The 56,577-nt window shown below is 62.1% G+C and carries 51 protein-coding genes and 1 pseudogene (1 of these 52 only partly in view); 35 read left to right on the top strand and 17 right to left on the bottom strand.

Features of this window, described 5'->3' with window-relative positions; genetic code table 11:
- The 3 genes from AC1RRJ_RS19640 to AC1RRJ_RS19630 form a co-directional block, all read left to right on the top strand.
- A protein-coding gene (locus AC1RRJ_RS19640) for a TetR/AcrR family transcriptional regulator (protein ID WP_493125845.1) crosses the window boundary here: on the top strand, positions 1-128 show its end. 505 nt of this gene lie to the left of the window's left edge; 128 of the gene's 633 nt are visible here — the last part of the coding sequence; the start codon falls outside the window, past its left edge; the stop codon is at positions 126-128.
- Positions 129-231: 103 nt separating this feature from the next.
- The gene (locus AC1RRJ_RS19635; protein ID WP_493125843.1) at positions 232-828 is read left to right on the top strand and encodes an HdeD family acid-resistance protein; all 597 of its coding nucleotides are present in this window, start codon (positions 232-234) and stop codon (positions 826-828) included.
- A 76-nt stretch (positions 829-904) separates the two neighbouring features.
- Positions 905-2,143 (top strand): MFS transporter, encoded by a 1,239-nt coding sequence (locus AC1RRJ_RS19630; protein WP_493125841.1) that lies wholly within the window; start codon positions 905-907, stop codon positions 2,141-2,143.
- A 174-nt stretch (positions 2,144-2,317) separates the two neighbouring features.
- On the opposite strand, the gene AC1RRJ_RS19625 is transcribed toward AC1RRJ_RS19630, so the two are convergent.
- Complete coding sequence (locus tag AC1RRJ_RS19625; RefSeq protein WP_493125839.1) at positions 2,318-3,229, bottom strand: LysR substrate-binding domain-containing protein; 912 nt, start codon at positions 3,227-3,229, stop codon at positions 2,318-2,320.
- Here AC1RRJ_RS19625 and AC1RRJ_RS19620 point away from each other — a divergent pair.
- The 4 genes and pseudogenes from AC1RRJ_RS19620 to AC1RRJ_RS19605 all read left to right on the top strand — a co-directional run bounded on the left by AC1RRJ_RS19620 (position 3,228) and on the right by AC1RRJ_RS19605 (position 7,122).
- On the top strand, positions 3,228-3,500 hold the full coding sequence (locus AC1RRJ_RS19620) for a hypothetical protein (RefSeq protein WP_493125837.1): 273 nt from the start codon (positions 3,228-3,230) through the stop codon (positions 3,498-3,500). The genes AC1RRJ_RS19625 and AC1RRJ_RS19620 overlap by 2 nt on opposite strands.
- Positions 3,497-4,945 carry a succinylglutamate-semialdehyde dehydrogenase gene (gene astD, locus AC1RRJ_RS19615; RefSeq protein ID WP_493125835.1) on the top strand — a complete coding sequence of 483 codons (1,449 nt, stop codon included), beginning with the start codon at positions 3,497-3,499 and terminating at the stop codon, positions 4,943-4,945. The genes AC1RRJ_RS19620 and astD overlap by 4 nt, the downstream gene beginning before the upstream one ends.
- On the top strand, positions 4,932-6,221 hold the full coding sequence (locus AC1RRJ_RS19610; protein WP_493125833.1) for an N-succinylarginine dihydrolase: 1,290 nt from the start codon (positions 4,932-4,934) through the stop codon (positions 6,219-6,221). Before astD ends, AC1RRJ_RS19610 begins: the two co-directional genes overlap by 14 nt.
- A pseudogene (locus tag AC1RRJ_RS19605) lies at positions 6,161-7,122 on the top strand (arginine N-succinyltransferase). The gene AC1RRJ_RS19610 and the pseudogene AC1RRJ_RS19605 overlap by 61 nt, the downstream one beginning before the upstream one ends.
- Before the next feature lie 115 nt (positions 7,123-7,237).
- On the opposite strand, the gene AC1RRJ_RS19600 reads toward AC1RRJ_RS19605, so the two are convergent.
- Complete coding sequence (locus AC1RRJ_RS19600; RefSeq protein WP_493125831.1) at positions 7,238-9,118, bottom strand: CocE/NonD family hydrolase; 1,881 nt, start codon at positions 9,116-9,118, stop codon at positions 7,238-7,240.
- A 330-nt stretch (positions 9,119-9,448) separates the two neighbouring features.
- Here AC1RRJ_RS19600 and AC1RRJ_RS19595 point away from each other — a divergent pair, with 330 nt between their 5' ends.
- Complete coding sequence (locus AC1RRJ_RS19595; protein WP_493125829.1) at positions 9,449-10,327, top strand: MurR/RpiR family transcriptional regulator; 879 nt, start codon at positions 9,449-9,451, stop codon at positions 10,325-10,327.
- Here AC1RRJ_RS19595 and AC1RRJ_RS19590 read toward each other — a convergent pair whose 3' ends face one another.
- Positions 10,328-11,794 (bottom strand): amino acid permease, encoded by a 1,467-nt coding sequence (locus AC1RRJ_RS19590; protein ID WP_493125827.1) that lies wholly within the window; start codon positions 11,792-11,794, stop codon positions 10,328-10,330.
- Positions 11,795-11,994: 200 nt separating this feature from the next.
- On the opposite strand from AC1RRJ_RS19590, the gene dgcN reads away from it, so the two are divergent.
- The 8 genes from dgcN to AC1RRJ_RS19550 all read left to right on the top strand — a co-directional run bounded on the left by dgcN (position 11,995) and on the right by AC1RRJ_RS19550 (position 22,612).
- Positions 11,995-13,005, top strand: a complete 1,011-nt coding sequence (dgcN, locus tag AC1RRJ_RS19585) for an N-acetyltransferase DgcN (RefSeq protein WP_493126267.1) — start codon at positions 11,995-11,997, stop codon at positions 13,003-13,005.
- Between the two features lie 51 nt (positions 13,006-13,056).
- On the top strand, positions 13,057-14,094 hold the full coding sequence (locus AC1RRJ_RS19580; RefSeq protein WP_493125825.1) for a dipeptide epimerase: 1,038 nt from the start codon (positions 13,057-13,059) through the stop codon (positions 14,092-14,094).
- Positions 14,095-14,122: 28 nt separating this feature from the next.
- Positions 14,123-15,517 (top strand): serine hydrolase domain-containing protein, encoded by a 1,395-nt coding sequence (locus AC1RRJ_RS19575; RefSeq protein WP_493125823.1) that lies wholly within the window; start codon positions 14,123-14,125, stop codon positions 15,515-15,517.
- A 22-nt stretch (positions 15,518-15,539) separates the two neighbouring features.
- Positions 15,540-17,117: an N-acyl-D-amino-acid deacylase family protein gene (locus AC1RRJ_RS19570; protein ID WP_493125821.1), complete on the top strand. Its 1,578-nt coding sequence runs from the start codon at positions 15,540-15,542 to the stop codon at positions 17,115-17,117.
- Between the two features lie 98 nt (positions 17,118-17,215).
- Entirely contained in the window at positions 17,216-17,749 is a 534-nt protein-coding gene (locus AC1RRJ_RS19565; protein ID WP_493125819.1) for an RNA polymerase sigma factor, read from the top strand.
- Entirely contained in the window at positions 17,746-18,804 is a 1,059-nt protein-coding gene (locus AC1RRJ_RS19560; protein ID WP_493125817.1) for a FecR family protein, read from the top strand. The genes AC1RRJ_RS19565 and AC1RRJ_RS19560 overlap by 4 nt, the downstream gene beginning before the upstream one ends.
- A 122-nt stretch (positions 18,805-18,926) precedes the next feature.
- Positions 18,927-21,413, top strand: coding sequence for a TonB-dependent receptor (locus AC1RRJ_RS19555; protein WP_493125815.1), 2,487 nt, complete (start codon positions 18,927-18,929; stop codon positions 21,411-21,413).
- Positions 21,414-21,502: 89 nt separating this feature from the next.
- Positions 21,503-22,612 (top strand): amidohydrolase family protein, encoded by a 1,110-nt coding sequence (locus tag AC1RRJ_RS19550; RefSeq protein WP_493125813.1) that lies wholly within the window; start codon positions 21,503-21,505, stop codon positions 22,610-22,612.
- 31 nt (positions 22,613-22,643) lie between these two features.
- Here the strand turns inward: AC1RRJ_RS19550 and maiA are convergent, their stop codons facing one another.
- Both maiA and AC1RRJ_RS19540 read right to left on the bottom strand, forming a co-directional pair.
- Entirely contained in the window at positions 22,644-23,333 is a 690-nt protein-coding gene (gene maiA, locus AC1RRJ_RS19545; RefSeq protein ID WP_493125811.1) for a maleylacetoacetate isomerase, read from the bottom strand.
- Positions 23,334-23,436: 103 nt separating this feature from the next.
- A complete protein-coding gene (locus AC1RRJ_RS19540; RefSeq protein WP_493125809.1) occupies positions 23,437-23,928 on the bottom strand; it encodes an Lrp/AsnC family transcriptional regulator in 492 nt (163 codons plus the stop codon).
- A gap of 186 nt (positions 23,929-24,114) precedes the next feature.
- On the opposite strand from AC1RRJ_RS19540, the gene phhA reads away from it, so the two are divergent.
- From phhA to AC1RRJ_RS19500, 8 genes are read left to right on the top strand one after another with little or no spacing between them, the layout of a single operon-like run.
- Positions 24,115-25,002 (top strand): phenylalanine 4-monooxygenase, encoded by an 888-nt coding sequence (phhA, locus tag AC1RRJ_RS19535; protein ID WP_493125807.1) that lies wholly within the window; start codon positions 24,115-24,117, stop codon positions 25,000-25,002.
- Positions 24,999-25,910: a tryptophan 2,3-dioxygenase gene (locus AC1RRJ_RS19530; protein ID WP_493125805.1), complete on the top strand. Its 912-nt coding sequence runs from the start codon at positions 24,999-25,001 to the stop codon at positions 25,908-25,910. The genes phhA and AC1RRJ_RS19530 overlap by 4 nt, the downstream gene beginning before the upstream one ends.
- Positions 25,907-26,536, top strand: a complete 630-nt coding sequence (gene kynB / locus AC1RRJ_RS19525) for an arylformamidase (RefSeq protein ID WP_493125803.1) — start codon at positions 25,907-25,909, stop codon at positions 26,534-26,536. The genes AC1RRJ_RS19530 and kynB overlap by 4 nt, the downstream gene beginning before the upstream one ends.
- Positions 26,533-27,774 carry a kynureninase gene (kynU, locus tag AC1RRJ_RS19520; protein WP_493125801.1) on the top strand — a complete coding sequence of 414 codons (1,242 nt, stop codon included), beginning with the start codon at positions 26,533-26,535 and terminating at the stop codon, positions 27,772-27,774. Before kynB ends, kynU begins: the two co-directional genes overlap by 4 nt.
- Entirely contained in the window at positions 27,771-28,790 is a 1,020-nt protein-coding gene (locus AC1RRJ_RS19515) for a carbon-nitrogen hydrolase family protein (protein WP_493125799.1), read from the top strand. The genes kynU and AC1RRJ_RS19515 overlap by 4 nt, the downstream gene beginning before the upstream one ends.
- Entirely contained in the window at positions 28,787-29,920 is a 1,134-nt protein-coding gene (locus AC1RRJ_RS19510) for a cupin domain-containing protein (protein ID WP_493125797.1), read from the top strand. The genes AC1RRJ_RS19515 and AC1RRJ_RS19510 overlap by 4 nt, the downstream gene beginning before the upstream one ends.
- 24 nt (positions 29,921-29,944) lie before the next feature.
- A complete protein-coding gene (locus AC1RRJ_RS19505; RefSeq protein WP_493125795.1) occupies positions 29,945-30,853 on the top strand; it encodes a fumarylacetoacetate hydrolase family protein in 909 nt (302 codons plus the stop codon).
- Positions 30,854-30,861: 8 nt separating this feature from the next.
- The gene (locus AC1RRJ_RS19500; RefSeq protein WP_493125793.1) at positions 30,862-31,617 is read left to right on the top strand and encodes a maleate cis-trans isomerase family protein; all 756 of its coding nucleotides are present in this window, start codon (positions 30,862-30,864) and stop codon (positions 31,615-31,617) included.
- A gap of 185 nt (positions 31,618-31,802) precedes the next feature.
- Here the strand turns inward: AC1RRJ_RS19500 and AC1RRJ_RS19495 are convergent, their stop codons facing one another.
- On the bottom strand, positions 31,803-32,426 hold the full coding sequence (locus AC1RRJ_RS19495; RefSeq protein WP_493125791.1) for a helix-turn-helix domain-containing protein: 624 nt from the start codon (positions 32,424-32,426) through the stop codon (positions 31,803-31,805).
- 144 nt (positions 32,427-32,570) lie between these two features.
- On the opposite strand from AC1RRJ_RS19495, the gene AC1RRJ_RS19490 reads away from it, so the two are divergent.
- From AC1RRJ_RS19490 to AC1RRJ_RS19470, 5 genes are all read left to right on the top strand, one after another.
- Positions 32,571-34,553 (top strand): serine hydrolase domain-containing protein, encoded by a 1,983-nt coding sequence (locus AC1RRJ_RS19490; RefSeq protein ID WP_493125789.1) that lies wholly within the window; start codon positions 32,571-32,573, stop codon positions 34,551-34,553.
- On the top strand, positions 34,553-35,560 hold the full coding sequence (locus tag AC1RRJ_RS19485) for a dipeptide epimerase (protein WP_493125787.1): 1,008 nt from the start codon (positions 34,553-34,555) through the stop codon (positions 35,558-35,560). The genes AC1RRJ_RS19490 and AC1RRJ_RS19485 overlap by 1 nt, the downstream gene beginning before the upstream one ends.
- Before the next feature lie 79 nt (positions 35,561-35,639).
- Positions 35,640-36,791, top strand: a complete 1,152-nt coding sequence (locus AC1RRJ_RS19480) for a dipeptidase (protein ID WP_493125785.1) — start codon at positions 35,640-35,642, stop codon at positions 36,789-36,791.
- 363 nt (positions 36,792-37,154) lie between these two features.
- Positions 37,155-38,087 carry an N-acetyltransferase DgcN family protein gene (locus tag AC1RRJ_RS19475; protein WP_493125783.1) on the top strand — a complete coding sequence of 311 codons (933 nt, stop codon included), beginning with the start codon at positions 37,155-37,157 and terminating at the stop codon, positions 38,085-38,087.
- Positions 38,084-39,223 carry a YkvI family membrane protein gene (locus AC1RRJ_RS19470; RefSeq protein WP_493125781.1) on the top strand — a complete coding sequence of 380 codons (1,140 nt, stop codon included), beginning with the start codon at positions 38,084-38,086 and terminating at the stop codon, positions 39,221-39,223. Before AC1RRJ_RS19475 ends, AC1RRJ_RS19470 begins: the two co-directional genes overlap by 4 nt.
- A gap of 197 nt (positions 39,224-39,420) precedes the next feature.
- Here the strand turns inward: AC1RRJ_RS19470 and AC1RRJ_RS19465 are convergent, their stop codons facing one another.
- Together AC1RRJ_RS19465 and AC1RRJ_RS19460 are read right to left on the bottom strand one after the other, a co-directional pair.
- The gene (locus AC1RRJ_RS19465) at positions 39,421-40,215 is read right to left on the bottom strand and encodes an enoyl-CoA hydratase/isomerase family protein (protein WP_493125779.1); all 795 of its coding nucleotides are present in this window, start codon (positions 40,213-40,215) and stop codon (positions 39,421-39,423) included.
- Entirely contained in the window at positions 40,212-41,822 is a 1,611-nt protein-coding gene (locus AC1RRJ_RS19460) for an AMP-binding protein (protein WP_493125777.1), read from the bottom strand. Before AC1RRJ_RS19460 ends, AC1RRJ_RS19465 begins: the two co-directional genes overlap by 4 nt.
- 327 nt (positions 41,823-42,149) lie before the next feature.
- Here AC1RRJ_RS19460 and AC1RRJ_RS19455 point away from each other — a divergent pair, with 327 nt between their 5' ends.
- Positions 42,150-43,313, top strand: a complete 1,164-nt coding sequence (locus AC1RRJ_RS19455) for an acyl-CoA dehydrogenase family protein (protein WP_493125775.1) — start codon at positions 42,150-42,152, stop codon at positions 43,311-43,313.
- 57 nt (positions 43,314-43,370) lie between these two features.
- On the opposite strand, the gene AC1RRJ_RS19450 is transcribed toward AC1RRJ_RS19455, so the two are convergent.
- Complete coding sequence (locus AC1RRJ_RS19450) at positions 43,371-43,676, bottom strand: DUF1330 domain-containing protein (RefSeq protein ID WP_493125773.1); 306 nt, start codon at positions 43,674-43,676, stop codon at positions 43,371-43,373.
- Between the two features lie 150 nt (positions 43,677-43,826).
- On the opposite strand from AC1RRJ_RS19450, the gene AC1RRJ_RS19445 reads away from it, so the two are divergent.
- On the top strand, positions 43,827-44,498 hold the full coding sequence (locus tag AC1RRJ_RS19445; protein WP_493125771.1) for a TetR/AcrR family transcriptional regulator: 672 nt from the start codon (positions 43,827-43,829) through the stop codon (positions 44,496-44,498).
- A gap of 42 nt (positions 44,499-44,540) precedes the next feature.
- On the opposite strand, the gene AC1RRJ_RS19440 is transcribed toward AC1RRJ_RS19445, so the two are convergent.
- From AC1RRJ_RS19440 to AC1RRJ_RS19430, 3 genes are read right to left on the bottom strand one after another with little or no spacing between them, the layout of a single operon-like run.
- The gene (locus tag AC1RRJ_RS19440) at positions 44,541-45,314 is read right to left on the bottom strand and encodes an SDR family NAD(P)-dependent oxidoreductase (protein WP_493125769.1); all 774 of its coding nucleotides are present in this window, start codon (positions 45,312-45,314) and stop codon (positions 44,541-44,543) included.
- Between the two features lie 35 nt (positions 45,315-45,349).
- Positions 45,350-46,555, bottom strand: coding sequence for an acetyl-CoA acetyltransferase (locus AC1RRJ_RS19435; protein WP_493125767.1), 1,206 nt, complete (start codon positions 46,553-46,555; stop codon positions 45,350-45,352).
- Complete coding sequence (locus AC1RRJ_RS19430) at positions 46,556-48,025, bottom strand: OB-fold domain-containing protein (RefSeq protein ID WP_493125765.1); 1,470 nt, start codon at positions 48,023-48,025, stop codon at positions 46,556-46,558.
- 421 nt (positions 48,026-48,446) lie between these two features.
- On the opposite strand from AC1RRJ_RS19430, the gene AC1RRJ_RS19425 reads away from it, so the two are divergent.
- Complete coding sequence (locus tag AC1RRJ_RS19425) at positions 48,447-50,675, top strand: TonB-dependent receptor (protein WP_493125763.1); 2,229 nt, start codon at positions 48,447-48,449, stop codon at positions 50,673-50,675.
- A gap of 72 nt (positions 50,676-50,747) precedes the next feature.
- On the opposite strand, the gene AC1RRJ_RS19420 is transcribed toward AC1RRJ_RS19425, so the two are convergent.
- The gene (locus tag AC1RRJ_RS19420) at positions 50,748-51,548 is read right to left on the bottom strand and encodes a crotonase/enoyl-CoA hydratase family protein (protein WP_493125761.1); all 801 of its coding nucleotides are present in this window, start codon (positions 51,546-51,548) and stop codon (positions 50,748-50,750) included.
- A 120-nt stretch (positions 51,549-51,668) separates the two neighbouring features.
- On the opposite strand from AC1RRJ_RS19420, the gene AC1RRJ_RS19415 reads away from it, so the two are divergent.
- Genes AC1RRJ_RS19415 through AC1RRJ_RS19405 form a run of 3 tightly spaced genes read left to right on the top strand, consistent with a single transcriptional unit; the run spans position 51,669 to position 54,792 of the window.
- Positions 51,669-52,559 (top strand): LysR family transcriptional regulator, encoded by an 891-nt coding sequence (locus tag AC1RRJ_RS19415; RefSeq protein WP_493125759.1) that lies wholly within the window; start codon positions 51,669-51,671, stop codon positions 52,557-52,559.
- 38 nt (positions 52,560-52,597) lie between these two features.
- Positions 52,598-53,800, top strand: a complete 1,203-nt coding sequence (locus tag AC1RRJ_RS19410; protein WP_493125757.1) for an acyl-CoA dehydrogenase family protein — start codon at positions 52,598-52,600, stop codon at positions 53,798-53,800.
- On the top strand, positions 53,800-54,792 hold the full coding sequence (locus AC1RRJ_RS19405) for an acyl-CoA dehydrogenase family protein (RefSeq protein ID WP_493125755.1): 993 nt from the start codon (positions 53,800-53,802) through the stop codon (positions 54,790-54,792). Before AC1RRJ_RS19410 ends, AC1RRJ_RS19405 begins: the two co-directional genes overlap by 1 nt.
- On the opposite strand, the gene AC1RRJ_RS19400 is transcribed toward AC1RRJ_RS19405, so the two are convergent.
- The 4 genes from AC1RRJ_RS19400 to AC1RRJ_RS19385 all read right to left on the bottom strand — a co-directional run.
- Positions 54,789-55,280, bottom strand: a complete 492-nt coding sequence (locus AC1RRJ_RS19400; RefSeq protein ID WP_493125753.1) for an Lrp/AsnC family transcriptional regulator — start codon at positions 55,278-55,280, stop codon at positions 54,789-54,791. The genes AC1RRJ_RS19405 and AC1RRJ_RS19400 overlap by 4 nt on opposite strands.
- A gap of 2 nt (positions 55,281-55,282) precedes the next feature.
- Positions 55,283-55,756: an Lrp/AsnC family transcriptional regulator gene (locus AC1RRJ_RS19395; protein ID WP_493125751.1), complete on the bottom strand. Its 474-nt coding sequence runs from the start codon at positions 55,754-55,756 to the stop codon at positions 55,283-55,285.
- 37 nt (positions 55,757-55,793) lie between these two features.
- Positions 55,794-56,462, bottom strand: coding sequence for an NADPH-dependent FMN reductase (locus tag AC1RRJ_RS19390; protein ID WP_493125749.1), 669 nt, complete (start codon positions 56,460-56,462; stop codon positions 55,794-55,796).
- 10 nt (positions 56,463-56,472) lie between these two features.
- Positions 56,473-56,577 (bottom strand): hypothetical protein (locus AC1RRJ_RS19385; protein WP_493126265.1); only part of this gene is annotated, 105 nt, incomplete at its 5' end.

Here is a 56,577-nt window from a genome sequence, read left to right as displayed (position 1 = left end):
TTATTTTCTTCGTTTGCAACAGCCGCCAAGTCGGCGAACAGCGGCGCTACGACCCCTCTGACCCGGCGGCGCTGGCGGCGTTCCGGACGTTACTGCACAAGCTCGCACGGGCGGCCGTATTGCCCTGACGCGGGTCTCACTCCATGCTCTGCAGCGCGCCATTTTTCAAAACACTACTCAAATCCCCGCGATTCCGTTATTGATTGCATCGTCAACAGGGAGGCCGTGTCGATGTCAGCGAACCCCACCACCGGCGATGATGTTTCTGGAACGCAAACACTGGCCGCCAATTGGCACTGGTTTCTCTTGCGGGGAATCCTCTCGCTCCTGATCGGTGTCGCGGCACTGCTGTTTCCGACGAGCGCGCTGATCGCCTTTGCCTTGCTTGTCGGCGCCTGGATCGGGGCCGACGGGATCTTGTCGCTGATTGCGGGCATCCGCGGCGCGAAGGCGAAGGAGGATCGCTGGGGAATGCTCATCCTGCGCGGCCTGCTCGGGATTGGCGTCGCCGTGCTTGTCGCGCTTTCTCCCGGGGTTGCGGCACTCGCCTATGCGATCGTGACGCTCTCGATCATTGCCTTTTGGGCGATATTGACCGGCGGCTTCGAGATTGCCGCCGCGATCCGCCTGCGCAAGGCGATCGAAGGCGAATGGCTGCTCGCACTGTCGGGCATCCTGTCGCTCGCCCTGGGCATCGGCATCATCTGGCTCTTCCTGACCGACCCGCTGGCATCGCTTGTTTCGGTCGCTTGGATCATCGGCTTTTACGCGCTGGTCGCCGGCATTATATTGATCGCTTTCGCGCTCCGGCTACGCGCGCGTCGCTGAGGTTCCGGAATATCCTTCGGCATGACGGCAATGCTAGTCCTTGCCGTTGTTCCGTGTCTCGATTAGCCAATATGGCGTGAGTTCAGCCCCGCCTTCATCCTCGTCACCGCTTGCTCCTTTCCAGTTTCCAGCGTTTCGGGCGATCTGGATCGCCAATCTTGCATCGAACATGGGCTCGATGGTCCAGTCGGTCGCGGCGGCGTGGCTGATGACCGAACTGACAAGCTCGCACAGCCTGATCGCACTCGTCCAGGCCAGCGCGACAATCCCGATCATGCTGCTCGGCGTCTTTGCCGGGGCGATTGCCGACAATTATGACCGGCGGCGCGTCATGCTGGCGGCACAGAGCGCAATGCTCCTTGTCTCTGCGGCGTTGACGGTCACCACGTGGATGGGGGCGATCACTCCCTCGCTGCTACTGTTCTTCACATTGGCGGTGGGGTGCGGCACCGCGCTCAACGGGCCGGCATGGCAGGCATCGGTGCGCTTGCAGGTCGGGCCGCAGCATTTGCCGCAGGCGATCGCGCTCAACACCGTCGCGTTCAATCTGGCGCGCAGCGTCGGCCCCGCGCTCGGCGGTCTGCTCATTTCTCTGACCGGACCCACGCCCGCCTTTGCATTGAATGCGCTCAGCTATATCCTGCTCATCGTGGTTCTGCTGCGCTGGCGTCCGCAGATCACGCCGCCGAAGCGGTCACCGATGCTCGCTGCCATTGCCGTCGGCATCCGTTTCTGCGCCAGTTCCAATCCCCTGCGGCGCGTACTGACGCGCGGTTTCGCCTTTGGCATCGGCGCCGCCGGGTTTCAGGCACTGCTGCCTTCGCTCGTGCGCGACCGGCTTCATGGAACCGAAACCACTTACGGTCTCTGCCTTGGGGCATTCGGTGCCGGTTCGATCTTCGCCGCGCTGTGGATTTCCCGGGTTCGTCGAAGATGGGGCAGCGACCGTGTGATCGGCGTGGCGGGGCTGGTCTTTGCCGCCGCGCTGCTTCCTGTCGCGCTCACGGTCAATCTTCCACTCTTTCTTGGGGCTGCCTTTGTGGGCGGCGCGGCGTGGGTGTCGACGCTCACTACCCTGAACGTCGCGATGCAGCTCCGGTCGCCTGAGGCCATTCTGGGCCGCTGCCTGTCGATCTACCAGGCTGTGACGTTCGGGGCGATGGCGCTCGGCGCCTTTCTGCTCGGCTCGATCGCCGATCTGTGGACCCTGCCGGCGGCGATCCTGCTTGCCGCCGGCTGGCTGGCGCTATCGGCGGTGATCTTGCCCATCATCGCCCCGATGCCACGACGCGACGAAGGCCGCATTCTTCCCTGACAATCATTTTGCGGGTGCTGCCGCCTTCACTCGCAGTCGCACGGTAGCCGGATCTGTCGCGAGAACGGCTTGTCGTCCTGATCGACAATTGTCCGCCGAAGTTTGCTTGTGCTCGCGGGCATCAGAAGTCCATTTGCGATCCCAAGTGATGCGCGCCTCGACCTGCGGGGCCGGTCAGCGCTCTATTCCCGCCTCTTCCACCATCCAGTTTCGAAGCGCGGCGATGCCGGGCCAGTCGCGGCGATCTTCAGGGTAAACGAGGTAGTAAGCCAGTTCGTCAGCAACAGGCAGGTCGAAGGGCGCGACGAGCGCTGCCGAACGCAATTCGGCCTCGATCAAAAATGTCGGAAGCAGCGCCGCCCCCGCGCCCGATGCCACTGCTTGCGCCAGCATCAGAAAGTGGGCGATATGGGAAACGGGCGACGGTGCCGGTTCGGCCACCCCGGCACTTGCGAACCAGCGCTCCCAGGCATCGCGCCTCGCCGACTGGACCAGCAGCGGAACGCGCAACAGGTCCTTGGGCCGTTCGATGCGATAGTCCGCAACCAGACGCGGGGATACGACGGGCACCACACGTTCCTCAAACAGGAAATCATGCGTGACGCGAGGCCAGTCGGGCCCTCCGACATGAATGGCGGCGTCATGCGGTTCGATCGCGAAATCGAAGATGTCGGTTCGCGCAGCGATATTGACGACGAGGTCCGGATGGCGCTCCGAGAGCCGGTGAAGCCTTGGCACGAGCCAGCGCATGCCGAAACCCGGGAGCGTCGCGAGTTCGATGACCTTTTCCGGCGCTTCGCGCATGGCACGTTGCGATGCCCGCCGAATCTGGGCGAGCGCAGGCTCGATCTCCTGCGCAAAAAGACGGCCACGGCTGTTGAGGGCAACCCGACGTCCGGCGCGGTCGAAGAGGCTGTTGCCAAGATATTCTTCGAGATTGGCGATCTGGCGGCTGATCGCGCTTTGGGTCAACCCTACTTCCTCGCCTGCCCGCGAGAAGGAGCCAAACCGCACGGCCGCCGCAAAGCTGTGGAGCATCGCCATGGGAGGAAGGCCCTTGCGATTGCGGTCATTCATTCCATTCATGAATACCGATTTCCCAATAATTTGTTTGAGAAAGGAAGATTATTCCCGGATTTATATTCTGAAACAGAATTTGGAGCAATCGATGAACGACCGGCTGTTACCCGTTTATTGTCCGGCGGCCGTTACCCCGGTGCGCGGTAAGGGACGTTGGCTTTGCGAAGCTGACGGCAGCGATCATGTCGTCCGGCTGCTTCCGGCTCTGACCATGAGCGAAGCCGATGGAGCCGATGCGCTGCTCAAGGGACAGGAACAGCAGGGAGCGGCGCGATGACGCGCTTCCATTCCACGTGCCCGGCCAGCGGGCGCATATTGTGGAAAGGCGATGCTGCCGACAGCGAGAGGGTGGTTGAGGCAGTGGCGCGCGCGCGCGCGGCATTCCCGCAATGGTCGCTGCTCCCCGCTGCCGGGCGCGTCTCGTACATCCGTGCTTTCGAGGCCGTGCTCGACGCCAGAGCCGACGAACTTGCGCGGACAATTGCGCAGGAGACCGGCAAGCCGCTATGGGAGGGACGTCAGGAAGTCTCGTCGATGATCGGCAAGATCGCTATCTCGATCGCTGCGCAGGCCGAGAGGGCAGGCTATGCCGAGCGCGAAATGGCGTTCGGACGCGCTGTTCTTCGTCACCGGCCGCACGGCGTGATGGCTGTCTTCGGGCCCTATAATTTCCCCGGCCACTTGCCCAATGGCCATATCGTGCCAGCTCTTCTTGCAGGCGATACGATCGTCTTCAAGCCGTCGGAAGAAACACCTCTGGTCGGCGAACTGATCGCGCGATACTGGCGCGAGGCCGGGCTTCCGGAGGGCGTGTTCAATCTGGTTCAGGGCGGTCGGGAAACCGGTGGCGCGCTGGCGCAAGCGCCGATCGACGGCCTGTTGTTCACCGGCTCGGCCGCAACGGGTGCGCTGCTGCGGCGCTTGCTCGTTGACCGCCCCGAGGTCCTTCTTGCGCTCGAGCTCGGCGGCAACAATCCGTTGATTGCCTGGGACGGGGACCCCGAGTCCATCGCTTCGATCGTCGTGCAATCGGCGTTCCTCTCGTCGGGCCAGCGTTGCAGTTGTGCGCGGCGGCTCATCATTCCGGAGGGCGAGGGGGGCGATGCCATCCTGGCTGCTGTCGAACGGCTTGCCCGGCGGCTGGCCATCGGAGCATGGGACGAGGTGCCGGAGCCCAGCATTGGGCCGCTCATCTCTGCCGTCGCAGCGGCCCGGGCCCGGACGGCTTATGCTGCGCTCGTCGAGGCGGGCGCGGAGATCGTTCTGCCCCTGCAAAGCGTTCCGGGTCGCACTTCGGCTTTTGTAACACCCGCGATTCTCGACGTGACGGGAATCGCCGTCCCCGACGAGGAGATTTTCGCGCCTGTCTTGCAGGTGCGCCGGGTTCCCGACTTCGACGTCGCGATCGACGTCGCCAATGCAACGGCTTTCGGCCTCGCCGGCGCGCTGATCTCGAGCGATCGCACGCTTTGGGAGCGCTATGCTTCGCGCGCGCGCTGCGGCGTCCTCAACTGGAACCGGCCAACGACCGGCGCGGCGGGAACGATGCCTTTCGGCGGGATCGGCGCTTCGGGGAATCATCGTCCGAGCGCCTATTACGCGGCCGACTATTGCGCTTTTCCCGTTGCCAGCTTCGAGGCTGCGCAAGTCGTCGATCAGTCGAACGCCATTCCTGGGCTTTTACCGGCAGAACAGGAAGCCTCCGTCCATGCACGAGATTAATTTCGACGGGCTCATCGGGCCCAGCCACAATTATGCGGGGCTCTCGCTCGGCAACATGGCCTCGGCACTCAATGCCGGAGGAGAATCGAACCCGCAGCAGGCGGCTCTGCAAGGCGTCGCCAAGATGCGCCGGATGCTCGATCTTGGATTGCTCCAGGGGATACTGCTGCCGCACGATCGCCCGAATGCCGCCTGGCTGCGTGGGCTCGGCTTTAGCGGGAGCGACGAGGAGGTGTGTGCCGCTGCCTGGTTGGAGGACCCGGTGCTGATGGTGAACGCTTTTTCGGCCTCGCCGATGTGGACGGCGAATGCCGGGACGGTTTCCCCGGGCCCGGATACGGCCGATGGGCGCTGCCATTTCTCGGTCGCCAACCTCGCGACAATGCTTCACCGAAACCTGGAGGCCGCAGCAACCGCGCGCCAGCTTCGTGTCGCCTTCGCGGATACGCGCCATTTCGCAGTGCATGATCCGCTGCCCGGGGGGCTGGGCGACGAGGGCGCCGCCAATGTGATGCGTCTGGGCGCCCGACATGGCGCGGCCAGCCTCGAGATTTTCGTCTATGGCGCAAGCCGTCAAGGCGGCTTTCCCGCGCGCCAGCATGTTGCAGCGGGCAGGGCGATCGCGCGTCGGCACGGTCTTCGGGCGATGGGGCAGCTTCACGTCCAGCAAAGCAATGAAGCGATCGCTGCCGGCGCCTTCCACAATGATGTGGTCGCAGTCGCCAATGAAAATGTCCTGCTGACCCATGAAAAGGCGTTTGAAGATCGCGCGGCAGTCCACGACGCGATCCGCGATCGCTGTCCCGGGGCCATCATTATCGAGGCGCCACAGCTCCGCGTCAGCCTCGCCGATGCCATCCAGTCCTATCTCTTCAACTCGCAGCTCGTGACGTTGGCCGGGGGCTCGATGACGCTCGTGGTGCCCGCCGAATGCCGCGAGACCCCGTCCGTCTGGCAATGGCTGGGCGAGATCGTGGCGAGTGGAGGCCCCATTACCGCGGTCGAGGTTGTCGACGTGCGGGAATCTATGCGCAATGGTGGCGGGCCGGCGTGCCTGCGCCTTCGCGTGGCGGTGAGCGAAGACGCGCTGGCGGCTATCGATCAGCGCTTTCTTGTCGATCATGCGCGCTGCGATCTTCTCGAGGCCGTGATCACTTCCTGTTGGCCTGAACGGATTGCACCTGCCGATCTTGGCGATCCTGCGCTTTGGCGTGCATGCCGCGCGGCGCGGGCAGCGCTACTCGAAACGCTCGGCTTCGCTGCCGGGGAGGTATGAGGATGACGCCTCTCGTCCGTACAGCGCGATGCGAAGATATCGATGCCCTGATGGCGCTCGCCGCGATCACCGGCGGCGGAATGACCAACCTTCCGCATGATCGCGAAGCGCTTGCGCGAAAGATCGGGTGGAGCGAGCGATCGTGCGGCGCGACGATCGCTGCGCCTGTCGACGAATTTTATCTGCTCATCCTGGAGGATCGGGACAGCGGCCAGGTTCTCGGGACTGCGAGCCTCTATTCACGTCTTGGCGCCCGCTGGCCTTTCTATAGCTACAAGCTAAGCCGCGTGACGCACAGGTCGTGCGAACTCGACCGCACATTCTCGACCGAGTTGCTGCACCTCGTGAATGATTTCGACGGCGCCTCTGAAGTCGGCGGGCTGTTCCTTCATCCCGAAGCACGCTCCGGCGGACTCGGTCAGATGCTCGCGCGCAGTCGCTATCTTTTCATTGCCAGGCATCGCGAGCGGTTCGGCGATCGGGTCGTCGCGGAGCTTCGCGGCTGGACTGACGACGGCTGCTCTCCCTTCTGGGAGGCCATCGGTCAGCCTTTTTTGGCAGCGATTTCCAGGCGGCGGACTTTCACAATGCGCTTCATGGCAACCAGTTCATCGCCGACCTGATGCCACGCTACCCCATCTATGTGTCAATGCTGCCGAAGTCGGCGCAAACCGCGATCGGGCGGCCACACCCCAATTCCGTTCCGGCCATGGCAATGCTCGAGGTGGAAGGCTTCGGCTATGATGGATATGTCGACATCTTCGATGCGGGGCCGACGCTTTGTGTCCGCACCGACCAAATTGCAACGCTTCGAAATGCTGAAACGCACGGAACATCCACCGTGTCCGGAGCGCTGCACGCTGATGGTTTCTCCACGGATTTTCGGGTCGTGAAAAAGTGAATAACGCGCTGGCATCGCGGGCGTGACCAACTGACAGGGCAGAGACGAATGGCTCCTGGAAAGCGCATGATATCTGCATCAATTTGCCAGCGGAAATGTTCAGCCATCCTGCATTTTAGCGAGCCTCTTCCGCCTCCACCGTCACCGTGATTGCCGACGGATAGCGGCCGCTGTGGAAGATGGAGTGCGTCTGGGGTGTGAAATCGGACGGCTTCGCCTGAAGAATGTTGTCGACAAATATCTGCGGGTTGCGGTCGATCAGCGGAAACCAGCTGCTCTGTATCTGGACGCCGATACGGTGTCCTTTCTTGAAACGGTGCGAGGCGGCGTGCAGGTCGATGCTGTAATCCAGTACTGCATCGGGGGTTATCGCCTGGGGCTTTTCGAAGCTTGTGCGAAAGCGGCTACGGAACACTTCGTTTGCGATCATCCGTTGCCGGCCGCGCAGCTCAGGCGGGGTCGCCTCGTCGGAAGGATGGATGTCGACGAGCTTCACAACCCAGTCGGCGTCGCTGCCCGTTGTGCTCGCAAAAAGCTTGGCCACCACATCGCCGCTGATCACGACATCGGTCTCGAGCGGATCGGTTTGCCAGAAGAGGACGTCCTTGCGTTTCGAGAAGGGCGCCTGATCGTCGGCAAGCCAGTTGCTCCATGTCGAATCCTTGGCGATGAAGGGAGAAATCGGCCGCTCGCGATAGGGTACCGGATCGGCGGGGTCCGAGACGAAGCGATCGGGCTTGCTGTCTGCTGCGACGGGGCGGGAGAAGGACAGCTTGCCGTCGGCGTGCAGATAGAGATGCTTCTCGGTGACGCCTTCGACGGGGGGCCATTGGCGATAGCGCTTCCATTCATTGCTGCCGGTCTGGAACACGAGCGCTTCGGGCTGGTCCAGCACTCCCTTGCCCTTGAGCCAGTGATTGAACCAGCGGGTCTGAACCTCGCCGCGAAAATAGACCGATGTCGGCGCGCCCAGATCGAACGGGCCGTAGCTGCTGCCATCGCCGCGCGCCCAGCCGCCATGGTTCCAGGGGCCTATGACCAGGAAGTTGCGATTGAGCTGGTCGCCCTTTTCCTGCTTCTCGTAAATTTTGAGCGGACCATAGAAATCTTCCTGATCCCACCAGCCCGCAACGATCAGATTGGGAATGGCGACCTTTGCGGGCATTCGCGCCGAGGTCACCCCCTGCTTCCAGAAAGCGTCGTAAGCGGGGTGGGCAACGAAATCGCGCCAGGTCGGCAAGTCGCGGCCAATATGGGTGCGATCGAGGGTCGCCAGATCCTTTTGTTTCAGGAACCACGCATAGGGATCGTCGCTGCCAAAATCGAAGGGCTTGAGCGTCCGGCCGTCGGTTTCGAGCGCGGCGGCATATTCCCATCCATAGTCGAGGCGGAAGGCGCCATTGTGATGGAAATCATCTCCCATGAACATGTCTTCGGGAGATGCCTGGACCGAAAGCGCGGCAAGGGCGGGATGCGGATCGATCGTCGCCATCGCGGCGGTCCAGCCGCCATAGGAGATGCCGAAAATGCCCACCTTGCCATTGTTGCTGGCGACCGACTTCGTCAGCCAGTCGATGCTGTCATAGGTGTCGGTCGATTCATCGACCTTCGTTTTGTCGTCGGCTTTCGGGCGCAGCATGACGAACTCGCCTTCGGAGCCAAAGCGCCCCCTGATATCCTGCAGGACGAAGATATAGCCCTCCGCTGCGAGTTCCTTGAAAGCGCCGTCGAAGAGGTGCTTCACCTGATCGAGCTGAAAGCCATAAGGAGAGCGCTGCATCAGCATCGGAAGCGGTCCGGCCATCCTGGCCGGCCGCCAGATCTGCGCGTGGAGCTTCACGCCGTCGCGCATGGGAATCATCACGTCTTCGCCAACATAGTCGCCGATCCGTGTGCCGGCTGGCATCGTGACGGCGGCCGGTGTATCGGCCGGCTCGAGCGCGAGAGAAGGAGCGAGCGGAGCCAGCGAGATCAGTATAGCGGCGAGACCGGTCATATAGCGCCAGCGATCTGTCCTGCGGGCATTGCCAGAGGATGCCGGGGCTGAATGAATCCGCTGTCCGATGCTCACAAAGTACCTCCCGCCTGATATCCCAAGCAGGACACATTGGCCTGATTGGAAAATATCTGTCAATGAAGAAGTTGGCTCTAAGGGCCGTCGTTCCGGTCGAAGGCGTGCTTTGTCATTTGGCCAATTCCCCTCGAACAGGTAACAAAACTGCACCGGGCGCGTGCAATGTCGCGAGAATGGCCAGGTCGGCTCGCTATTTCGGGAAAGGCGTGCCGCAGGAAACGGGAGAGATTGCGCGTGCAAGGTGAAGCTGACATGTCGCGCGATCTGCTGCAACGGCTCGAGGACAGCCTTGAAAGCTTCACGCCGACAGAGCGAACGATCGCCAATTTCATTCTGACCAATCGGGGCGGGATCGCGTTCGAGACCGCCAATTCGATCGCCGACAAGCTGCAGGTGAGCGCGATCACCGTCGGCCGTTTCTCGCGCAAAATGGGCTATCGCCACTTCAAGGATCTGAAGGCCGGGCTGCGCATGACGATGTCGGGTGTGCCCTGGCTGGTGGGCGATCAGGTGACCGAATTCGTCGGCGCGCGCGGTGAAAGCAATCGCACCAAGACCAGCCTGGAGCTGGAACTGGCCGGGATCATCGAGGTCTATGCGCTGGCGGAGACGGAGGGCTGGAAGGAGATTGTGGCGCTGCTTGCGTGCAGCCGCTACGTCCATGTCGCGGGCTTCCAGACCGAGCGCGGAGCCGCTACGACGCTCGCGCATCTGTTGCAATATGCGCGCGAGGGCGTCAGCATCGTCGATAGCTCGGCCGGCAATTATCACGAAATATTCGCGGTTGATCCCGAGGATCATGTGCTCGTTCTCGTCGATATGCGGCGCTATTCGGAACAAACCTGTGCACTGGCCGAGCAGGCCAGCCGCGAGGGTATTCGGGTCGTGATGATCACCGACAAATTCTGCGACTGGATCCGCAAATTCACCAGCGATGTCATTGTCGTGCCGACCGAGGTGGAGCTGTTCTGGAGCTCGCAGGTGGCGCTGGGCTGTGCGGTCAACCTTCTCGTGAACGATGTGATCGGAATGCTTGGCACAAAGGTAGAGAAGCGCCTCGAGCGCCTGTCGGAGCTTTATCAGAGCTATACCGGACATGTCGGAAGCCCGGCGAGGCGCCGGCCTGGTTGATCACGGACGGGCGGGTTTCCGTTCGCCTGCCGCGCTCCGGCGTCGTCGCAGCCCATAGGCTATGTAGACCGCCACCCCGATCGCGAGCCAGAGCAACAACCGGATCCACGTATCCTGCGGCAGGCTCCACATGAGGTACAGGCAGGCGGCTATGCTCAGCAGTGGCGTCCACGGGTAGAGCGGCACGCGAAAGGGACGCGCAACTTGCGGCTCGCGTCGGCGCAGGATGATCACGCTCGCCGCGACCATCACAAAGGCGAACAGCGTACCCATGGAGATAAGCTCGCCAAGCAGGCCCAGCGGCAACAGTCCCGCGGCAATCGAAGCGACGGTGCCCGTGACCAGCGTACCGGTATAGGGTATGTGCGACGCGGCGCGCACGCGGGTGAACGCCGGGGGGAGTAAACCGTCGCGTCCCATCGCATAGAAGATGCGCACCTGGCCGAGTAGCGTGACAAGCAAGACCGATATCAGCCCCGCGATCGCGACGAATCCGACGATCATCTTGGTCCACGCCAGTCCGGGCCCGGCGCTGTCGAGCGCGACATAGACGGGATCGGCGACGTTGAGCAGCCGATAGCTGACGAGCCCGGTGAGTACGAGCCCTACGACCACATACAGCAATGTCGTCACAGCCACCGATGCCAGCAGCGCACGCGGCACCGTGCGTTGCGGGTTGCGGACTTCCTGCGCCAGTGTCGAGACTGCGTCGAAACCGATGTAAGCGAAGAACAGGACGGCCGCGCCCTGCATCACGCCCGACCAGCCGAAATGGCCAAAGATGCCCGTATTCTGGGGGATGAAGGGTGTCCAGTTGTCGGTATCGACAAATGCGAACCCGGTTGCGACGACCAGCAGCATGGCGCTGATCTTGGCGACCACGATCAGATTGTTGATCCGCGCCGAAAATTCGGTGCCGCGCAACAGCAGCGCGGTACAGAAAAGCGTGAGCAGCACCGCGGGCAGGTCGACGATCGCTCCCGTTGCCACGAGCGCGCGGCCGGAAGAAAGCGCGAAGGGGGCCTGCGCGAATAGTGCGGGAAACCCGATACCGAGATCGTGCAGCATCGATTGGAGATAGGCCGACCAGCCAATCGCGACGAGCGCGCCCGCAAAGAGATATTCGAGTATGAGGCACCAGCCCACGATCCATGCTGCCCCCTCGCCCATCGACGCGTGGCTATAGGAATAGGCGCTGCCCGCCACGGGCATCATGGCGGCAAGCTCGGCATAGCAAAGTCCCGCAAGCAGGCAGACGAGGCTCGCAATCAGGAAGGACAGCGCCACCGCCGGTCCCGAATGCTGTGCGGCCACGGTTCCGGTGAGCACGAAAATGCCTGCGCCCACCGTGCTGCCGACTCCGAAGCAGACCAGTGCGAACAGCCCGATATTGCGCGACAGGCCTTCTCCTTTGCGACCGCTATCTTCCTGCAGCGCGGCGATCGTCTTGCGTGCGAACGGTTTCATGCGAGCCTCGGCTCATGAGGCTTGGCGTACTGCGACGCCGGCGCGGATCGGATCGGTAGCATTTTCGCGTATGTCTCCCGGCTCGTTGGCTGAATGTTATTTTTATCTCAATTGACATCTACAGATATAATTATAACTATCAAGCCTCGGTCGGGGCACCCCGGCGCATTGTGACCTTGCTCGAAGAAAGATCGGACTGGATGATCATCCCCGGACAATATCTGCTGTTCCTCGGCGACGTACACGGGCGGTTGAATGCCAAAACGGCGTGCGGACTGGTGGATTGGGCGCGCGAGCGCTGTGCAGGGCAGTGGCGAATGCCTTCGTGCGGGATTGATCTCGGACTCCCCGATATGAGTTTTGTGCAGGCGCGCGCGGCCGGCGCGCAAACACTGGTTATCGGCGTGACGCCTTTTGGCGGTGCCATAGCACCCGAATGGGTTGCGCCGATCGTCGAGGCGCTTGAAGCCGGGCTCCATGTGGCAAGCGGAATGCATGCGCGCCTGGATAGCGTGCCCGAGATCGCAGCGGCCGCACGCGCCTCGGGCGCATCGCTATTCGACGTCCGTGTGCCCGGTACAGACTATCCGGTCGGATCGGGCCGAAAGCGGACCGGGAAGCGGTTGTTAATGGTCGGCACCGATTGCGCAGTCGGCAAGAAATATTCGGCGCTCGCAATCGCGCGCGACATGACCGCCGCAGGGATGAAGGCGACCTTCCGGGCGACAGGGCAAACGGGGATATTGATCGCGGGGGAAGGGGTTCCGATCGACGCCATCGTCTCCGACTTCGTTGCGGGAGCTGCGGAATCGCTCTCCCCTGACAATGCTCCCGATCATTGGGACGTGATCGAGGGGCAGGGCTCCTTGTTCCATCCCGCTTATGCCGGTGTCGCGCTTGGTCTGCTGCACGGCTCGCAGCCCGATGCGATCATATTGTGCCATGCTGCGGGCCGGACGCACATCGACGGTTACCCCGATTTCCTTCTGCCCGATCTGGCCGAATGCATCGACGCCAATCTCCGCATGGCGCGTCTCACCAACGCTGACGCATATTGTGCCGGCATCAGCGTCAACACGTCGTTGCTGCCAGCGGATCAGCGCCCGGCATATCTGCAAACCATTTCAGATCGGTTCGGACTTCCCTGTTTCGACCCGGTCGCGACGGGCGCCGGCGCGCTCGTCGCGCACATGGCCGAAACCTTCGACTGATCGCCTCCGTGCCGGCCTGGGTCGGGGAGGGGGCCATAAGGGAGTATCAAGGTGGATATCGAGGTGCGTATCGAGGCATGGCCTCTCACCATTCCGTTTCACATTACCGGACGGACCTATACTGAAATCGAGCTCGTCGTCGCGATCGTCCGGGACGGCGAATATGAGGGGCAGGGGGAAGCGGCAGGCGTCGATTATCTGGGCGAGACGCCTGCGGGCATCGCCGCCGCCATCGAATCGGCAAGGACGGTTTTCGACAGCGGCGTGAACCGCGTCGGGCTCCAGTCGCTGTTGCCCGCCGGTGGCGCGCGCAACGCGCTCGATTGCGCGCTCTGGGATCTTGAAGCCGCCCGGTCAGGGCGTCCGGCGTGGCTGGATGCGGGCGTCATCCGGCCCGAGCCCCGTCTTACCACCTGGACGATCGGTGCGGATGCGCCGGACGTGGTGGCAGCGCGGGCTGTCGCATTCGGTGATGCGCGCGCGATCAAGCTCAAGCTGACGGGCGACGGTCTCGATGCCGAACGTGTCCGCGCCGTACGCGCGGCACGGCCCGATGTCTGGCTTGGCGTCGATGGCAATCAGGGCTTTTCGCGCGCGGCGCTTGAGCATCTCATGCCGGCTCTGGTGGAGGCGAAGGTGGCGCTGGTCGAGCAGCCCTTGCCTCTGGATCGCGATGCCGATCTCGACGGCTTCCAATCCCCGATCCCGTTGGCGGCCGACGAAAGCGTGCAGGGGCTGGCTTCGATTGCCGGGCTGTCCAACGCCTTTTCGATGATCAATATCAAGCTCGACAAGTGCGGCGGGCTGACCGAGGCGCTTGCGATGGTCGAAGCGGCGCGCGCGCGGGGCATGGGCGTGATGGTCGGCAATATGCTGGGCACCTCGCTCGCCATGGCACCAGCCTTCATTGTTGGCCAGTTCTGCGATGTCGTCGATCTCGACGGTCCGGTGCTGTTGCAGTCCGATCGTTCGCGGCGGGCCGATTATCGCGACGGCATGATCTGGTGTCCCGACGACATTTGGGGCGGCCCAGGTTCCGGACGTGTGACGGCGGATCTTCGGCAATCACCCGCTGTCGGGCCGATTTGAAGAAAACTATAATATCAGGGAGAGAAATATGTTCAGACTGGCCAATGCCATAGGTGCAGCAACATTGCTCTGCATCGTGACGCCCGCAATCGCCGCACCTGAAACCGCTACGTTCAGGAAACAGCTCGATGCGTTCGTCGAAACCGAAATGCGCGAGCAGAAAGTCCCCGGCGTCGCGATCGCGGTGCTCCGCAAGGGTGAGATTGTGGTCGCGAAGGGCTATGGGCTTGCAACGGTCGAGCACAATGTTCCCGTAACCGCCGACACGATCTTCCAATCGGGTTCGGTGGGCAAGATGTTCACCGCCGCGGCGGTCATGACAGCGGTCGAGCGCGGCAAGATGAAGCTCGACGAGCCGATTACCACCTATCTGCCCGACGCGCCGGTGAGTTGGCACCCGATCACCATCCGCCATCTGCTGACGCATACATCGGGCATTCCAGAATTTGGCACGGACTTCGATTATCGACGCGACTATAGCGACGACGAGCTGGTGAAAACCGCTTATCCATTGCCACTCGATTTCAAGCCGGGCGCGCGATGGAGTTATAGCAACACCGGCTATATATTGCTTGGCATCCTGGTGAAGAAGGCCACCGGCGAGTCCTATCTCGATATCCTCGACAAACAGATTTTCAAACCATTGGGCATGAAGACGGCACGCGGCATCAGCGATGGTGATATCGTGCCGCATCGCGCATCGGGCTATCAGCTCGTCAATGACCAGCTGAAGAATCACGATTGGGTATCGCCGACGATGAATTCGACGGCTGACGGTTCGCTCTACTTTTCGCTCAACGACATGATCGCATGGGCGCGGGGCGTCGAAAACGGAGCGGCGCTTGGCAGCGCGAGCTGGAAGCAGATCTATACTCCCGTCCGTCTCAATAGCGGAAAACCCTATCCCTATGGTTTCGCTTGGAACATCGTTGAGGCCGGCGGGCATCCCCGCTATCATCACGGCGGCGCGTGGCAGGGTTTCCGTACCTTCTATTCGCGCTATCTTGGCGATGATCTTTCGGTCATCCTTCTGACCAATTCGGCGAGCACCGAGCTCAATACCTTTGTCGACGGCATAGCTGGGCTGTGGGATCCTGCGCTTGTCGCGCCCGGTCCGCGCCCGGCACCCGAGCCCGCCATCGAACGTCGCGTGTCCGCGCTGCTCGAGAAAGCCGGCAAGGGTATTTTGAGTCCGCAGGACATTCCCATCGGGCGCACCGGTTTTGTCGAAATGGCGAACCAGTATTTCCCGCCGATGTTGAAGGACCTTGGTCCTTTGACGAAGCTCGAACTCACTGATCGCCGCGAACTGGGTGACGACAAAGCCTACACCTATTCGGCAACCTATGGCGATCGGAAGGTCACAGTGAGACTCGCGCTTGCTCCCGGGGATCAGGTGTCCGCCTTCATGATTGACAACTGAGCGGTATCGGGGGGGAAAGGCGATGAAGACAGACATCATCCGCGAGCAAAAGTCGCGATTTCGCTGGCTCGGAACTATGCGCCGGCCGCGCGGCCATGCCTTGGCGGTGGTCGCCGCTGCACTGGCGCTGACCAACGTAGCGAACGCTGCGAACCCGCCATCGACGCTCATCGCAGGCGCGCGTCTTGTCGACGGTTCCGGCGCGCCGTCGCGTTCCGCCTCGGTGCGCATCGAGGGGGAACATATCGTCGAAATCGGAGACCTGACGCCGCGCACCGGCGAAGCGGTGATCAATGCAGGCGGGCAGGTGCTCGCTCCGGGCTTTATCGATACGCATAGCCATCATGATATCGGCCTGTTCGAAAAACCCGACGCGCTGACGGCGACAAGTCAGGGCATCACAACGATCATTGTCGGACAGGATGGCGGGTCGGAACCATCGCTGTCGGGGCTGTTCGAGCGTATGAAAACCACGCCTGTTGCCGTGAACATCGGTTCTTATGTCGGACACAATATGGTCCGCGCCGAAGTGCTGGGCGAGGACTACAAGCGGGCCGCCACGGCGCATGAAATCACGACGATGCGCGCGCGGGTCCGGGCGGCTATGGCCGCGGGCGCGATCGGGCTTTCGACGGGACTCGAATATGATCCCGGCATCTATGCCACGAAGGACGAAGTGCTGACGCTGGCGAAGGAAGCCGCAGGCGCGGGTGGGCGTTACATCAGCCATATCCGCAGCGAAGACCAGAATATATGGGCCGCGCTCGACGAGATCGTCGAGATCGGACGCGTGACGGGCATGCCGGTGCAGGTCTCGCACATGAAGCTCGCCATGACCGACTGGTGGGGGCAGGCCGATCGCTATCTGGGCGTGATGGACCGCGCGCGCGCGACCGGCGTCAATATCACGGGTGATGTCTATCCATATGAATATTGGCAATCCACGTTGACGGTCATGTTCCCCAAACGCGATTTCGCCAATCGCGAAAGCGCCGAGTTCGCGCTCAAACACCTCGCGCCCGCCGACGGACTGCTGCTCTCGCTGTTCAGTCCCGACCCGACGCTCGTCGGCAAGACCGTCGCGCAAATAGCGGAGCAGCGCGGCACCGATCCCGCAGCCGCACTGATACAGCTGATCGCAGAATCACAGGTTCCGGGTGCCGAGGAGATGGTGATCGGAACCAGTATGCGCGCCGACGATGTTGCGACGCTCATCGCCTGGCCGCACGCCAATATCAGCAGCGACGGCATACTCGAGGATCGCCACCCGCGTGGCGCAGGATCCTTCACACGCGTGCTGCGCCAATATGTACGCGAACAAAAGCTGCTCACGCTCGAGCAGGCGGTCCACAAGATGACGGGGGCCGCGGCTGCGCACATGGGGATTGCCGATCGCGGCGTCATTCGACCCGGCGCGCGTGCCGACCTCGTGCTGTTCGATCCCGAAACGGTCGCCGACCGGGCCACGAGCGAAAATCCGTCGACCCTGTCGATCGGGATATCGCGGGTCTGGGTCAATGGCGCATTGACCTTCCGGAATGGCCAGCCGACCGGTGTCCGGGCGGGCCAGCCCGTGCGGCGCGGTGCACCGGAAAAATGAAAGAGTGATGGCAGCCGGGGTTGCTCGCGCTGCCATCGCGTCGCATAGGCCCGTCAAACGGGGAGGGAATCTGTTGCCCAGCGCGCGAGGATGTTGCCGTGCAATGCACCGGTGAAAACGGCGACGTGATCGACGCGCGCGCGCGCATAGCGGGACTGCACACGCGCTTCCGCCTCGCGCTCGAACGCTATTTTTCCCGGAAGATCGGAAGCAAACCCGATGTCGATGATCTGGTGCAGGAGGTCTTCGAACGGCTGATGCGTCGCGGAGCCGTCGAAAATGACGATCGAATCGATGGCTATGTGTTCACCACCGCCAGCAGCGTCCTCACCGATCGCCACCGGCGAGGCCGGGCGCGCAAGGAACATCTGCATCAGGAATTTTGTCCTGACACCCATTCGGGTGTGGATTTCTCGCCCGAGCACGTGCTTGCCAACAGGGAGCGGCTCGCGCGCGCATCGGCAATCCTGCTCGAGCTTCCGGAAAGGACACGCGCCATCTTCATTCTGCGACGTCTGGAGGGGATCCGTTATGTCGACATTGCCGAGCGTCTCGGCATATCGGTAAGCGCCGTCGAAAAGCATATGCAGCGCGCGATGACCCACATGGTCCACCGGATGGACGAAGAATGAGCGGCCGGAAAAACAGCGGGCCGACACAGGGCATGTCCCCGACAGAGGCTGCAAGCTATTGGTATGTGCGCCGCGACGGCCGCGATCTTTCCGCCGGGGAGCAGGCGAAATTCGACGACTGGATGCGCGAGTCGCCAGACCATGCCGAACAGTTCGCACGCATGGGGGCCGCCTGGAATTTCTACGATGACCATGAGAGCGATCCCGGTCTTGCGGCGCAGCGGCGCGCTATTCTTGCCGAGTCACCGTCCCGTCGCGGAAGAATCTGGCAAGCTGTAGTCGGTGGGCTGATTGCGGCATCACTGGCCGCCGGGATCATCCTGCTGGAACCAGCCTATCGCACGGCGGTTCCGGTCGAAACGGATTCGAACCGTGGCGCCCTTGTCGCCGCGTCAACGGACGATATGGTTCATGCGACGCGCAAGGGCGAATTGCGGACCGTCGTGTTGGCCGACGGCAGCAAGGTCACGCTCAATACCGATTCCAAAGTTCGCGTCGCTTTCTCGGCGCAGCGCCGCATCGTGAAACTGGTGCAAGGTCAGGTTCTATTTGAGGTTGCGCACGATGCGGCCCGTCCGTTCGTGGTCGAGGCGGCCGATCGCCACGTCACGGCGCTCGGCACTGTCTTCGAGGTTCGCCTCGAGCCCGGCCGCATGGAGGTGGTTCTGGTGGAGGGCAAGGTCGTGGTGGACCGGCGGGATGCAGCGAATGCTGCCCGTACACCGACCGTGCTGCGGCCGGGTCAGGAACTGATCGTGCAGACCGGGGCGGCGGCGCGGGTCGTTCCTGCCGATCTGGGGAGGAAGCTGCGCTGGCGTGAAGGCTTTGTCGAATTCGTCGACGAACCGCTCGGCCAGGCTGTTGCCGAAATCAACCGCTATACCGACCGTCCTATTCGTGTGGCGGATGAACGCCTGGCGGCACAGCGTATCAGTGGTGTGTTCCGGACCGGCGATCCGCGACGCTTTGTTGCGATCGTGGGCGAATTGCTGCCGGTCGAGGCGCGAACGCATTCGGACCGCATCGAACTGGTGAGTCCTCCCGCGCGTCCCTGACCTGAACCGCGTCAGCAAAAAAATAAGTGCGGGCCGGTGCGGGTTTCTCTCCGCGCTGCGTGATGTCGATTGGGAGCGCGGAAAAATCGCGCCTCGACAGGGACAGATGGGGGAGAGAAACCATGACCGTACATAACGCGCTTTTGCGTATAAGTCTGGCGAGCGCGCTGGCAATCGCACCGGCCGCATTGTTGGCGATCCCGGCCGCCGCGCAGGCGCAGGCGCCGGTCAAACTCAATGTTCCGGCGCAAGGCCTTGCCTCGGCGATCCGTCAGGTGGGCCGCCAGACCAGAACAGAAATCATCTTCAGCCCGTCGGTCGTCGGTTCGCGGCGCACGTCTGCACTGGTCGGGGCGTTTACCACCGATCAGGCGCTCGATCGCCTGCTCGAAGGCTCGGGGCTGACGGCGCGCCGAACGGCGCAGGGCGCCTATGTCATCGAACGCCTTCAGACCTCTTCGCGCGACGAGGAAGCACGTGGCGGTTCGGGTTTTGCCGACGCCACCGAAATCATCGTGACGGCAACCAAACGCGCCGAGCCGGTGCGCAAGATATCGGGATCAGTGTCGGCGCAGACGGGTGACCAGCTGGACAAGCTGGGCGCGCAAAGCCTGGGCGATTATCTGACGCGCACGCCGGGCGTCGTCTTCAATGCCGGACGGCCAGGGGATGGCTCGATTGCGATCCGCGGCGTTTCGACCACTACCGGTCGCGATCAGGGGCAGGCGACAACAGGCGTGTTCATCAACGACGTGCCGCTTACCGATCCCTCTATTTCGATCGGCACGCCGGATATCGACACCTTCGATGTCGACAATGTCACCGTGGCGCGGGGGCCGCAGGGCACATTGTTCGGCTCGGCCTCGCTGGGCGGCGCGATCAACTATCAGGCGAACCGTCCCGACCTGACGCGCTGGGAAGGGCGTGTGCAAGCCGGTCTCAGCGGGACCGAGCAGGGCGGAACGGGCGGCGCCGGCAAGGTCATGTTCAACGCGCCGATTGTCGAGGATGTTTTCGGCATACGCGGCGTTTTCGTCTATCGCGAGGATGCCGGCTACATCGACAATATCGGCACCGGCAAACGCGATTCCAATCGCACCGTGACGAAAGGCGGCCGGTTTCTGGCGAGTTGGAAGCCGGGGCCGAACACGTCGATCTCCTATATGTTCCTGCAGCAGCGGCAGACGACCGACGATGCGGGCTTTCAGCAACCGACGCTCGCGGGCGAACTCAAGAAGAGAACGGCGTTTCCGGACCGCGGCAGCTTCAGCACGCTCGTTCACAATATGCGCTTCGACCAGGATCTGGATTTCGCCACGCTGACGGCGACCGCGACCCATCACGCCAAGAAATCAGATACGCGTGACGATTATAGTGCGGCTTTTTCCGAGGCGCTGTTCGGGCTCGCGCCGATCACCTCGCTCGCACCGTCGAAAAATGTCGGGCAAACCTATGAAATTCGGCTGGCGTCCGCGCCTGGTGGCGCGTTCGACTATGTGATCGGCGCAATGCATGACAATACGAAGGTCCGCCTCAACCAGCGGTTGCATGCGACGGGCCTGCAAGCTGTGGTCGACGATCTCATCGGGCCGGGGATGGGGGCGGTTCTCGCGCCGGATGATTTGTTCCTCGACGGAAATATCACGGGACGCGCCCGGGAAAGCGCACTCTTCGGTGAGGCGACCTATCATCTCAGCGACCGGCTCAAGGCAACATTCGGCGGCCGTGTCTTCGATCAGAAGCTCAAATTGCGTTCGGTCCTGACGGGGCTCTCGTCATTTCTCAGCACTGGCAATTCGGTCGTCGACATGACCGGGATACAGAAATCCAGCGGCTTCAATCCCAAGGCATCGATCACCTGGACCTCCGACGCGGGGCTGATGGCCTATGCGCTGGTATCGAAGGGGTTTCGCTTCGGCGGCCCGAATATCATTCCGTCGCTGCCGGGTTCGGACGTCCCGCGCCAATATGGAAGTGATTCGCTGTGGAACTATGAAGTCGGGATGCGTGCCGACCTGTTCGACCGCAAATTGTTGCTCGACGTGACGGGTTTTTATGTCGACTGGAGCGACATTCAGCTGCGGCTGACCTCGAATTCGCTCAACTATGCCGACAATGCAGGCAAAGCGCGCAGCTACGGCCTTGAAGCGAGCGCGACGCTGCGCCCGTTCGATGGCCTCAGCCTGACCAGTAACCTGACCTATCTGAACGCGAAGCTGTCCGAAACATTCGATCCCGCCCCCAACACCCCGGGACCGGTGGTGCCCGCGGGGGCGAGGCTGCCGGGCGCATCGAAATGGCAGGTCTCGAACATGGTCTCCTACGAGCGCGATACGGGCGGCATGGATTTGTCGGTGGTGCTGTCTCACCGGTATATTTCCAGAGCGCCCGGCGCTCTTGTTGTCGATTCCACGGTCGCGGGCGCTCCGCAGGGCGGATATCATCTTTTCGACATGCGTGCCGGTGTGCGCGGCGATCGTGCTGGCATCACGCTCTTTCTCGACAACATCGGCAATTCGCGCGGGGTGACGAGCGGCACGGCCAATCCCCTGGAACAATATGTCGTCCGACCGCGCACCGTCGGCATCACCTTCGACTACAGGATCTAGCGCTTCGGATCGAAGCGAGATCGCGCTTTGGCCGCGCAGGGACAGGGATTCCGGTCGCGGTCCATCACCATGACGGGAAGGATATTGATATGATCGCTTTTGCAAAACTGCGCCCGATCCGCACCGGATCCATTGCGGCCTCCGCGCTCGCGCTGCTGTTTGCGGCGGGCCCGGCGCATACGCAAGACAGGACGCACACCGAACCCGCACCGGTGGCGGATCATCACATCCATATCCAGAGCGCGCTGATTTCCGATTTTCTGCGCGAGATGAAAGCCAAGGTTCCCGAGGCTTTCGATGACATATCCGATGATATCTTCACCGAACGTAGCGGCGCCGACGCGATACGCGAGCTTGATCGTGCGGGCATCCGTCAGGGCGTGCTGTTGTCGACAGGTTATATGTTCGGCTTCACCCAGGCCACACTCGAACCTGCGGAAATGGCGCGGCGCATGCGAGCGGAAAACCGTTTCAACGTCGATGCCGCGCTCGCGTCGGAGGGCCGGCTTGTCGCATTTGTCGGGATCAATCCCTTTACGTCCAATGCGCTGGGCGAACTGGATTACTGGTCGCGCCAACGCGGCGCATCGGGGGTCAAGCTGCATCTGGGCAACAGCGGTTTCGATCCGGGCAATGCCGCACAGGTGGCCAAGCTGGCGACCTTCTTCGCCGCCGCAAGCAAGGCTCGTATGCCGCTCGTCGTCCATCTGCGCGGTGCGGCGCCCTTTACCGCCGCCAATGTGCAAATCTTCATCGATAAAATATTGTCGCAGGCGGGCGACTTGCCCGTGCAGATTGCGCATGGCGGCGGCTATGGCGGCGTCGATCAGCCGACCCTCGATGCGCTGGCGGCCTATGGTGACGCGATCACGCGCAAGGCACCCGGCACAGCCAATCTGGTCTTCGACATTTCCGCGGTCGTACAATTCGACGCCGCCGCTGTGCAGTCGAAGGACGATAGCGACAAGCGGACACCCACCGAGCGCGCTACCGCTTATGTGGCATTGATGCGCGATGTCGGAATGGAACGCTTCGTGCTCGCGAGCGACTGGCCGGCGCTGCACCCGCCCGCAGAATATTTCCTGAAGGAAAAGGCACAGCTTCCTGTGACCGAAACCGAATGGGCAAAGCTCTGTGCGAACCTTGCGCCCTATCTGCGGGCCGACTGGATGCGCAAGCGTGCGGGCGGAACAGAGTAACACATGCACGGTGCTCGTCTGACGGCAGCCGTTATTCCCGCTTTTTCGGGTCGGATATGTCGTGTGCGTCCGGCTTTCTGTCCGGGGCGCCTTCCTGCAATTCGGGGCGCGCAGCCGCGACGGCCGGCAGGGCCCGCGCGGTCTCGCCTATTGCCCGAAGTCGGGGAAATGGCTGCAAGTCGACTGAATATCGCTCGGCACTGTCTATCTGCGGGACGAGATAGCAGTCTGCCAGCGTCGGCGTGTTGCCGAAGGTGAAGACGCCACTGTGCCGCTCGACGAGGGTTTCGAGTGCGGCGAAGCCCTGGGTGATCCAGCGGGCGATCCACGTCTTCACCTGCGGATTGGTTGCCCCGAAATCGCTGCGGATCGCATTGAGCACGCGCAAATTGTTGAGAGGGTGAATGTCGCAGGCAATGAGCGCTGCCATGCCGCGAACGATTGCGGCTTCGTCGATATTCTCCGGGAGCAGCGCCGGCGCCGGCCATTTGGCATCGATCCATTCGAGGATGGCAGGGCTTTCGATCAGTATCTGCGTCTCATGTTCGAGAGCCGGGACGAGGCCATGGGGGGCGATCTGCAAATAGGCAGCGCTGCGCTGATCTCCGGCGAGAAGGTCAATTGGCAGTTGCCGGTAGGCGAGGCCCTTGAGACCCAGTGCGATGCGGACCCTGTAGGCGGCGCTTGAGCGCCAGAAGCCGTGAAGGAGAATTTCGGTCATGCGGACGAATTAGAAGCCCGCCGCCGCTACGGCAACACTGATCGGTGGAAGCCGCGCTGATACCTGTGCTGCGGTGTGGCTGCTGCCTTCTATTCGCCGCCTCTTAACCGGGAAGCCGCCCCGGGCGGCCGCGCGACTCGGTCGTTCTGGCCCATTCGGCGAGATTGCCTTCCCGCTTGATCGTCTTCAGGCATATCAATGTTGCAAGGCGCTGGACGCCCGGCAGCTTTGACAGAGTGTGGCGGAGCAACTCGTCAAGATGTTCGGCAGACCTCGAGAAGATTTTGAGCAAATAGTCACTCTCGCCGGCGGTGGTGTGGCATTCGACCACGGCGGGATGCGCCAGCACGGCAGCCTCGAACTCGGTGTGCGCGTCGAACCGGATCTGTACTTCGACGAAACTTAAGACCGCGAGCCCGAGCGCCATCGGGTCGAGCTGCGCGGCATAGCCCTCGATAATGCCGCTCTTTTCGAGGCTCTTTACCCTCGACCAGCAGGGCGACTTGGACAGCCCGACATGCTCCCCAAGCTCGGCGTAGGATTGCCGGCCGTCGCGTTCGAGTTCGGCAATGATCTTCCAGTCCAGCTTGTCCATGCGTTCCGTTCCGAATCAATTTCACGCGAGGATAGGGCGGCATTTTTCAGTTAGAAAGAACAATGTTCTGATATTGATCATTCAGCGAGAACAAAATCACATTATCATCGCCCTTCCAACCGAAAATCCGGACAATGTTCGTGCGCTCCCGCGCTAGTTTTCGTGTTGCAAATGCAGGAGGGGCCCTTGGCCGCGACACATATATTCGACGTCCCGCCCGAGGGCGTTTCGGCAGATTGGACAATGCCGCAAAACTGGGCGGCGTTTACCGTCAGGCAGCATGAGACATGGCGAACCTTGTTCGATCAGCAATCGGTGGCGCTCGATGGTTATGCGTGCCGCTCCTTTTTCGAAGGCCTCGGCATGCTCCGGCAACTGCGCCCGGGCGTTCCGGATTTTGCCGAACTCAACGCGCTTCTTAAGCCAGCGTCCGGCTGGGAGGTTGTCGCGGTTCCCGGCTGGATTCCGAACAAGCCCTTTTTCGAACATCTCGCGAACAAGCGCTTTCCGGCCGCAAATTTCATTCGCCCGCCCGAGCAAATCGCATACAGCGAAGAGCCCGATATGTTTCACGACATATTCGGTCATGTGCCGATGCTGGCCGACCCGGCCTTTTCCGATTTTCTTGTCGCTTATGGCGAGGCAGGCCTGCGCGCCGAAAAGCTCGGGGCGTCCGACTATCTCGGGCGGCTCTGGCTTTACACGGTCGAATTTGGTCTCGTCGTCGAAGACGGGGAACTGCGCGCCTTCGGCGGCGGCCTCATGTCGAGCTTTGCCGAGACGGTTTCGGCGCTGACCTCACCCGAACCGAACCGCATCTGGCTCGATATCGAGCGCGTGATGCGCACCCGTTATCATTTCGACGAGTTCCAGCGCATCTATTTCGTCGTTGCGGGCTTCGAGGAATTGCTGCGCGCGACCGAGGAAACTGACTTTGCGAGCGTTTACCGGAAAATCGCGGGCGAGAGGGTGCTCGAACCCGACGATGTTTGCCCAGGCGACTTGCTTTATGAAGGAAATCTTCCGCCGGCTCCTCGGGCGCCAGGCGTTTTGACCGGGAAGGCGTCACGATGATCAGGCAGACCAAGGAAGATGGCACCGATATTTTCGAGACCGAGATCGACGGTGAAACGATCCAGTGGGATAACGGGCTGACCTATGCGCGGCACCTTCAGACTGCGCGGCTGCTCTCGGCGCAGGTGCCGGTGTCGGACAAGCCCGACGAGATGCTGTTCATCATCATGCACCAGACGATGGAGCTGTGGATCAAGTTGGTGCTGCACGAGGGGCGACTGGTCCTCGACGCGATCAAGGCCGACCGGCTCGAGATTGCGGGGAAGGGGCTCGATCGCATCGCGACGATCCAGCGGCACATGATCCATAGCTGGGAGGTGCTGGCAACCCTGACCCCGCACGACTTCCTGACCTTCCGCGGTTTTCTGCGCCGGGCCTCGGGGTTTCAGTCGCAGCAATATCGCGAGCTTGAATATCTGCTCGGCAACAAGCGCGAGGATATGATGATCGTCCACAAGGACGATGGCGAGGCGATGGCGCGCCTGCGCGCTACGTTCGAGGCGCCGTCGCTCTACGACGAACTGTTGCGGCTGCTCGCGCGGCGTGGCTTCGATATTCCGGCGGGCACTCTCAATCGCGACTGGACGAAACCCTATGCAGCGTCGGAGGCAGTCGAGGACGCGTGGCTGAAAATCTACACCGACGTCGACGCGCATTGGGACCTCTACACGCTGGCGGAAAAGATCACCGCGCTCGAATATTATTTCCAGGAGTGGCGTTTCAAGCACATGAAGACCGTCGCGCGTGTGATCGGGCACAAGCCCGGCACCGGCGGATCGTCGGGGGTCAATTATCTGGTGAAGGCGTTAGACCTCAGCTTCTTCCCCGAACTCTGGTCGATGCGGACACGCATGGCGGCGCCGCGCGAGGGCGGCGATTATAGCTCCGTTGAAGGGGCAGGGGCATGAGCCGCATCTGGGACATTTCGCAGCCGCTGCACGCCGCGGTTCCGGTGTGGCCGGGTGAGCCGGCGTTCGCGCTTCACAGTCATGCGGTGATCGGCGATGGCTGTCCGGTCAATGTCGGTGGCATGTTTACGCCGCTACACGCGGGGACGCATGGCGATGCGCCGCTGCATTATGCCACTGACGGTGCTTCGTCGGCCGACTGCGAGCTTGATGCCTATATCGGGCCGTGCGTGCTGCTCGACATGCGTCATGCGCGCGGCCGCGTCGAGATCGGCGATATCGACTGGGATGCGATCGAAGGCGCCGAGCGTGTGCTGCTGCGCACCTATGAGCAATTTCCGCACGAGCAATGGGACAGCGATTTCACCGCGATCTCCAGCGATGTCATAGCACGGCTCGGCGCCATGGGCGTCCGCCTGATCGGCACCGATGCCGCTTCGCTGGACCCCGAACAGTCGAAAACGCTCGACGCGCATCAGGCGGTCAAGGCTGCCGATATGCGGATATTGGAGGGGCTCGTCCTCGATGACGTCCCGCCGGGGCCATATGAACTTATTGCGCTGCCGCTTCGCATCGTTGGTGCCGATGCCAGTCCGGTGCGTGCCATCTTGAGGGAAATCGCATGACCGACACGATCCTTGCCAACGACGTGGAGGCGCTCGACGCCGTCGATCCGCTCGCGCCTTTTCGCGATCGCTTTCAACTGCGCGAAGGGCTCATCTATCTCGACGGCAATTCGCTCGGCGCGCTGCCCAAGGCAACGGGCGCGCGGCTCGCCAAGGTGGTTGCCGATGAATGGGGTGAGGGCTTGATTACCTCCTGGCTCGGCGCCGAATGGTCGACCGCGCCGCGGCGCATCGGTGATAAGATCGGGCGGCTGCTCGGCGCGAACCCGGGCGAGATCGTTGCGACCGATTCGACGTCGGTGAATATCTTCAAGGCGTTGACAGCCGCACTTTCGTTGCGACGTGAGCGGACGGTGATCCTGTCGGAAGCGACGAACTTCCCCACCGACGTCTATATGATGCAGGGCATCGAGGCCTTTTCGGGCGGGCGCGTGAAGGCGGTCACTGTCGCTCCCGACGATGTGGTCGATGTGCTGAACGACGATGTCGCCGTGCTGTTACTCACGCAAGTTCACTATAAGTCGGGCCGCGTCCGGGACATGGCTGCGATCACTAAGCGCGCGCATGAGGTCGGGGCGCTCGTCGTCTGGGACCTCAGCCACAGCGCAGGTGCGATCAAGGTCGACCTGAATGGTTCCAATGCCGATTTCGCGATTGGCTGCGGCTATAAGTTCCTGAATGGCGGTCCCGGTGCGCCGGCTTTCCTGTTCGCCGCCGCACGCCATCATGCGGCGACGCCGGTGCTGTCGGGCTGGTTCGGCCATGCGCGACCTTTCGCCTTTGAAGAAGATTATGATCCCGCTGCCGGGATCGAACGTTTCCAGTGCGGAACGCCGCCGGTGCTTGGTCTCGCTGCACTCGAAGTCGGCGTCGACCTGATCCTCGAAGCCGATATGGCCGAGGTGCGCCGTAAGTCGCTCGCGCTCGGCGACCTGTTCATCGAGCGGATGCAGCCTTTGTGCGAGGCCTATGGCTTCGAGCTGGTGAGCACGCAGGGTCATGCGGAACGCGGCAGTCAGGTCGCTTACGCGCATCCGCAGGGTTACCAGATCGTGCAGGCGCTCAAGGAATTTGATGTGGTCGCCGATTTCCGCGCACCCGACATTTTGCGCTTCGGGCTGACGCCGCTGTACCTCCGTTATCGCGATATCGTTGAAACGGTCGAGCGGCTCGAAAGGGTCTGCGCGACGCGCGCATGGGACAAGCCGCAATATCTTCAACGGGCGGCGGTGACATGATCGACGTGTCGGCACCCTTCCTGCCCAAATCGCGGGTTGCCGCGGTGCAGGCCGCTCCCGTCTTCCTCGATACGGCGCGCACGGTCGACAAAGCCTGCGCGCTGATCGCCGAGGCCGCGAACAACGGCGCGCAGCTTGTCGCCTTCCCCGAGGTGTTCGTGTCCGCCTATCCCTATTGGAACTGGCTGATGACGCCGATCGAGGGCGCCGAGTGGCATGAGCGCCTCTATCGCGCGTCGCTTTTGATCGACGGGCCCGAGGTTACCGCGCTGTGCGCCGCGGCGCGCGATCATGGCTGCACCGTCGTCATCGGCATCAACGAGCGCGACCCGGTGAGCATCGGCACACTCTATAACACCAACCTGATCATCGGCGCCGACGGCAGCTTGCTCGGGCGGCATCGCAAGCTGGTCCCGACGTGGGCCGAGAAGCTCACATGGGCGGGCGGCGATGGCAGCTCGATCCGCGTCTATGACACGCCGGTCGGGCCGCTTGGTACGCTGGCGTGCGGCGAGAATACCAACACGCTCGCGCGCTTCGCGCTGCTGTCGCAAGGCGAGCTTGTCCATGTCGCCAACTATATTGCGCTGCCCGTCGCGCCCGCGGCCTATAATATGGCCGAAGCGATCAAGATCCGCGCGACCGCGCACAGCTTCGAGGGCAAGGTGTTCACGATCGTCGCCTGTTCGGCGGTGAGCGAGGAAATTATCGCGGCGATGTCCGAGGGTCGCCCGCAGAACCGCGAACTTCTGTCGCGCCCGAACAGCGCCTTTTCGGGCGTCATCGATCCGCACGGCAATCTGGTCGGCGAGGCGCTGATCGACGAGGAAGGCATCGTCTATGCCGATATCGACCTTGGCGACTGTATCCGCCCCAAGCTGATGCACGACATCATCGGCGGCTATAACCGCTTCGACATCTTCAACCTGACGGTCGACCGGACCCCCCGCGCTTCGGCCCATTTCATGGACCTGCCGCAGTCGGCGGCCGATCCGGACGAGGAGAAGCCGTCATGACGGGAAATTCCACGATCATCGATCCGCGCGACGATGTGCTGGGGCGGGCGCGCGTTACCGACACCCCCGAACTCGAAGCCTTTTACGAGGAATTAGCCGGGCAGAATGCGGGCGCCTTCTGGAAGCGCGCCAATGCGATCGAGCCTTGGGAACCCGAAACGCGCTATCGCCCGACGCTCTGGCGCTATGCCGTCATGCGCGACATGTGCCTGCGCGCGCTTGATCTGGTGAAGCCCGAAGAGGCCGGGCGCCGCGTCGTGACCTTGCTCAACGACAGCGAGGCAGGGCGTGAGAATGTCGCGGTGTGCGGCTGGCTGTTCAGCGGAATGCAGGCGATGCGCCCCGGCGAAATCACCCCCGCGCACCGCCACACCGCCTCGGCGCATCGCTTCATCATGGAGGGGAAGGGCGCTTACACGGTCGTCGACGGGCACCATATCACCTTGGGCGCCAACGACTATGTGCTGACCCCGAACGGCGCTTGGCACGACCATGGCGTCGTCGCCGAGGGCGAGGTGTCGATCTGGCAGGACGGACTCGACATCCCGCTGATGAACAGCCTCGAGACCAATTTTTACGCGGTCTATGATCAGCCCGCGCAGACGGCGGCGTTCCCCGCAGACGACCTGCCGCTGAGCTATGGCGGCGCGGGACTGCGGCCCGAAGGCGTGTCGGCATGGGAGAAGCCCTATTCGCCCGTGATGGTCTATCGCTGGGAAGCGACGCGCGACGCGCTGTGGAACCTCGCGAAAGTGTCCGACGGCACGCCGTTTGACGGGCATATGGTGCGCTATTCAAACCCGCTGACCGGCGGCTGGGCGCTCCAGACGATGGGCGCGCATATGCAGCTGCTCAAACCCGGATTTCGCGGCAAAGCGCACCGCCACACGGGCAATGTCGTCTATAATGTCGCGAGTGGCCGCGGCTATTCGATCATCGGCGGCGAGCGGTTCGACTGGGCAATGCACGACATTTTCTGCGTACCCGCATGGACCTGGCACGAGCATGTCAATCTCGACGCGTCCGAAGAGGCCTTCCTCTTCTCGTTCAACGATTTTCCCGTGATGGAGGCGCTCGGCGTCCGGATCGAGGAACCCTATTCCGATCATGGCGGCCATCAGCCCGCCTGACAATCCAGACAGACAGGACAGATAATGCGCTTCGTGACATATCGCACGGTCGAAACCGAACCCCGGCTCGGCCTTCTCCACGACGGGCTTGTGATCGACGTCGAATATTTCGGTGACGCGATCGGGCATGACCTGCCCTCGACGATGCTCGATTTCATCGACCTCGGGCCGATTGCCGTGCGCTTCCTTCAGGAAGCTATCGTCGCGGCGACCGCCGCCGATCTGATCGGCACCTCGCTTCCCGAGGGCAATGTCACCTTGCTCGCTCCGATTCCGCGCCCGCGCAAGAACATCTTCGGTATCGGGCTGAACTATACCGAGCATGTCGCCGAATCCGCGCGTTCGCTCGACACGTCAGACGCGCTGCCCAAACAGCCGGTGATCTTCTCGAAACCTCCGACCGCCGTCGTCGCATGGAACGATCCGATCCGCCACAATGCGAAGGTGACGCAGCAACTCGACTGGGAAACCGAGCTTGCCGTGATCATCGGCAGCACAGCGCGCCATATCGCGGAGGTTGACGCGTTGAACCATGTGTTCGGTTACACCGTCATCAACGACGTCAGCGCGCGCGATTGCCGCCGTGCGGGGCAGTGGATCGTGTCGAAGGGGCAGGACAGCTTCGCGCCGATGGGGCCGTGCATCGTCACCGCCGACGAAATCGGTGATCCGCACAATCTCGATATCTTGACCCACGTCAACGGCGTCGAGAAGCAGAACAGCAACACGCGCTTCATGCTGTTCAACGTCAACCAGCTGATCGCCGACATTTCGAGCGTCATGACTTTGGAGCCCGGCGATATCATCGCGACCGGGACGCCTGCGGGCGTCGGCGCAGGGCGCGACCCGCAGGAGTTCATGTGGCCGGGCGACGTTGTCGAATGCACGGTCGAAGGGATCGGCACGCTGCGCAACCCGATCGTTGCGGTCTGAGGAGGCATATGATGACCAGGCCAATCCGTGTCGGGCAGATCGTGCCCAGCTCGAACGTCACGATGGAAACCGAGATTCCGGCACTGCTCCGGGCCCGGGAAAGCATCGCGCCCGAACGCTTCACCTTCCATTCGTCGCGGATGCGGATGAAGAAGGTGACGAAGGAGGAACTCGCCGCGATGGACGCGGATTCGGATCGCTGCGCGTTCGAACTGTCGGACGCTGCGGTCGACGTGCTCGGCTATGCCTGCCTCGTCGCGATCATGAGTATGGGCGAGGGGTATCATCGCGTGTCGGAGGCGCGTCTCCACCAGCGGACGGTCGAGAATGGGCACGCCGCGCCCGTGGTCACGAGCGCCGGTGCGCTGATCGAGGGGCTCGCCGTTTTGAAGGCGAAGCGCATCGCGCTGGTTGCACCCTATATGAAGCCGCTCACCCGGATGGTCGTCTCCTACATCGAGAATGAAGGGGTTGCGGTATCGGATTGGCTCGCGCTTGAAATCCCCGACAATCTGGAAGTCGCGGCGCAGGATCCCGCCAATCTTCTCGACCATTATAAGCGGCTCGACCTGACCGGCATCGACGCGCTCGTCCTGTCGGCATGCGTCCAGATGCCCTCGCTGCCGTCGGTACAGAAAATCGAGGATGCAATCGGCTTGCCCGTGGTGTCGGCGGCGATCTGCACCGCGCACCAGATGCTCGCGCGCCTTGGATTGTCGACTGAGGTTCCAGGCGCGGGCGCGCTGCTTTCTGGCCGATACTGAGAACGCGCCGTGCGGTTTGGCGGGGTCAGAGCAAGTCGATGGGGCTCGCCAGGCCGGTTGCAAGGCCGGGTAACACGACACCTTGCGATGCCCGAGGTGGAAAGAAGCATCGAGCTGCACAGCAGCGTTGCGGACAGGGCCAAGGGCCGACGCGCTGTCGTCCAAATTTTCCGGGAAAGAGGGTGTTAGCCGTGCAAGCTCATCAACGAGTCCATCAGCCCCTCGTCGGCGCTCGAACAGACGCCAAGGACCAGCGCCTCCTCAAATCCCTCGTCCACAACATAGGCGTGGCCCATTGATGAATCGAGATAAATGCCTTCGCCCGCCCCAAGCGTCACGGGATCGTAGAATTCGGTGAGGATCTGGATCCGTCCCTCGATGACATAGATGAATTCCTCGCCCTGGTGCCGGACCAGGTCACCGAATTCGCGCGCGCTGTGGGCGCGAATTCGGGTGATAAGCGGGATCATCCGTTTCTGGCGCAGGTCGGTGCACAGATAGTGATAATCATAATTGTCGGTCGTGACCCGCACCGCATTGTCGATCGTGCCGATGCTGCGTCGGCCGGTCACGCGGGGCGAATTACTTTCCCCGTCCTCGGCGAACAGATCGGACATGCGGATGCTGAGCCGCTGACTCAATTGCTGAAGCTTGTCATAGCTCAGCGTCAGCCGGTCGTGCTCGACCTTGGACAGCGTCGATACGGGAATTCCAGAATGGGCGCTCATTTCCTTGAGCGTCCAGCCGTTTCGGGCGCGAATCCCTCGCATCACCTCGCCGAGCGTCGGCGGTTTCGTTCCATCCGCCATCAGCTGCTCCATTCCATGTTTGACAATTTTCTAATCAGGATCATTATGTCCCCAGCGGGCTAATAGATGTTAGCCCCATAGGTAAAGGGTCGCGCGGCTTGCTGCAAGGTTTCGCAAGCGCACCCAGGGAGAGGGGATAAAGCGATGCGGTTCATTCGCAAGCTGATGATTGGATTGGCGGCGCTGACGGCGCTGCCGCTGGCGGCACAGGGCCCTGTGCTGCAAAAACCGGCGCCGAAGGCAGAAAGCCGGATCCTGCCCGTGCCGGCGATGCCTGCCAAGCCCGTCGCGCTCGATGCGGCCGACCTGGAGGCCTGGCTCGACGGTTTCCTTCCCTATGCGCTGGAACGCGCGCGGATCGCGGGTGCGGTCGTCGTCGTTGTGCGCGGGGATGGCCCGGTGCTGCAGAAGGGCTATGGCTTTTCTGACGTTGCCTCGCGCAAGCCCGTATCGCCCGAAACGACACTTTTCCGCCCCGGATCGGTGTCGAAACTCGTGACCTGGACCGCGGTGATGCAGCAGGTCGAGGCGGGCAAGCTTGATCTCGACAAGGACGTCAACGCCTATCTCGATTTCAGGATTCCGCCGTTCGACGGCAAGCCGGTGACGCTGCGCCACATTATGACGCACTCCGCAGGCTTCGAGGAATCGGTGCGTCATCTGATCAGCAGCGATCCCAAGGCGGTGATGCCGCTCAAGAAGCTGATGCCGCTCGCGTTGCCGCAGCGGGTTTTCGCGCCGGGCACGACGCCCGCCTATTCCAACTATGCCACCTCGCTCGCCGGCTACATCGTCGAGCGCGTCAGCGGCATGCCGTTCGATGATTATGTCGACCAGCGAGTCTTTGGCCCACTCGGCATGGCACATTCGACCTTTCGTCAGCCGCTTCCGGCGGCCTTGAAACCCTTCATGTCGAGCGGTTATTCGACGGTGGCCGAGAAAGCGAAGCCGTTCGAGATCATTGTTCCGGCGCCCGCGGGCAGCCTGTCGGCGAGCGGCGCCGACATGGGTAAGTTCATGATGGCGCACCTCAATAATGGCGGGGTGCTGTTGAAACCCGAAACCGCGAAGATGATGCATGATTTCCGCGCCACAGGCGGGGTCGCACCACTGAACGCCATGGCGCTCGGCTTCTATGAGCAGCAGGTCAATGGTCATCGCGCGATCGCGCATGGCGGAGATACGGTGTGGTTCCACAGCTATTTGTGGCTGTTCCCCGATTCGGATATCGGCGTCTTCATCTCGATGAACAGCGCTGGTGCTGCAGGCGCCTCGGGTGCGGTGCGCAGTGCGCTGTTCCACAAATTTGCTGATCGTTACCTGCCAGGCGGAGCCAAGCCCGGCCGGGTTGATGCCGAAACCGCGCGTCAGCATGCCGCAATGCTCGCGGGCCACTATGTCAGCAGCCGCGGCGCCTTCACCAATTTCATGAGTATCCTGGGTTTGCTCGGTCAGACCAAAGTCGTGGTCGGCGAGGATGGCAAGATCGCGATCCCCGGGATGGACGGCGGGAGCGCGAGCGCGCGTGACTGGGTCGAGGTCGAGCCCTTTGTGTGGCGCGATACCGCCACGGGCGAGCGGCTTGCTGCCGAAGTGAAGGACGGCAGGGTTGTGCGCTTCAGCGTCGATGAGGCGTCGCCGTTCGTGGTGTTCGAGCCGGCATCGACGGGCGAGAACACCGCGTGGCTGACCCCCGCGCTCATCGCATCGCTTCTACTCGTGCTGCTCGCGGCGCTGGCGTGGCCGGTGCGGGCGCTGGTCCGCCGCAACTTCGGCGCGTCGTTTGCGCTCGAAGGCAAGGCGCGGCGCGCATGGCGGCTGTCGCGGCTGTTCGCGTGGCTCGTCATCGCGGCGGTCGCCGGGTGGCTGGCGCTGATCATGGCCTTCTCGGCCGATATCGGCGCGATTGGTGGCCCGCTCGACTGGCTGATCATCCTGCTCCGCATCCTGACGCCGATCGCTACGCTTGGTCTGCTGGCAACCGCCGCATGGCATTTGTGGCTGTGCTGGACCGGCAAGCGGCGCTGGACGATGAAGGTCGGTGCGGTGCTGCTCATGCTCGCGGCGCTTGTGCTCGTGTGGGTAATGCTGCGCTTCAACCTCTATGGCTTCAGCATGGTCTACTGATGGCCACGCTGAGCACGCAGCGGCTGGCGCTCGACCTTCGGGTCGAGCGCTTCCCTTATCATCGGCCCTTCCGCATCTCGGGCCATGTCTTCACAGAGACCGCGCTGCTCGTCGCCGAAATATCGGACGGCGAACATCGCGGATATGGCGAGGGTGCGGGAGTCTATTATCTCGGCGACGATATCGAGCATATGCTGGCCGAGGCGACCCGTGTGCGTCCGGCGATCGAGCAGGGCGCGACGCGCGAGGAATTGCAGTATCTTTTGCCCCCCGGCGGTGCCCGCAATGCGCTTGACTGTGCGTTCTGGGATCTCGAGGCAAAGCGCGGCGGCCAGCCGGTATGGGAACTGGCCGGACTGAAGCCGCCGCGGGCGCTGCCGTCGACGCTGACGCTCGGCGCCGACAGCGCCGGGAATATGGCGAAGGCCGCGCTCGCGCTCGATCCTGCGGCGCCGATCAAGGTCAAGCTGACTGGCGACCTGCGCGACGATATCGCGCGCATCGTAGCGGTGCGCACGGCGCGGCGCGACGCGTGGATCGGCGTCGATGCCAATCAGGGCTATGACATCGCGGGGCTTGCCGAATTGCTGCCGGTCCTCGCCGATACCGGAGTGGCGCAGCTCGAACAGCCCTTGCGCCGCGGGCGGGAGGCCGACCTCGACGGGCTGAAACGTCCCTTGCCCTTCGTTGCCGATGAAAGCGCGGTCACCTTCGCCGACACGGTGTCGCTCGTCGGGCGGTTCGATGTCGTCAATATCAAGCTCGATAAATGCGGCGGCCTGACCGAAGGGCTGGCGATCGCGCGGCAGGCGCGCTTGCTCGGCCTCGATGTCATGGTCGGCAATATGATGGGTTCCAGCCTGTCGATGGCGCCCTCCTATGTCCTCGGACAGCTGTGCGACATCGTCGATCTTGATGGCCCGACCTTTCTGGCCCGCGATCGCGAGCCCGGCGTAAGCTATCGCGACGGCATGATCCATTGCCCGGGAAGCATCTGGGGTGAATAGCGAAATATCCTATTTAGGTTGACATTTCTCTAATTGGGACAATAGTCAAAAAAAAGAAATCTTCTTGGGAGAGGGTCCAGTGAGCAATAATATACCGCTATCGCGCCGCGCCTTGGTTGCCGGCGTGGTAGGCACCGCCTTGTCGGTCCCGATGATCAATCGCGGCGCCTTTGCCTTTGCCGCCGCACCGGGGCGCAGCTATTCGCGCCGCGCTGTCGATCTGGTCGCTTCGTCGCTGGTCATCGACATGCTCGCGCCGCTGAAGATTACCATGTCTGAAGACTATGTCGCGCATCGCCTGACCGACGAGGAAGCGGCCGAGTTCCGCGCCAGCGGCATCACCGGATTTCACAATGCCTTTGGGCTTGGCGGTCCCGATGCCCGCGCGCAGGCGCTCGAATATATGGCGGCGTGGCAGGGCTTTGCCGGGCGCAACACCCATGTCTTCACGCTGGTGGACGGGGTTGCCGATCTCGACCGGGCCAAGAAGGACGGCAAATGCGCCGTCATCATGGGCATCCAGAATGCCGAGCAATTCCAGAGCGTCGCGGATGTCGCGCTGTTCCGCCGGCTGGGCCTGCGCTGCGCCCAGCTCACCTATAACACGCAAAACATGCTGGGGTCGGGAAGCACTGAGCGCGTCGACGGCGGGGTCAGCGACTATGGCGCAGCGATCATCGCCGAAATGGAAAAGACGAAGATGCTCGTCGACGTGTCGCATTGCGGCGACAAGACCACCCTCGACGCGATCGAGATCGCCAAGGGGCCGATTGCGATCACCCACAGCAATGCCCGCGCGCTGATCAACCATCCGCGGGTCAAAACCGATGAGGCGATCAAGGCGCTCGCAGCGAAGGGCGGGGTGATGGGCATCACCGGGGTACGCATGTTTATCCGCACGACCGATCCAACCAACGTCGGGCACATGGTCGATCATATCGACCATGTCGCAAAGCTGGTCGGGGTCGAGCATGTCGGGATCGGCTCCGACGCCGATCTCCATGGCTATGACGACATGAAGCCCGAGGAATATGCCGCGCTGAAGGCGGGATACAAGGGCAGCTATGCCTTTCGCGACAAGATCGACATCGACGGCTTCGATCATCCCCGCAAGGTCTTCGACCTCACCGAGGAACTGATCCGTCGGGGCTATTCGAACGATAACATCCGGGCCGTCCTCGGGGGCAATTTTCGCCGTTTGTTGGCGCAAGTGTGGGGGGGCGGACAATGAAGCGGGGATATATGTTGCCGGGAGGCCGGTAGCCGCCATGCCGCCGCATTCGATCTTTCGCCCTGCCCGGCAACGCGGGGTGGACGGCGCAAATATATGTTCGAAACCTGACTGGTAACGGGGACTTCTTTCCGGTTCCGGAGCCGCGAGCGCCTTGGGCCGTCACAACTATGTTGTCGCAGTGCCGATTCAACCACGAACGGTCGGTCTGGCCATTGATTTTGGATATTGGGAAAGCAATTGGATCATATTCTTGTGAAAGAAGACGCTAAAGTCCGCGCCGGCGGGTATTCGCTCCCAAGCCCCTACCTGCTGTTTCTTGGCGACACAACCGAAGCGGGTTATGCCAAAACCGCGTTCGGTTTGGCGGACTGGGCTGCCGACCGATGCGTCGGCGAATTCGCGATGGATGGCTGTACCGTCACGACCGGACTGCCACGCCTGTCGCCGGCTGAAGCGCTGGCGGCGGGTGCGCAGTCGCTGGTGATCGGAGTCGCCAATTTTGGTGGAGTGATCGATGACAAGTGGGTCACTGCGCTGATCGGGGCGATGGAGGCGGGCCTCGACATCGTCAGCGGACTCCACGTTCGGCTGGCGAGCCAGCTCGCGCTGGCCGAAGCCGCACGACGCACCGGGAAACGGCTGATCGACGTGCGCATTCCGCCGCCCGCCATCCCGATCGGAAACGGGCGCAAGCGCAGTGGCAAGCGCTTGCTCACGGTTGGCACCGATTGCGCTCTCGGCAAGAAATATACTGCGCTCGCGCTGCATCGGGCCTTTGCCCAGCGCGGGATCGATGCGGATTTTCGTGCGACGGGCCAAACGGGGATCATGATCGCGGGAGGTGGCATGCCGATGGACGCGGTGGTTTCGGATTTCGAGGCGGGGGCGGCAGAAATATTGAGTCCGGACGCGCCCGATACGCATTGGGATTTGATCGAAGGGCAGGGGTCGATCTTCAATCCCGCCTATGCTGCGGTGTCGTTGGGCCTGCTCCACGGCAGCCAGCCTGACGTGTTCGTCGTATGCCATGACCCAACGCGCAAGGTGATCATGGGCATGGAACGCTTCGCATTGCCATCGATTGAAGAAGTCATCGACCTTACGATCCGGCTTGGCAGCCGCACCAATCCAGCAATTCGTTGCGGGGGTGTCAGCCTCAACACATCCAGTTTTGGCCCGGGCGAGGCGGACGCACTGATCGGTGCCGAGAGCCGCCGTCTCGGTCTGCCGGTCGCCGACCCGATCCGCGGCGGGGCGGCGTTCGACGCTCTCGTTGACGGCTGTCTCGCATGACCGCCGGCACTCGGTCCGGCGGGGCGAGCTGGTTCCAGCGCTTCCTTCTGCCTGGTTTCGCGTTGAAAGCCGTCATTATCGGTGGCGGCTATGCGACGGGGCGCGAACTCGCCGAGTATTTCGTGCCTTCGGGACCATGGGGCGGCCTTGCCGCGATGCTGCTTGCGACGCTTATATGGAGCGTCGTCGCGGCGCTGACCTTCGCTCTTGCACGCTCGCTTGGCGCATATGATTACCGAAGCTTTTTCAAAGGACTTCTTGGCCCCGCCTGGGTCGCATTTGAGGCCGCCTACATCATCTTCGTGGTCCTGATCCTCGCGGTGTTCGGCGCCGCAGCCGGGGCGATCGGTGCCGCCACTTTTGGCTGGCCAGAGGTTGTGGGATCGGTGCTGCTCGCGGTGTCGATCGTTGCGGTCACCGCTTGGGGGACCGCTGCAGTCGAGCAGATGTTCAAATATGTCTCGATTCTGCTCTATGCCGTCTACGGGCTTTTCCTCGTGCTCGCGCTTGCGAGCTTCGGCGGTCTGATCGGACAAAGTTTTGCCAATGCCCCGCCACCATCGGGGAACTGGATGGCGGGCGGGCTGACCTATGCGAGCTATAACATCGTTGGCGCGGTCGTGATCCTGCCGGTGCTGCGCCATCTCACCAGCCAGCGCGACGCAGTTGTCGCCGGGCTGATTGCGGGGCCATTGTCGATGCTGCCCGCGATCCTCTTCTTCGTCGCAATGATGGCATTTTATCCTGCGATCGGCGCCGAGACCTTGCCGTCTGATTTTCTGCTCCGCCAGATGACGGTACCGGGCTTTCAAATCCTGTTCCAGGTGATGATCTTTGCTGCGTTGCTCGAAAGCGGCGCGGGCGCCGTCCATGCGATCAATGAGCGTATATCGGGCGCGGTCGAGAGCCGCGGCCGCCCGGCGCTCAAACCCGCTGCGCGCGCGCTGATCGGTGCGGGGTTCCTGACCGGCTGCATGTTCGTCGCTGGAGAAATCGGGCTCGTCGACCTGATCGCGAGCGGCTATCGCTTCCTTGCCGCGCTGTTCCTGATGGTCTTTGTTGTGCCGCTGCTGACCGTTGGTGTCTGGCGCCTGCTGCGCGCCCGCCCGCGTTTGCCAATGGGGGGGCTTTTGTGAAAGCCACTCGCCGGTTACCTGCTCGCTGATGCAATTGGTCGCAGCACCTGCTTCATCCACGTCGGTCTGCTCCTTTTTCCTCAATCGCCAAGGCCCCCGGGGCGTCAGCGCGGACCGACAGCCTCGCGCCGTGGCGGGGCTGGAGGGGAGCAAGCGTCCGCATTGACGGAGGGGAAGGGGGCCCAGTCGATGGTTGCCTAGCGGCCGATGAACCTGGGCTTCTCCTTGTTCTGAAAGGCTTCGAGCGCGATCCGGTGGTCGTCGAGAAGCTGGGTCACATTTTCATACGCGGCCGCCCGGTCGATGATTGCGTTTGCTGTGACTTTCAGGCCGGCATTGATGGACGCCTTGGTCCATTTGATCGAATGGGTGGCGCCGCTGGCGAGCCTTTTTGCCATTTTTGCGACGACGGCATCGAGGTCATCGGCGGGCACGGCTTCGGTGATCAAACCCATGGCCGCCGCATCGATCGCGGTGATGGGGTCGCCGGTCAGCAGATATCGGCGCGCGCGCGCATATCCGATCAACTGCGGCCACATAACGGCTCCGCCGTCGCCAGCGACAAGGCCGACCGAGACATGGGGATCGGCAAATACCGAATGATCGGAGGCATAGATGAAATCGCAATAGAGGGCCAGCGAGCAGCCCAACCCGATGGCCGGGCCATCGACCTTTGCGATGATCGGCTTTTCAAGGTCGAGCATTGCATTCTGGATCTTCCGGTCGCGCCGGATTCCGATGCTGGTAGCGGCGGCATCGCCATGCAGGGACAATAGCCATGTCAGGTCGCCGCCCGCACAGAAAGAACCCCCGGAGCCGGCGAGAATGACCACATCGACATTCTCGTCCCGGTCGATATCGTCGAAAATGTAAGAAAATTCCTCGTGCAACGCGAGGTTGATTGCGTTTTTCGTGTCGGGGCGATTCACGGTTATCGTCAGAATCTTGTCGTTCTGCTCGATCCGAAGTTCCTTGTAACGGTCATAGTTCATGTCTGTGCGTCCTCTTTGATATTGTCGCCGGCTGGCTGATCTGTGATCAGGCCCAGCCGCTTTGCGATTTTCTGCTGGAGAATGAATTTCTGGATCTTGCCCGACGGAGTCAGCGGGAATTCGTCGACGAACTCGACATATTCGGGGACTTTCCAGCGCGAGATGCGGTCCGCGCACCATTGCCGGATTTCGGGCCCGGTTATGTCGACGCCGTGGCGGATGGAAACGACAGCGCAGGCGACTTCGCCATATTTTGCGTCGGGCACGCCGACGACCGCGACATCGCTTATCGCCTCATGATCCTTCATGTAGCTTTCGATTTCGACCGGCGAGAGATTCTCTCCGCCGCGAATAATCATCTCTTTTTTCCGGCCGACAATGGCAACAAATCCCTCCGCGTTCATCGTCGCCAGATCGCCCGATGCGATCCAGGGCTGCGCGTCCGGACCGTCGGCGGTATCGGGATTGCTGCCATAGCCCAGCATGCCGCCGGGGCCGCGGTAGTGAAGCTCGCCGATTGCGCCGCGCGGGACCGAGCGGCCCCGTTCATCCCGAATGGCAACGCTTACTCCGACAAGCGGAGCGCCGCTCGTCCGCGTCTTGGTCTCGGGGCTGTCGGCAGACGTGGTGGTGGTGGTAACCCCGCAGGTTTCGGTCTGCCCGTAGCAATTGATAACGTCGGCGCCCAAAACATCCTCGCAGCGTTGCAGCAGGTTCCTTGTCACTGGCGCGCCGCCCAGAATGACCGTCTTCAGATTCTGCAGCGACCGGCCGGGAAGGGAGGGATCGTCCAGCATCGCGATCAGCATCGTCGGAACACCGATGAAGGCCGTGCATTCTTCGCGTTCGAGGATGTCGAGCGTTACGGCGGGTTTGAAAATATAGAGCGGGAGCGTCGTCGCGCCGACGAGCCCGGCGCCGGGGATCGAATTTCCCGAGCCACCGACATGAAACAGAGGGAAGCCCGGGCAGACCCGGCTATCCTCTCCGAGCCCCCATGTTCGATAGGAATTGCGGGCGGTGGTTGTGATCGCACGGTGCGAAAGCCGCACGGCTTTCGGAACGCCTGTCGTGCCCGAAGTATATTGGATCATGAACAGGCCGTCGGGATCGACGGCAACCGGCGCCAGCGGAACGCTCGCCATGGGCATCAGCCTGGTCCAGATGTCCGAAAAGGATTGCACATGGCGAAGACGGGGGATGCTCTTGCGCGCTTCACGGATGATCTCGACCGGGATGGCGCCGCCGATCCGGTCGGCATGAAATATGCCGACGGCGCCTGAATCCAGAAGGGCAAATTCCAGCTCGCTCAGCTTGTAGAGGGGGTTGAGTGCGACGAGGACGAGGCCAGCCTTGGCGATGGCATATTCCAGCAACACCCATTCGGCGTGGTTCGCGCCCCAAATGGCAATGCGTTCGCCGGGGACAAAATCCAACTCGGCCAGCGCGGTTGCCAGGCGCGCGGCATCTTCGTCCAGCTGCGCATAGGTCCAGACGACATCTGCGATGGCCGGTTGATGCCGGTAAACGACAGCCTCCTTGTCGCCCCATCGCGATGCCGCCTCTGTCAGAGCGTCGCCGAGCGACAGGGGCGCCGCATCGCGCATCCCGGCGTCGGGACTGGCAATCCGTTCTGAGAGGGACGGGGCGACGTTTTCCATTGTTCCTGTTTGCGACCTCCATGCGAAATCCCGGAGGCGGCGCCTGCGGAATATCGGCTTAGGGTCGCATGAGGTTCAGCTTAAACTCGTTTTCCCGCAGGCCGCAGGGATGCGGAGCATCCGTTCACGGAGTTCCGCGATTGCCGGGTCGATCCGTTCTTATGCGAGTTCAAGTTGAATGGCTTTGGATTTACCCCGGCCGCGAAATTTGCACGCTTGTTGAGGAAATGCGCGTTGCCGGCTCCGCTGGCGCGGCATGTTCATGGGGCTGAAATGAATAGTTTTCCTGAGTCCGATCATATCCAGATGCTGCGGGAAACGCTCTCGCGTTTCATCCAGAAAGAAATGCCACTTGATCTGGTCAGAAAATGGGATCGCGAGAATCATTTCCCCCGCGACGTCCATCGGAAGCTGGCGTCATTGGGCTTGATGGGACTGACGGTTCCCGAGGAATATGGCGGTGCGGGCAAGGACATACGCGCCACTATGATCGCCATCGAGCTGCTCTGCGGTCGCAGCATGGCGGTGGGCGGACCCTATATTCAATCGGCCTGCTATGCCGGACTCAATATTGCCGAGGTTGGCAGCGAGCGGCAAAAGCGGGAGCTGCTGCCGAAGGTGGCAAGCGAAGGCCTGATCTTCGCATATGGCATCAGCGAACCCGACGTCGGGGCCGATGTCGCGGCCGTGCGCACAACGGGGAAGGTCGTCGGCGAGCGCCTGATCGTCAACGGGTCGAAACGCTTTTGCTCGGGCGCGAAAATTTCCGACTATATCTACACGCTGGTCCGCACGGGGCCGCAGGACGAGAAATACAAGAATCTGACGCTGGTCCTTGTTCCGTCGCAGGCGGACGGAATTACCTATGAGGAGCAGGACGCGCTGGGTCTGAAAGGGACCGGGACTTTCGATGTCAATTTCGCCGAGGTTTCCGTTCCGCTCGAGAATATCGTCGGTGAAGAGGCTGGCTGGAATCGTGCCTGGCCGATGATGGCCGGGCCGGGTCTGGATATCGAAAAAATGGAGGTGGCGGCGATGGCGCTGGGTATTGCCGCCGCCGCCGCCGATGAGGCCTGGGCTTATGCACAGGAGCGTCACCAGTTCGGAAAGCCGATTTCGGCATTCCAGTCGGTCCGGCACATGCTGGCCGACGTCAGGACGAAACTCCATGCCTGCCGCGCGGTGACATATCAGGCGGCCGACGCGCTCGACCGCGACGGAAAGGCGCCTGTGGAAACATCCATGGCCAAGCTGTTCGTCTGTCAGACGGCCCAGGAGATCGTGCTATCATGCCAGCAGATTCTGGGGGCCTATGGATATATCAAGGAATTCGACATGGAGAGGCATGTTCGCGACATTCTGGTCATGCCGATCCTTGGCGGGTCTTCAGCGATTCAGAGAAACAACATCTGCAATATGTTGAAGCTTGGCAAATAGCCACGCGCCGACGATGTCCCGGGTCTGGCGAGCTTCATCGGCGCCGGCTTCGGGGGTTCAATCGACCGGGGAAACTCCTTCCACGAGAGCAAGCTGGGTGATCACGCCATGCGTGTGGCGCAACTGGATCATCCTCGAATAGGCGGGATCGCGATACCAGCCTTGCGCAGCGTCCCGATCGGGAAACTCGATCAGCACCATGGCGTGTCCCGGCGGTTCGTCGCCCTCGAGCTTTTCGCTTGCGCCGCCCTTGATCAGATAGCGGCCACCATATTGCTCGACGAGCGGTTCGGTGACCGATCGATATTCGCGATACCAGTCCCAGTTTTCAACGGTCAGCTTTCCGATAATATAGGCTGGCATATCGCACCCCTCTTTCGAGGGCCGGCTTATCGAAGGCGGATCTCAGCATGAACTCGCATATGGGAAGAGGGGGCTGGTAGAAGGTCGACAGGCGCATCATTGTTCGCGATATGCCGATGCCCAAATTACAATAAAAAGATCGGGGTGGGGATGTCTTTTCGCAGTGCAGATTCGTCCGGTTCAGACGCCGGCAGTGGCCCGCAAACTATGGGCGATTCCGATGTTCGCCGGCGCAAGAATCCAAAGCAGCAGCGTGCGGTTGTGACGGCCGAAGCCCTGATGCAGGCCACCGAGCAAATTATCATCCGCGAAGGTTTCAAAAACGCCACGACGAACAGGATCGCCGAAGTCGCCGGGGTGAGTGTCGGTTCGCTCTATCAGTATTTCCCGAACAAGCAGGCGATAGTTAAAGCGCTGATCGAGCAGACGGTGGCAAAGGCCGCTGCCAGAATTCGCGAGAATCTGCGCAATCTGATGGACGAGCCGCTCGCTCCGGCCTTGCGCCAGATTATGGCCGTGCTGCTGGACATCTACAGGGAACATGAATTCATTCTGTTCAGCATCTGGGATGAAGTTCCGGAGTTGAAGATCTATGCCAAGAGCATGGCTTTGGAGGTTCATACGCATTCGACAAATCTGGCATTTCTCGAACAGCATCATACCGAATTGACGGTATCCGATCTGCGCACAGCGCTCTTGTTCGTCGAACAGGCCACGATCCATAACATGCGGCATTTCGTCACCCGGAATCCAACCCAAATCACCGAGGATCAGATGCTCGACGAGCTGACGAAAATGGCGGTGAATTATCTGACGAAATGAGCGCCGCGCGTCCAAATGTTGCGGTTGGGGTCGCCATGCCGTTCAGGACGTGATGTGAAATCCGCCATCGATGCCGATGTGCTGGCCGGTAATATAGGATGCCGCGTCAGACAGGAAAAAGCAGGTGGCGGGAGCGATCTCTTCGGGAGAGGAAAAACGGCCGAGCGGGATGCTTTCGAGATAGCGGTCGCGGAATTTGTCCTGACGAATGGTTTCGGTCATCGCTGTTTCAACCAGCCCGTAACAGACGCTGTTCACGGCGATGTTGAAGCGACCCCATTCGCGCGCTGCGCTCATGGTCAGGCCCAGCACACCGGCCTTGGCCGCTCCATAATTTATCTGTCCCACCGTGCCTCGCCGCCCGGCGTCGGACGACACGTTGACGATGGCACCTGGACGGCGATCGCCGTTCCGGGCCTTGCCGATCATGTGCCGGCCGACGGCCTGCAGGCACAGAAAGGCGCCGGTCAGATTCACGTCGATCACCGACTGCCATTGTCCGGGCGTCATGTCGGCGATCATCGATGCGCGCACGATCCCCGCGTTGTTGATCAGGCCGTTGATGTCGCCGAATGTCTTCACGGTTTCTTCGACGGCGTTCGCGACGAAGCCGTCGTCGGTTATGTCGCCCGCGATACCTCGGACCCGCTCGGGATCATGCGTGGCGAAGCTGCGGTTCAGCGCGGCCGCGTCGATGTCGATCGCTGCAACCCGCGCCCCCATGCGGAGGGCATGCGAGGCAAGAGCTTCGCCAATGCCCTGTGCGGCACCGGTAATCACGATGACCTTGTTTTCGAGCGAGGCAGGGTTGTTCATGTCGGGCCTTTATCCAGTGAGACAGAATAGACAGGTCAGGCGCCCAGCATTCCGAGGATGGAAATGCTGCACACATTGTTGTTCGGAAAACCGCCGAGATTATGGGTCAGCGCCTTTTGGGGCCGGATCAGCTGGCGATCCCCCGCGCGATGGAGAAGCTGGAGATAGGCTTCATAAACCATCCGGAGGCCCGATGCGCCGATCGGGTGGCCAAAGCATTTGAGCCCGCCGTCGATATTGCTGGCGACCTCGCCATCGGCGTCGAACTTTCCGTCCAGCACATCGCGATATCCCGCGCCCGGGCGGGACAGACCAAGATCTTCCATCGTGACCAGTTCGGTAATGGAAAAACAGTCGTGAACCTCGACGAGATCGAGTTCGCGTAGCGGGTCGGAGATCCCGGCCTCGCGGTAGGCCCTTTGCGCCGCGATCCGTGTTGTATGGGCAAAGCTGCCATCCCAGCTGTTGTGCGACTGTTCCGAACCGTTGCTGAGCGCCAATTGTATGGATTTGATGCTGACCAGCGCGCCCGTTTTTCCGAGGCGGGCGGCCATTTCGGGGCTCGCGACAATCGCGCAGGCCGACCCGTCGCTGACTCCGCAACAATCGAAGAGCCCGAGCGGATAGGCGACCATCGGCGCATCGAGGATTGCCTCCTTCGAGATTCTGCGTCGTAAATGGGCCTTTGGATTTTTCGAGCCATTTTCATGACTTTTCCAAGAGATATGCGCCATCGCTTCCTTGAGCGTGGTCATCGGCACATCGTGCTGTGCGGCATAGGCACTGGCAAATTGCGCAAAGGATCCGGGCGCCGTGGCGCCGGGTTGCCAGAGGTCGTTGAAGGTCCCTCTGGTTCGCTCCGGCAGGCCGCCATAGCCGGTGTCCTTGAGTTTCTCGACGCCCAGCGCCAGCGCAATATCCGCGGCGCCGGCGGCCACGGCATAAACGGCACCGCGCAGCGCTTCCGAGCCTGTCGCGCACAGATTCTCGACGCGCGTGGCGGGGATATTGGGAAGGCGCAACGTCTGGGAAAGCGCCAGAGCGGACTTGCCCAGATTTTGCTCGTCCATCGCCAGCCCGAACCATGCTGCGTCAATCTGGTCCCGTTCTATGCCTGCATCGCTGACGGCTTCCTGAAAGGCTTCGGCGATGAGGTCTTCGGCGCTGCAATCCCAGCGCTCGCCGAAGCGCGAACATCCCATGCCGAGAATGACGACCTTGTCCCGGATACCTTCGGCCATTTATCGTACTCCCGCCGCGTCAGCGGGGACCGCTTTCCAGAAATAGCGGTGGAATTGCCGTTTCCTGTCCTTGTCCTTGATGCGAAAAGCAAAGCGAACCGGCATCCCGACCCGCAACTCGCCCGGATTGAAATCGGTGAATTCCATCATGATCACGCCGCCGTCGTCGAACGCTATGTTGCCATAGGCGAGGGGCGGATTGGCTGAAACGGCGAGCCAGTCTTCGGTATAGGATTTCACCCTGCCGGTCTTTTCCCGGAAAGGTTCATCGACCATATTGCCGAATGTTCGGCATTCCGGGTTGACGCAATATGGACCCTTTGGAAACTGCTTTGTCTGGCAAGTAGTGCAACGGCCGCCGATGAAGCCGGTCACGGCTTTCCGGTGGCGATTGAAAGCCGAAAGCGCGGTTCGGTTGTCGCGCTCGGCGCGGACACCCCAGTCTACTTCGATCTGGTCGTTGAACGACAGGAAGCGAAAGTAATTCTCGTCCTCCGCGCCGCCGTCGAGTTGTTGCTGCAACGGCCGTTCGTTCTGCCAGTCGTCGATGGCTTCGGTGGCCTCGAACAACATGGCCTGACAACCTTGGGCGACATTCACCACCAGGATTGTTTCACTGGGCTTCGCCTTCTCCAGTGCGAGGCAGAGCATGAGCAAGGCCTGCGCCGATCCGGCGTCTCCGCATCCGGCCTGCAACATGTCCGTCAGCGCGCTTTCGGGTATCGAACATTCGCGCGCGATCTGGCGGGCAGCGGCGTGACCGACACCGGCAAGGACTGCGTGATCGATGGTCGCTGCATCCAGGTTCGCGTCCGCCAGCAGGCTCCTGATTGCCGGTAGCGCAATTTTCAATTGGCCTTCGTCGCGCACCCAGCGTTCTTCGAGCAGATAGTCGGTCGCGGCGTGCGCGGAGCGATAATGATCGACGAAATCGATCGCGGTGCAATGTGCGGCGACGAAACGGGCAATCGGCTTTTCGGTGCCGGTGACCGCCGCCGCTGCTGCATGGCCTAGGGTCATTTCCTGCGCCGACGCAATTTTCGCGAGGCGCTTGTCGGAGGCGACAGTCAATGCGGTCTTCCCGGTTTCGAGTGCCTGAATCAGCGCGGTGATGCCGCAGCCGAGAGAGCCGGTGACATCTGCGCAGCGCGTGTCGGGAGACAGGGTGAGCGCTTCGGTAAGGATCACGGCGTTTGCGCGATCGACGAACGGGGGCGTGGTGCTTGCAAACTGGACGAGCTCGATTGGCATACCGCGCAGGCGGCCTATGCATGCGCGGCCTGCCTCCACCGCCATCGTCAGACTGTCCTCGTCATGGCCGCAAATGGCGCGGTGTCCTTTTGCGATCGACGCCAGGGCGGGATTCGCCCAGCCATTCGCTTTCGCGATCGCCTTCCGGGCGAGGCGCAGGCGCGGCAAATAGGCCGCGATCGAAACGATGCCGATGTCGCGCAAACTTTCCTCCGTCACAGGTCCGGCACGATCATCATCACTCGATCCGCAAGGAACCCGATGCGCGTCATCGGGCTGCGGCCGGGGTCTTGGCCGGGCGTCCTCTCTTCCTGGCAACGCCCACCCTCAGGTAAAACTCGTTTCGCGATCATTCGGTGGGGCAGGCGGGAAAGGGGTGGTTCTGGCGGCCGTTTCTATGTCCGCCGCACGTCGAGGTCGACCGGAAGCGAGCGGAACGCGAGCTGCAATCTGATTTTTCTGGATTTAGCACGGAACCCATGTCCAGACGAATATGTCCAGGGTCGGCGCCAACACGACTGACCCGGTATGAGGGGAGAGCATAGTGAGGTCAGCGAAAATAACACTCCTGCAGTCGGCTGCAGGGGCCGCCCTATTGATATCCGCCACGCCCGCCGCCGCACAGGTGGAGGAGATTGTGGTGACAGCGCAAAAGCGCGAGCAATCCATCCGCGACGTGCCGATTTCGATGGTCGCCATACAGGGACAGGACCTGCAGGACATGCAGCTGTCGGGGGTCGAAGATCTCGCCAAATCCCTGCCCAATGTTTTCGTGACCAAGGATGCGGTATCCAGCAATATCTATATCCGCGGGGTGGGGTCGGGATCGAATGCGGGCTTCGAGCAGGCGGTCGCGACATTCGTCGATGGCGTCTATCATGGCCGGTCACGCTATTCGCAATCGACGATCGTCGACATCGAGCGGATCGAGGTGCTGCGCGGTCCGCAAACCATCTATTTCGGGAACAATGCGATCGGTGGCGCCTTCAGCGTTACGACCGCCAGGCCCGATCTCGACGAGCTGCAAGGATATGGCCTTGCCTCCTATGAGTTCGTTGGCAATGAGCCCGTGGTCGAGGCGGCGATCAGCGCTCCCGTCGTGCCGGGCACATTGGCGGTCCGCGTCGCAGGACGCTATTCCGACCTCAACGGCTATATCCGGAATACGGGGACGGGTGCCCGCAATCCGAAGGTCGAAGACAAATTCGTGCGCTTTTCGGCGCTATGGCAGATGGCACCCGACTGGTCGGCACTGTTCAAGGCGGAATATGGAAAGCAGGATTCGACTGCGGCCTTCTCCACCCAGCTGACCAATTGTCCGGCGCCGCCTTTCGATCCGGCCACTACCTTTTCCTGTGGTTATGCCCTGGCCACCGGCCAGGAAACCGACTTTGATTTCCGGCGCTCTTCGATGGCCGGCGAGCGGGGCGGAATCGAAGCGTCGGAATATGTGCTCAAGATCGAACGCGACAACAGCGATGGTCTCGGCGTCGTCGCGCTCGGATCCTTTTCGAAGCATGACTTTCTCGTGACCGCGGATACCGATGGCGTGCCGGCCGACTTTTTCAGCTATAATTCGCCGGAAGATCTGAAGCAGTCTACGCTGGAACTCCGTTTCACGTCACCGGCGAGTTCCAGGCTGCAATATATTTTCGGCGGCTATTATCTGGACTCGAAATCGAGCGTCGGAACGACCCTCAACTTCCCGTTCGCCTCCATGCTTTTGCAGGGACCGCTGGCGGTGCTGCAACCCTATGCTCCCCTCTCCGGCGTTACCCAGCTGGACCAGAAGGAAACCGCGCTTTCGGCTTTCGGCGCGGTCACCTATCCCTTCACCGACAGCCTCTCGCTGACGCTTGGTCTGCGTTATACGCATTCCAAAAAGCAAGGGGTTCAGTCCGCAACCAACGCGCGGGCCAATGACGCATTCGGCCTGTCCACCACGCCGCTACCCGCCGGGTTACAGCCGGTGGCGCAGGCGCTGACCGGATTTGTCGATCACACGACCAGCGCATCGGTCGAGGGCGACGATTTTCTTCCGTCCGTGACTTTGCAATACAAGCTCGACAGCAACGTGACATTCTACGGGAAGTTCAGCGAAGGCTTCAAGGCGGGCGGCTTCGACGCGGTGGAGCTCACCGGCGTTGCCGATCGCCTGACTTTCGCTCCCGAAACGGTCCGTGCCTATGAAATGGGTCTGAAGTCCCTGCTGTTCGATCGGGCGGTGTCGTTCAACCTCGCCCTGTTCCGGAGCGATTATAAGGATCTGCAACAGAGCGTCGCCCAGAGCACGCCGACATCCGCTTTTATCAGTGTGACGAACGTGGGCGGGCTGCGGACGCAGGGCGCCGAGGTCGAGCTCAACTGGCGGCCGGGTTCCAATTTCGATTTCGGGGTGAATCTGGCCTATCTCGACGCTGCTTATAAAGACTATGCAAATGCCGGTTGCACGGTTGCTCAATCCGCCGCAGCCTTGGCAAATGGCGTGGCGGTCTGCGCTCAGGATCTGAGCGGCGAGGCGCCGCCATTCGCGCCGAAATGGGCGGGCCATGCCCGCGCCGGCTACACCCATCCCATCGGCAGCAACTTGCAGTTCAAGGGCGATGCGGCGGTTTCCTTTTCCAGTTCCTATAATGTGAATGCCGACAAGGATCCGAACACGGTGCAGGGCGCCTGGCAGCGTTTTGATCTGCGTCTGGGTATCGGCGACATTGACGGAAAATGGGAACTCGCCTTCGTCGGCAAGAATCTGGCGAACGAAAAGGTCATGGGTTCGGCCACCGATGTCGTTGCCTCGCCGGGGTCGTTCGCGCGCTCGATCGACCGGGGTCGCACTTTTGCAATACAGGCCCGGTTCGCGCTGAACTGAGGTGATGAAATCGGCAAATTCGGGAGTGAGGTCATCCTCACTCCCGTTTTTTTCTCCAGTGCCGTTTGTTTTTCAGTCGCCCGGCAACCTCGCGGCGCGCTTTTCGACGAACGCGGCAAGGGCTTGCGCATGATCGGCCGTGTGGTGAGCGAGGGCCTGATAGGCGGCCGACAGTTCGAGCAGCGGGGCAAGTTTCATATTCTGCCCCTCGCGCAGCAGCCGTTTTGCCATGCGCGTCGCGTGTCCCGGGTTCGCGGCGACGCCCGCCGCGAGGACAAGTGCACGCTCGATCAACCGGTCCGCCGGCAACACTTCGGTGACAAGCCCATAGGCGAGCGCCGTTGCGGCATCGATCGTCTCACCGGTGAGCGTCATCTGGGTGGCGCGCGGCATGCCGATAACCCGTGGCAGCAGCCACGCACCGCCATCGCCCGGGATCAGGCCGAGTTTTACAAAGCTTTCTGCGAAGATGGCGGTGTCCGCCGCGATGCGGATATCGCACATGCAGGCGAGGTCGAGACCGGCACCGATCGCCGGTCCGTTTATCGCGGCGATCACCGGCACTTCCAGTTCATAAAGCGCCGCCGGAATGAGCTGGATGCCCGTGCGATAATTGTTGCGAAGAGCATAGGGCGAGCCCGCGAACATGCCGCTTTTTTCCTGCATATGCCGGATATTGCCGCCCGCGCAGAAGGCCGAACCGTTGCCGGTCAGGACGATCGCGCGGACCGTGGGATCGCGCGTGACGTCGGCGCAGAAGGCGGCAATCTCTTCGCTGTAGGCGGTTTCGGAAATGGCGTTGCGCTGTTCGGGGCGATCGAGCGTTGCAATGACGATGGCCCCGTCGCGCTCGACGAGAAGAAAGGGTTTCATGACAGATCCAGTCCTGTTTCGAAGGACGCCGGATTATCCGGCGGTTCCCTGCGAGCTAGGCTCGCGCGGCGCGGCAAGACCAATATTGATTGCCAAGATTTTGATAGGGGCTGACTATCAATGGACCTTCGCCAGCTACGTTATTTCGCTATGGTCGCCGACACGCTGAACTTTCATCGCGCGGCCGAACGGCTCAATATCTCGCAGCCGCCGCTGACCGTCGCCATCCGTAAACTGGAAGAGGATCTCGGCGCGCGGCTGTTCGATCGCGAAAGCCGCGGCGTACGGTTGACCGACGCGGGCCGCGCCGCCCTGCCTGTCGTTCGGGCGACGCTGGAACAGGCGGCGCGCGTGCGCGAGGCCGTGACGCGCGGACAGGAAGGGGAGAGCGGGACATTGTCGATCGGTTTTGTGGGGTCAGCTACAAGTGCCGCGTTGCCGCGCATCATCCCGGCCTTCCGCACATCCTATCCCGGCGTTGATCTGCGTCTGGATGAAATGACCAGCGTGTCGATTGCCGATGCCCTCACCGAGGGGCGGCTCGACGTGGGGCTGGTACGCTTGCCGCTGATGCGGGCTTCGGACCTCGACACGAGCGTGATCGAGCGTGACCGGCTTGTTGTCGCACTGGGCGCCGCGCACCCGCTGGCGCGGCGGTCGACGCTCGCGCTTGCCGATTTGGCCGACGAGCCGCAAGTGCTTCACGGCCCGGTCAGCGTGCTGCGTTCGATTGTGCTGCTCGCCTGCCGGTCGGCGGGTTTCTCTCCCGTGATCGCGCAAGAGGCGACGCAGGTTCAAACGATCCTGAGCCTGGTGCAGTCGGGACTGGGCATCGCGCTGGTCCCTTCCGCGATAAAACGCGTCGCGCCCGCGGACGTGCACATGATTCCGCTCGCCGAGCCGCTGTATGTCGAGCTCGCAATGGTGACGCGGCGGAATGCGGGCGTGCTCGCCCGAAATTTCGTTTCCGTCGCTGGCACGGCGATCGATACGCAAACGGTATCGGTCTGATCCGAGTAAATATTTGATGCGCGATGCCAAGGCCCGGCATGGCGTCCCTGTTCGACGCGCGACGCCGGACGGGGATGGGAGACGGGCCGCTGTTCGACACATTGACACTCGCGGCCCTGCCGCCCGGGGACGAGGCGCTTCGTCCGGTTATCCGTGGGCTTCTCGACGAGATGATGGCGGACATTCCCGTCGATGTCCGGGCTCGCTCATGGCAGGGCTTCGATGCGGCCTTCAGCCGCAGGCTCGGTGCGGCGGGCCTGTTGGGGCTGACCTTGCCGAAACGCTATGGAGGCAGCGAACGCGGGCCTTTTGCGCGCTTCGTCGTTGTCGAGGAACTGCTTTCGGCGGGCGCTCCGGTGGCGGCACACTGGATCACCGACCGGCAGACCGCGCCGTTGATTCTCAACTTTGGAAGTGAAGCCCAGCGCGAAGAGTATCTGCCGCGCATCTGTCGCGGCGAAATCTTCTTTTGCATCGGGATGAGCGAGCCCGGATCCGGGTCCGATCTGGCGAGCGTGCGCACCCGCGCCGAGCGGACCGAAGCGGGCTGGCGCGTCAATGGCCAGAAGATCTGGACCACCCATGCGCTCCGCAGCAATTATATGATCGCCTTGCTCCGCACATCCGGCGCGGCGGAGAGTCGGCACGTCGGTCTCTCCCAGATGATTATCGATCTGAAGACGCCTGGCGTGACCATCCGTCCGATTGTCGACCTGACCGGAGACTCCCATTTCTGCGAAGTCTTTTTCGAGGATGTGGAACTCCCCGAAGACGCACTGATCGGGCGGGAGGGTGACGGCTGGATGCAAGTAAACGCCGAGCTGGCGTTCGAACGAAGCGGACCCGAGCGCATCTATTCGAGTGTCGTGCTGCTCGACGCGTGGGTCCGCCATCTTCAGGCGGCGGGACGAAATGATCCGGCAACGGCCGGACTGGTCGGAGATTTCACAGCGCGGCTGGGAATGTTGCGGGCGATGTCGATCGCCTGCACGGCGCGGCTGGCTGCCGGGGAAAGCCCTGTTGTCGAAGCCGCACTGGTCAAGGATCTCGGCACCGGCTTCGAGCAGCATTTGCCGGCGGCGATCGGGGACGATCTCGCCGCCCATCCCGACGAGCCGGTCGATGCCGAACTCTATCGAACGCTGACTTATCTGACCTGCATTGCACCGAGCTTCTCGCTGCGCGGGGGGACGCGTGAGGTCATGCGGGGTATCATCGCGCGCGGTATGGGATTGAGATAATGAACGAATTTGTCGATCCTTTCGAGCGGATGCTCGAAGACATTGCCGGACCATCGCAGGTTCGCGCGATCGAGCGCGGCGGCGATGCGGGTGCCATGTGGGATGCTTTCGCCGCCTCGGGTTTTCTCGATGCGCTGGTCGCGGAGGACAAGGGTGGGGGTGGACTGGAACTGGCGGAAGTGCATCCCCTGTGGGAGGCGCTCGGCCGCCATGCGATGCCCTTGCCGGTCGGCGAAACGATGATCGCGCGTCATCTTCTGGCCGCCGCGGGGGCGGCTGTTCCCGAGGGCCCGCTGGCGATCGGCACGGCAGACCATGACGGCGCATTCCTTGTCCCGTCAGGTCTTGTCGCGACCCACATATTGGTGGACGCGGGGGGCACGCTTCATCTCGTCAAGACGGACCGTGAGCGGGCGGTCGTAACCGGTGTGGTCGGCAGCCTCGGTGCGCGTCTGAGTTGGCGGGACATCCCGGGAGATGGCATCGGCACGATCGCGGCGGGCGGCTTGCGCGCTATCGGAGCGTTGTTGCGCGCAAGTCTGATTTCGGGGGCGGCCGGACGGTTGATCGAAATGACCGTCGCCTTTGCCAATGAACGGATCCAGTTCGGCAAGCCGATCGGACGGCAACAGGCGGTCCAGCAAAATCTGGCGGTGATGGCGGAAGATGTCGTCGCGGTGCGCATTGCGTCCCAGCTTGGCTGCGCGGCGGGGCTGCCGCCTTCGCTGGCGGCGGTCGCTACCGCGAAGGCCGTGGCAAGCGCCGCCGCTGCCCGCATTGCCGCCAGCGCCCATGCGATCCACGGCGCGATCGGGATCAGCGAAGAGCATGACCTCCAGCTGTTTTCGCGCCGGATGCACGAATGGCGCTTCGCCGACGGGTCGGAAACATTCTGGAATCGCAAATTAGGCTCGGCGCGGCTGGCCGTCTCTACGGGCTCGGTCGATTTTGTCCGCGGCAGCCTGGCCTTCGCGTCCGCCGCAGGGGGCTAGGACTGCTCGTCCAGGAGCGCGGGGTCTTTGGTAATCTTCACCATGCGTGCATTATATTTGAACGTTTTGATCGTGATCGCCGTCTCGACATGCCGCACGCCGGGCAGGGTCAGTATCCGCTGGGATGCCAGATCGGAGAGTGCATCCAGTTCGTTGAACAGGCAGAGGGCGAGGATGTTGAACTCGCCCGTTGTCGCCATCACACCGTCGATCTCGGGAATTTTCGAAATTTCCTGCATGACCGCCCGGACCGATGCGGTTTTGGCCTGAATGTTGATGAAGGCGAGACGCGATTTGCGCGCCATCGCCAGACCGGTGATGGCGGTAAAGGCGATAAGCCGCTCGCTTTGCAGCCGCTTGATCCGCCCGCGTACGGTGCCTTCGGTCACCCCCAGCTGGCTGGCGATCCGGCTGTTGGGCACGCGGGCGTCGAGCGAAAGCAGATCGATCAGGCGCAAGTCGAGTTCGTCGAGCTGGACGGCACCCATCGTCAATTCTCCGGCATGATCGGTACGGCATCGAACTGATATTTGACGATGTCGGCAATGATGGCAGGGCTGACCGAACGGATGCCCTCGATCTGCCCGATTTTGTCGAGCAGAAATGCTCCGAGCTCGCTGGTGTCGCGCAGCGCTACCAGCATGTCGATATCATAGCGGCCGGTGACGAGATGGGCGGCAACCACCTCGGGTAGCGTCGCCAGTTCCCGCGCGACGTCCGACGCAGCACGGCCCTCGACCTCGAGGGTCACGCGCAACAACAGATCGTAGCCGCGCGCCGCGAAGTCCGACTCGGCGATGATGCGCAGCTCGTCGGCTTCTTCCATTCGCCTGATGCGTGTCGAAATGGTCGTGGCGGTCAGCCCGAGCGCTTTTGCGATCTGTTGATTGGTCGCACGACCATTTTCGCGCAATTGTTCGACAATGGCGAGATCGGTTGCGTCGAAACTGAAGCTCAATGGCATATCCTCATACGCCGGGTGTCCTCGGCCGCGCCGGTTCTTAGCTCGCCACACCGGACACCGCCAGTGCCGCCGACGGGATTGGTGCCGGTCCTTTCGCCATGTTGATGCGCATCCGCGCGGCGTCCGCGACCTCCCGCCCCAAGGCAAGCAGGCTGGTTTCGATTTTTGGCTCAAGGCAGCGGCCATCGGGTCCGAAGGGTGGCGGAGCGGTATTGATTGCGACGCCGAACGGTGTGTTCCATCCGCGCAGGGCATGGACGATTCCGCGCAACGCGGTCAGCGTGGTTACGGCTCCCTGCCAGCCTGCTCCGGTGGTGATGGCGCCAACCGGGCGGCCATGGAAATAGGGAGATGCGTCTCCCGACATGTCTTCGACATAATCGAGCGCATTTTTGATCAGCCCCGAAATGCTGCCGTGATAACCGGGGGATCCGATGATGATCCCGTCGGCGCGGCGCAGCGAAGCAATCAGGTGGAGGCTTGCTGCGTTGCGATCCTTGCGCTCCCACGCATAAATGGGAAGCTCGAGCTCGGGGCCGGAAATCATCAGGCTATCGGCGCCGGCCGCCTGCGCCCCGGCCAGGGCGATCCGGAGCGCCTTTTCGGTCGTGCTGTTTGCGGACGTCGTTCCGCCAAGAGCGACGATGAATGGCGGCCGGTCGGCCGGGATCTTGGGTACCCGAATAGCGGGGTTGGTTGTCGTCATCGGATTTTCCTCAGCTTTGTGCCTTGAGCATATCGAGAGCGACATCGACGATCATGTCTTCCTGTCCGCCGACCATTTTGCGGCGTCCGAGTTCGACGAGGATCGCGCGGGTGTC

It is taken from the genome of Sphingopyxis sp. GW821-FHT12C06 (assembly GCF_058807415.1).
Note: the sequence above shows the minus strand (reverse complement) of the source record. Positions and strands in the feature narration are given on the sequence as shown.

Coding starts and splice junctions, on each gene's coding strand:
- AC1RRJ_RS19635 (WP_493125843.1), top strand. CDS start 232: ATGTCAGCGAACCCCACCACCGGCGATGATGTTTCTGGAACGCAAACA.
- AC1RRJ_RS19620 (WP_493125837.1), top strand. CDS start 3,228: ATGAATACCGATTTCCCAATAATTTGTTTGAGAAAGGAAGATTATTCC.
- AC1RRJ_RS19625 (WP_493125839.1), bottom strand. CDS start 3,229: ATGAATGGAATGAATGACCGCAATCGCAAGGGCCTTCCTCCCATGGCG.
- astD (WP_493125835.1), top strand. CDS start 3,497: ATGACGCGCTTCCATTCCACGTGCCCGGCCAGCGGGCGCATATTGTGG.
- AC1RRJ_RS19610 (WP_493125833.1), top strand. CDS start 4,932: ATGCACGAGATTAATTTCGACGGGCTCATCGGGCCCAGCCACAATTAT.
- AC1RRJ_RS19600 (WP_493125831.1), bottom strand. CDS start 9,118: ATGACCGGTCTCGCCGCTATACTGATCTCGCTGGCTCCGCTCGCTCCT.
- AC1RRJ_RS19595 (WP_493125829.1), top strand. CDS start 9,449: ATGTCGCGCGATCTGCTGCAACGGCTCGAGGACAGCCTTGAAAGCTTC.
- AC1RRJ_RS19590 (WP_493125827.1), bottom strand. CDS start 11,794: ATGAAACCGTTCGCACGCAAGACGATCGCCGCGCTGCAGGAAGATAGC.
- dgcN (WP_493126267.1), top strand. CDS start 11,995: ATGATCATCCCCGGACAATATCTGCTGTTCCTCGGCGACGTACACGGG.
- AC1RRJ_RS19575 (WP_493125823.1), top strand. CDS start 14,123: ATGTTCAGACTGGCCAATGCCATAGGTGCAGCAACATTGCTCTGCATC.
- AC1RRJ_RS19570 (WP_493125821.1), top strand. CDS start 15,540: ATGAAGACAGACATCATCCGCGAGCAAAAGTCGCGATTTCGCTGGCTC.
- AC1RRJ_RS19560 (WP_493125817.1), top strand. CDS start 17,746: ATGAGCGGCCGGAAAAACAGCGGGCCGACACAGGGCATGTCCCCGACA.
- AC1RRJ_RS19555 (WP_493125815.1), top strand. CDS start 18,927: ATGACCGTACATAACGCGCTTTTGCGTATAAGTCTGGCGAGCGCGCTG.
- AC1RRJ_RS19550 (WP_493125813.1), top strand. CDS start 21,503: ATGATCGCTTTTGCAAAACTGCGCCCGATCCGCACCGGATCCATTGCG.
- maiA (WP_493125811.1), bottom strand. CDS start 23,333: ATGACCGAAATTCTCCTTCACGGCTTCTGGCGCTCAAGCGCCGCCTAC.
- AC1RRJ_RS19540 (WP_493125809.1), bottom strand. CDS start 23,928: ATGGACAAGCTGGACTGGAAGATCATTGCCGAACTCGAACGCGACGGC.
- AC1RRJ_RS19530 (WP_493125805.1), top strand. CDS start 24,999: ATGATCAGGCAGACCAAGGAAGATGGCACCGATATTTTCGAGACCGAG.
- kynB (WP_493125803.1), top strand. CDS start 25,907: ATGAGCCGCATCTGGGACATTTCGCAGCCGCTGCACGCCGCGGTTCCG.
- kynU (WP_493125801.1), top strand. CDS start 26,533: ATGACCGACACGATCCTTGCCAACGACGTGGAGGCGCTCGACGCCGTC.
- AC1RRJ_RS19515 (WP_493125799.1), top strand. CDS start 27,771: ATGATCGACGTGTCGGCACCCTTCCTGCCCAAATCGCGGGTTGCCGCG.
- AC1RRJ_RS19510 (WP_493125797.1), top strand. CDS start 28,787: ATGACGGGAAATTCCACGATCATCGATCCGCGCGACGATGTGCTGGGG.
- AC1RRJ_RS19505 (WP_493125795.1), top strand. CDS start 29,945: ATGCGCTTCGTGACATATCGCACGGTCGAAACCGAACCCCGGCTCGGC.
- AC1RRJ_RS19500 (WP_493125793.1), top strand. CDS start 30,862: ATGATGACCAGGCCAATCCGTGTCGGGCAGATCGTGCCCAGCTCGAAC.
- AC1RRJ_RS19495 (WP_493125791.1), bottom strand. CDS start 32,426: ATGGCGGATGGAACGAAACCGCCGACGCTCGGCGAGGTGATGCGAGGG.
- AC1RRJ_RS19490 (WP_493125789.1), top strand. CDS start 32,571: ATGCGGTTCATTCGCAAGCTGATGATTGGATTGGCGGCGCTGACGGCG.
- AC1RRJ_RS19485 (WP_493125787.1), top strand. CDS start 34,553: ATGGCCACGCTGAGCACGCAGCGGCTGGCGCTCGACCTTCGGGTCGAG.
- AC1RRJ_RS19470 (WP_493125781.1), top strand. CDS start 38,084: ATGACCGCCGGCACTCGGTCCGGCGGGGCGAGCTGGTTCCAGCGCTTC.
- AC1RRJ_RS19465 (WP_493125779.1), bottom strand. CDS start 40,215: ATGAACTATGACCGTTACAAGGAACTTCGGATCGAGCAGAACGACAAG.
- AC1RRJ_RS19460 (WP_493125777.1), bottom strand. CDS start 41,822: ATGCGCGATGCGGCGCCCCTGTCGCTCGGCGACGCTCTGACAGAGGCG.
- AC1RRJ_RS19455 (WP_493125775.1), top strand. CDS start 42,150: ATGAATAGTTTTCCTGAGTCCGATCATATCCAGATGCTGCGGGAAACG.
- AC1RRJ_RS19450 (WP_493125773.1), bottom strand. CDS start 43,676: ATGCCAGCCTATATTATCGGAAAGCTGACCGTTGAAAACTGGGACTGG.
- AC1RRJ_RS19445 (WP_493125771.1), top strand. CDS start 43,827: ATGTCTTTTCGCAGTGCAGATTCGTCCGGTTCAGACGCCGGCAGTGGC.
- AC1RRJ_RS19440 (WP_493125769.1), bottom strand. CDS start 45,314: ATGAACAACCCTGCCTCGCTCGAAAACAAGGTCATCGTGATTACCGGT.
- AC1RRJ_RS19435 (WP_493125767.1), bottom strand. CDS start 46,555: ATGGCCGAAGGTATCCGGGACAAGGTCGTCATTCTCGGCATGGGATGT.
- AC1RRJ_RS19420 (WP_493125761.1), bottom strand. CDS start 51,548: ATGAAACCCTTTCTTCTCGTCGAGCGCGACGGGGCCATCGTCATTGCA.
- AC1RRJ_RS19415 (WP_493125759.1), top strand. CDS start 51,669: ATGGACCTTCGCCAGCTACGTTATTTCGCTATGGTCGCCGACACGCTG.
- AC1RRJ_RS19410 (WP_493125757.1), top strand. CDS start 52,598: ATGGCGTCCCTGTTCGACGCGCGACGCCGGACGGGGATGGGAGACGGG.
- AC1RRJ_RS19405 (WP_493125755.1), top strand. CDS start 53,800: ATGAACGAATTTGTCGATCCTTTCGAGCGGATGCTCGAAGACATTGCC.
- AC1RRJ_RS19400 (WP_493125753.1), bottom strand. CDS start 55,280: ATGGGTGCCGTCCAGCTCGACGAACTCGACTTGCGCCTGATCGATCTG.
- AC1RRJ_RS19395 (WP_493125751.1), bottom strand. CDS start 55,756: ATGCCATTGAGCTTCAGTTTCGACGCAACCGATCTCGCCATTGTCGAA.
- AC1RRJ_RS19390 (WP_493125749.1), bottom strand. CDS start 56,462: ATGACGACAACCAACCCCGCTATTCGGGTACCCAAGATCCCGGCCGAC.